The organism is Paracraurococcus lichenis (genome assembly GCF_030657435.1).
Taxonomy (GTDB): Bacteria; Pseudomonadota; Alphaproteobacteria; order Acetobacterales; family Acetobacteraceae; genus Paracraurococcus; species Paracraurococcus lichenis.
Genome location: NZ_JAUTWS010000004.1, coordinates 107612 through 163239 on the forward strand (window position 1 = coordinate 107612; position 55628 = coordinate 163239).

The 55628-nt window shown below is 71.3% G+C and carries 50 protein-coding genes, 5 tRNA genes and 1 pseudogene (2 of these 56 running past the window's edge); 34 read left to right on the top strand and 22 right to left on the bottom strand.

Annotated features, from left to right (window positions below; translation table 11 throughout):
- Positions 1-9, bottom strand: partial view of a tripartite tricarboxylate transporter substrate-binding protein gene (locus Q7A36_RS05645; protein ID WP_305102688.1) — the 5' portion only. 978 nt of this gene lie to the left of the window's left edge; only the first 9 of its 987 coding nucleotides appear in the window; the start codon lies at positions 7-9; its stop codon lies off the left edge, out of view.
- A 200-nt stretch (positions 10-209) separates the two neighbouring features.
- Here Q7A36_RS05645 and Q7A36_RS05650 point away from each other — a divergent pair, with 200 nt between their 5' ends.
- The gene (locus Q7A36_RS05650; protein WP_305102689.1) at positions 210-1976 is read left to right on the top strand and encodes a flavin-containing monooxygenase; all 1767 of its coding nucleotides are present in this window, start codon (positions 210-212) and stop codon (positions 1974-1976) included.
- A 36-nt stretch (positions 1977-2012) separates the two neighbouring features.
- Here Q7A36_RS05650 and Q7A36_RS05655 read toward each other — a convergent pair whose 3' ends face one another.
- The 3 genes from Q7A36_RS05655 to phaR are packed head-to-tail and all read right to left on the bottom strand — an operon-like array spanning position 2013 to position 4113.
- A complete protein-coding gene (locus tag Q7A36_RS05655; RefSeq protein WP_305102690.1) occupies positions 2013-2930 on the bottom strand; it encodes a LytR C-terminal domain-containing protein in 918 nt (305 codons plus the stop codon).
- Positions 2931-2943: 13 nt separating this feature from the next.
- Positions 2944-3453 carry a helix-turn-helix domain-containing protein gene (locus Q7A36_RS05660; RefSeq protein WP_456306777.1) on the bottom strand — a complete coding sequence of 170 codons (510 nt, stop codon included), beginning with the start codon at positions 3451-3453 and terminating at the stop codon, positions 2944-2946.
- Positions 3454-3510: 57 nt separating this feature from the next.
- Positions 3511-4113: a polyhydroxyalkanoate synthesis repressor PhaR gene (phaR, locus tag Q7A36_RS05665; protein ID WP_305102692.1), complete on the bottom strand. Its 603-nt coding sequence runs from the start codon at positions 4111-4113 to the stop codon at positions 3511-3513.
- 171 nt (positions 4114-4284) lie between these two features.
- Between phaR and Q7A36_RS05670 the strand changes: the two genes are divergently transcribed.
- The 3 genes from Q7A36_RS05670 to Q7A36_RS05680 are packed head-to-tail and all read left to right on the top strand — an operon-like array spanning position 4285 to position 6958.
- Positions 4285-4677 (top strand): hypothetical protein, encoded by a 393-nt coding sequence (locus tag Q7A36_RS05670; protein ID WP_305102693.1) that lies wholly within the window; start codon positions 4285-4287, stop codon positions 4675-4677.
- Positions 4601-5725: an alpha/beta fold hydrolase gene (locus Q7A36_RS05675; protein ID WP_305102694.1), complete on the top strand. Its 1125-nt coding sequence runs from the start codon at positions 4601-4603 to the stop codon at positions 5723-5725. The genes Q7A36_RS05670 and Q7A36_RS05675 overlap by 77 nt, the downstream gene beginning before the upstream one ends.
- Before the next feature lie 57 nt (positions 5726-5782).
- Entirely contained in the window at positions 5783-6958 is a 1176-nt protein-coding gene (locus Q7A36_RS05680; RefSeq protein WP_305102695.1) for an acetyl-CoA C-acetyltransferase, read from the top strand.
- 103 nt (positions 6959-7061) lie between these two features.
- Here Q7A36_RS05680 and Q7A36_RS05685 read toward each other — a convergent pair whose 3' ends face one another.
- The 9 genes from Q7A36_RS05685 to phnG are packed head-to-tail and all read right to left on the bottom strand — an operon-like array spanning position 7062 to position 15266.
- Positions 7062-8846, bottom strand: a complete 1785-nt coding sequence (locus Q7A36_RS05685) for a gamma-glutamyltransferase family protein (RefSeq protein WP_305102696.1) — start codon at positions 8844-8846, stop codon at positions 7062-7064.
- Between the two features lie 59 nt (positions 8847-8905).
- Positions 8906-9601 carry a DUF1045 domain-containing protein gene (locus Q7A36_RS05690; RefSeq protein WP_305102697.1) on the bottom strand — a complete coding sequence of 232 codons (696 nt, stop codon included), beginning with the start codon at positions 9599-9601 and terminating at the stop codon, positions 8906-8908.
- 46 nt (positions 9602-9647) lie between these two features.
- On the bottom strand, positions 9648-10787 hold the full coding sequence (locus Q7A36_RS05695) for an alpha-D-ribose 1-methylphosphonate 5-triphosphate diphosphatase (RefSeq protein WP_305102698.1): 1140 nt from the start codon (positions 10785-10787) through the stop codon (positions 9648-9650).
- On the bottom strand, positions 10784-11539 hold the full coding sequence (phnL, locus tag Q7A36_RS05700) for a phosphonate C-P lyase system protein PhnL (protein ID WP_305102699.1): 756 nt from the start codon (positions 11537-11539) through the stop codon (positions 10784-10786). Before phnL ends, Q7A36_RS05695 begins: the two co-directional genes overlap by 4 nt.
- A complete protein-coding gene (gene phnK / locus Q7A36_RS05705) occupies positions 11536-12309 on the bottom strand; it encodes a phosphonate C-P lyase system protein PhnK (protein WP_305102700.1) in 774 nt (257 codons plus the stop codon). The genes phnL and phnK overlap by 4 nt, the downstream gene beginning before the upstream one ends.
- On the bottom strand, positions 12306-13157 hold the full coding sequence (locus Q7A36_RS05710) for an alpha-D-ribose 1-methylphosphonate 5-phosphate C-P-lyase PhnJ (RefSeq protein WP_305102701.1): 852 nt from the start codon (positions 13155-13157) through the stop codon (positions 12306-12308). The genes phnK and Q7A36_RS05710 overlap by 4 nt, the downstream gene beginning before the upstream one ends.
- Complete coding sequence (locus Q7A36_RS05715) at positions 13154-14230, bottom strand: carbon-phosphorus lyase complex subunit PhnI (protein ID WP_305102702.1); 1077 nt, start codon at positions 14228-14230, stop codon at positions 13154-13156. The genes Q7A36_RS05710 and Q7A36_RS05715 overlap by 4 nt, the downstream gene beginning before the upstream one ends.
- Entirely contained in the window at positions 14230-14796 is a 567-nt protein-coding gene (gene phnH / locus Q7A36_RS05720) for a phosphonate C-P lyase system protein PhnH (RefSeq protein WP_305102703.1), read from the bottom strand. Before phnH ends, Q7A36_RS05715 begins: the two co-directional genes overlap by 1 nt.
- Positions 14793-15266, bottom strand: a complete 474-nt coding sequence (gene phnG / locus Q7A36_RS05725) for a phosphonate C-P lyase system protein PhnG (RefSeq protein ID WP_305102704.1) — start codon at positions 15264-15266, stop codon at positions 14793-14795. Before phnG ends, phnH begins: the two co-directional genes overlap by 4 nt.
- 79 nt (positions 15267-15345) lie before the next feature.
- Between phnG and phnF the strand changes: the two genes are divergently transcribed.
- Together phnF and Q7A36_RS05735 are read left to right on the top strand one after the other, a co-directional pair.
- On the top strand, positions 15346-16113 hold the full coding sequence (phnF, locus tag Q7A36_RS05730; protein WP_305102705.1) for a phosphonate metabolism transcriptional regulator PhnF: 768 nt from the start codon (positions 15346-15348) through the stop codon (positions 16111-16113).
- 2 nt (positions 16114-16115) lie between these two features.
- The gene (locus Q7A36_RS05735) at positions 16116-17261 is read left to right on the top strand and encodes an alpha-D-ribose 1-methylphosphonate 5-triphosphate diphosphatase (protein ID WP_305102706.1); all 1146 of its coding nucleotides are present in this window, start codon (positions 16116-16118) and stop codon (positions 17259-17261) included.
- Positions 17262-17310: 49 nt separating this feature from the next.
- Here the strand turns inward: Q7A36_RS05735 and Q7A36_RS05740 are convergent, their stop codons facing one another.
- The 4 genes from Q7A36_RS05740 to Q7A36_RS05755 all read right to left on the bottom strand — a co-directional run bounded on the left by Q7A36_RS05740 (position 17311) and on the right by Q7A36_RS05755 (position 21468).
- Positions 17311-19422 (bottom strand): molybdopterin-dependent oxidoreductase, encoded by a 2112-nt coding sequence (locus tag Q7A36_RS05740; protein ID WP_305102707.1) that lies wholly within the window; start codon positions 19420-19422, stop codon positions 17311-17313.
- A gap of 58 nt (positions 19423-19480) precedes the next feature.
- Positions 19481-21157 carry a hypothetical protein gene (locus Q7A36_RS05745; protein ID WP_305102708.1) on the bottom strand — a complete coding sequence of 559 codons (1677 nt, stop codon included), beginning with the start codon at positions 21155-21157 and terminating at the stop codon, positions 19481-19483.
- Between the two features lie 95 nt (positions 21158-21252).
- A tRNA-Asn gene (locus Q7A36_RS05750) sits at positions 21253-21327 on the bottom strand.
- Positions 21328-21394: 67 nt separating this feature from the next.
- Positions 21395-21468 (bottom strand) — tRNA-Cys (locus tag Q7A36_RS05755).
- Between the two features lie 141 nt (positions 21469-21609).
- On the opposite strand from Q7A36_RS05755, the gene Q7A36_RS05760 reads away from it, so the two are divergent.
- The 4 genes from Q7A36_RS05760 to Q7A36_RS05775 all read left to right on the top strand — a co-directional run bounded on the left by Q7A36_RS05760 (position 21610) and on the right by Q7A36_RS05775 (position 27347).
- Complete coding sequence (locus Q7A36_RS05760) at positions 21610-22266, top strand: protein-L-isoaspartate O-methyltransferase family protein (protein WP_305102709.1); 657 nt, start codon at positions 21610-21612, stop codon at positions 22264-22266.
- Between the two features lie 255 nt (positions 22267-22521).
- Complete coding sequence (locus Q7A36_RS05765; RefSeq protein WP_305102710.1) at positions 22522-23982, top strand: TolC family outer membrane protein; 1461 nt, start codon at positions 22522-22524, stop codon at positions 23980-23982.
- A 91-nt stretch (positions 23983-24073) separates the two neighbouring features.
- Positions 24074-24592 (top strand): DUF2497 domain-containing protein, encoded by a 519-nt coding sequence (locus Q7A36_RS05770; RefSeq protein ID WP_305102711.1) that lies wholly within the window; start codon positions 24074-24076, stop codon positions 24590-24592.
- A gap of 55 nt (positions 24593-24647) precedes the next feature.
- Positions 24648-27347 carry a valine--tRNA ligase gene (locus Q7A36_RS05775; RefSeq protein ID WP_305102712.1) on the top strand — a complete coding sequence of 900 codons (2700 nt, stop codon included), beginning with the start codon at positions 24648-24650 and terminating at the stop codon, positions 27345-27347.
- Positions 27348-27364: 17 nt separating this feature from the next.
- Here Q7A36_RS05775 and Q7A36_RS05780 read toward each other — a convergent pair whose 3' ends face one another.
- Positions 27365-28342: a Bug family tripartite tricarboxylate transporter substrate binding protein gene (locus Q7A36_RS05780; RefSeq protein ID WP_305102713.1), complete on the bottom strand. Its 978-nt coding sequence runs from the start codon at positions 28340-28342 to the stop codon at positions 27365-27367.
- 113 nt (positions 28343-28455) lie between these two features.
- The gene (locus tag Q7A36_RS05785) at positions 28456-29019 is read right to left on the bottom strand and encodes a Uma2 family endonuclease (protein WP_305102714.1); all 564 of its coding nucleotides are present in this window, start codon (positions 29017-29019) and stop codon (positions 28456-28458) included.
- Between the two features lie 173 nt (positions 29020-29192).
- On the opposite strand from Q7A36_RS05785, the gene ilvD reads away from it, so the two are divergent.
- From ilvD to Q7A36_RS05800, 3 genes are all read left to right on the top strand, one after another.
- Positions 29193-30911: a dihydroxy-acid dehydratase gene (gene ilvD, locus Q7A36_RS05790; RefSeq protein ID WP_305102715.1), complete on the top strand. Its 1719-nt coding sequence runs from the start codon at positions 29193-29195 to the stop codon at positions 30909-30911.
- Between the two features lie 98 nt (positions 30912-31009).
- Entirely contained in the window at positions 31010-31195 is a 186-nt protein-coding gene (locus Q7A36_RS05795) for a hypothetical protein (RefSeq protein ID WP_305102716.1), read from the top strand.
- A gap of 90 nt (positions 31196-31285) precedes the next feature.
- Entirely contained in the window at positions 31286-31459 is a 174-nt protein-coding gene (locus tag Q7A36_RS05800; RefSeq protein ID WP_305102717.1) for a hypothetical protein, read from the top strand.
- 18 nt (positions 31460-31477) lie between these two features.
- On the opposite strand, the gene xth is transcribed toward Q7A36_RS05800, so the two are convergent.
- Both xth and Q7A36_RS05810 read right to left on the bottom strand, forming a co-directional pair.
- Positions 31478-32248: an exodeoxyribonuclease III gene (gene xth, locus Q7A36_RS05805; RefSeq protein ID WP_305102718.1), complete on the bottom strand. Its 771-nt coding sequence runs from the start codon at positions 32246-32248 to the stop codon at positions 31478-31480.
- Between the two features lie 39 nt (positions 32249-32287).
- Entirely contained in the window at positions 32288-32638 is a 351-nt protein-coding gene (locus Q7A36_RS05810; RefSeq protein WP_305102719.1) for a HesB/IscA family protein, read from the bottom strand.
- Between the two features lie 132 nt (positions 32639-32770).
- On the opposite strand from Q7A36_RS05810, the gene Q7A36_RS05815 reads away from it, so the two are divergent.
- Positions 32771-33928 carry a deoxyguanosinetriphosphate triphosphohydrolase gene (locus Q7A36_RS05815; RefSeq protein ID WP_305102720.1) on the top strand — a complete coding sequence of 386 codons (1158 nt, stop codon included), beginning with the start codon at positions 32771-32773 and terminating at the stop codon, positions 33926-33928.
- Between the two features lie 21 nt (positions 33929-33949).
- Here Q7A36_RS05815 and Q7A36_RS05820 read toward each other — a convergent pair whose 3' ends face one another.
- Positions 33950-35461: a hypothetical protein gene (locus Q7A36_RS05820; RefSeq protein ID WP_305102721.1), complete on the bottom strand. Its 1512-nt coding sequence runs from the start codon at positions 35459-35461 to the stop codon at positions 33950-33952.
- Between the two features lie 346 nt (positions 35462-35807).
- Here Q7A36_RS05820 and Q7A36_RS05825 point away from each other — a divergent pair, with 346 nt between their 5' ends.
- The 20 genes and pseudogenes from Q7A36_RS05825 to Q7A36_RS05920 all read left to right on the top strand — a co-directional run.
- A complete protein-coding gene (locus Q7A36_RS05825; protein WP_456306778.1) occupies positions 35808-38213 on the top strand; it encodes a 1-deoxy-D-xylulose-5-phosphate synthase N-terminal domain-containing protein in 2406 nt (801 codons plus the stop codon).
- 75 nt (positions 38214-38288) lie between these two features.
- Positions 38289-39131, top strand: coding sequence for an acyltransferase (locus Q7A36_RS05830; RefSeq protein ID WP_305102722.1), 843 nt, complete (start codon positions 38289-38291; stop codon positions 39129-39131).
- Between the two features lie 94 nt (positions 39132-39225).
- Positions 39226-39310, top strand: a tRNA-Leu gene (locus Q7A36_RS05835).
- A 92-nt stretch (positions 39311-39402) separates the two neighbouring features.
- Positions 39403-40749 carry a trigger factor gene (tig, locus tag Q7A36_RS05840; RefSeq protein WP_305102723.1) on the top strand — a complete coding sequence of 449 codons (1347 nt, stop codon included), beginning with the start codon at positions 39403-39405 and terminating at the stop codon, positions 40747-40749.
- 354 nt (positions 40750-41103) lie between these two features.
- Positions 41104-41748, top strand: coding sequence for an ATP-dependent Clp endopeptidase proteolytic subunit ClpP (clpP, locus tag Q7A36_RS05845; protein ID WP_305102724.1), 645 nt, complete (start codon positions 41104-41106; stop codon positions 41746-41748).
- 253 nt (positions 41749-42001) lie between these two features.
- Positions 42002-43258 carry an ATP-dependent Clp protease ATP-binding subunit ClpX gene (gene clpX / locus Q7A36_RS05850; protein WP_305102725.1) on the top strand — a complete coding sequence of 419 codons (1257 nt, stop codon included), beginning with the start codon at positions 42002-42004 and terminating at the stop codon, positions 43256-43258.
- A gap of 165 nt (positions 43259-43423) precedes the next feature.
- The gene (gene lon, locus Q7A36_RS05855) at positions 43424-45838 is read left to right on the top strand and encodes an endopeptidase La (protein WP_305102726.1); all 2415 of its coding nucleotides are present in this window, start codon (positions 43424-43426) and stop codon (positions 45836-45838) included.
- Positions 45839-46050: 212 nt separating this feature from the next.
- Positions 46051-46335: pseudogene (locus Q7A36_RS05860) on the top strand (HU family DNA-binding protein); the annotation flags it as partial.
- A 103-nt stretch (positions 46336-46438) separates the two neighbouring features.
- A tRNA-Val gene (locus Q7A36_RS05865) sits at positions 46439-46510 on the top strand.
- A gap of 102 nt (positions 46511-46612) precedes the next feature.
- Positions 46613-46689 (top strand) — tRNA-Asp (locus Q7A36_RS05870).
- Between the two features lie 236 nt (positions 46690-46925).
- Complete coding sequence (locus Q7A36_RS05875; RefSeq protein WP_305102727.1) at positions 46926-47294, top strand: NADH-quinone oxidoreductase subunit A; 369 nt, start codon at positions 46926-46928, stop codon at positions 47292-47294.
- Between the two features lie 32 nt (positions 47295-47326).
- Positions 47327-47884: a NuoB/complex I 20 kDa subunit family protein gene (locus Q7A36_RS05880; RefSeq protein WP_305102728.1), complete on the top strand. Its 558-nt coding sequence runs from the start codon at positions 47327-47329 to the stop codon at positions 47882-47884.
- Between the two features lie 46 nt (positions 47885-47930).
- Complete coding sequence (locus Q7A36_RS05885; RefSeq protein ID WP_305102849.1) at positions 47931-48554, top strand: NADH-quinone oxidoreductase subunit C; 624 nt, start codon at positions 47931-47933, stop codon at positions 48552-48554.
- Positions 48551-49831, top strand: a complete 1281-nt coding sequence (locus Q7A36_RS05890; RefSeq protein WP_305102729.1) for an NADH-quinone oxidoreductase subunit D — start codon at positions 48551-48553, stop codon at positions 49829-49831. Before Q7A36_RS05885 ends, Q7A36_RS05890 begins: the two co-directional genes overlap by 4 nt.
- Positions 49831-50466, top strand: coding sequence for a complex I 24 kDa subunit family protein (locus tag Q7A36_RS05895; RefSeq protein ID WP_305102730.1), 636 nt, complete (start codon positions 49831-49833; stop codon positions 50464-50466). The genes Q7A36_RS05890 and Q7A36_RS05895 overlap by 1 nt, the downstream gene beginning before the upstream one ends.
- Positions 50467-50470: 4 nt before the next feature.
- On the top strand, positions 50471-51784 hold the full coding sequence (gene nuoF, locus Q7A36_RS05900; RefSeq protein WP_305102731.1) for an NADH-quinone oxidoreductase subunit NuoF: 1314 nt from the start codon (positions 50471-50473) through the stop codon (positions 51782-51784).
- Between the two features lie 6 nt (positions 51785-51790).
- Positions 51791-53839 carry an NADH-quinone oxidoreductase subunit NuoG gene (gene nuoG / locus Q7A36_RS05905; RefSeq protein ID WP_305102732.1) on the top strand — a complete coding sequence of 683 codons (2049 nt, stop codon included), beginning with the start codon at positions 51791-51793 and terminating at the stop codon, positions 53837-53839.
- A 5-nt stretch (positions 53840-53844) separates the two neighbouring features.
- Positions 53845-54855, top strand: a complete 1011-nt coding sequence (nuoH, locus tag Q7A36_RS05910; RefSeq protein ID WP_305102850.1) for an NADH-quinone oxidoreductase subunit NuoH — start codon at positions 53845-53847, stop codon at positions 54853-54855.
- Between the two features lie 12 nt (positions 54856-54867).
- Positions 54868-55356 carry an NADH-quinone oxidoreductase subunit NuoI gene (gene nuoI / locus Q7A36_RS05915; protein ID WP_305102733.1) on the top strand — a complete coding sequence of 163 codons (489 nt, stop codon included), beginning with the start codon at positions 54868-54870 and terminating at the stop codon, positions 55354-55356.
- A 104-nt stretch (positions 55357-55460) separates the two neighbouring features.
- Positions 55461-55628 carry the beginning of an NADH-quinone oxidoreductase subunit J gene (locus Q7A36_RS05920; protein WP_305102734.1) on the top strand. Its footprint extends 525 nt past the window's final position, so only the first 168 of its 693 coding nucleotides appear in the window; it begins with the start codon at positions 55461-55463; its stop codon lies beyond the right edge, outside the window.

The following is a 55628-nucleotide window of genomic DNA, read 5'->3' on the forward strand; positions in this document are numbered from 1 at the left end:
CATGGTCATGCGGGCCTCCTCCCTCGGCCGGCCGTGCCGCCGGCGCATCGTCGCCAGTCTGGGCGCCCGGCGGGAGCGTCGCAAGCGCCCGGCGCGGCGCCAGTGGCCCTCCCATGTGCGGGACGCGGCTTGCCCTGCCCCGAGGCGCCGGCCAGTCTTGCCGCCCAAAGCAAGCACGCAGGCGGCGCTGCCGCCCGGGAGAAACGGTCATGAATGTCCTGGCCCCGAAGACCCTGCCGCCGGAGGCCATCGCGGCGGAATGGCTCGCCGCCTGCGCCGGGGCGCTGGAGCGGCGGGACGAGGCGGCCATCGCCGCGCTCTTCCTGCCCGAGGGGCACTGGCGCGACCTGCTGGCCTTCACCTGGCAGGTGGAGACGGTCAACGGCGCGGCGGCGATCGCCGCGCGGCTCTGCGGCAGGCTCGCCACGGTGCGGCCGACCGCGCTGCGCCTCGCCCCGCATCGCACGGCGCCGCGCCGCGTCACGCGCGCCGGGGAGGAGGTGGTGGAAGCTTTCCTCGCCTTCGAGACCGAGTTCGGCAGCGCCGAGGGCGTCCTGCGCCTCGGCGCCTCGGAAGGCGGGCCCGGCGGCCACCGCGCCTGGATCCTGCTGACCGCGCTGCAGGAGATCCGCGGCCATGGCGACATCACCCATCGCCAGCGCGCGACCGAGAAGGACTATTCCCGCGACTTCGGCGGCGCGAACTGGGCCGACAAGCGCGCCGCCGCGCGGGCCTATGCCGACCACGACCCCGCGGCCATCGTCGTCGGCTGCGGCCAGGCGGGCCTCGGCATCGCGGCGCGGCTGACCGCGCTCGGCATCGACACGCTGGTGATCGACCGGGAGGAGCGGGTCGGCGACAATTGGCGCCGGCGCTACCATTCGCTCACGCTGCACAACGAGGTGCATGTCAACCACCTGCCCTACATGCCCTTCCCGCCGACCTGGCCGGTCTTCATCCCGAAGGACATGCTGGCCAACTGGTTCGAGGCCTATGTCGATGCGCTCGAGCTGAACGTCTGGACCTCGACGGAACTGCGAAGCGGCGGCTGGGACGAGGCGGCGCGGCGCTGGGAGGTGACGCTGCGCCGCGCCGACGGGACCGAGCGCGTGATGCGCCCGCGCCACCTGGTCTTCGCCACGGGCGTCAGCGGCATCCCGGTCATGCCCCGCCTGCCGGGGCAGGAGGCGTTCCGCGGCACGCTGATGCATTCCGGCGCCTATACCAATGGCGCGGCCTGGAAGGGCAGGCACGCCGTCGTGCTCGGCACCGGCAACAGCGGCCATGACGTGGCGCAGGACCTGCACGCCTCCGGCGCGCATGTGACGATGGTGCAGCGCAGCCCGACCCATATCGTCAGCGTGCAGGAGGCGCAGCGGGTCTATTCGATCTATGCCGAGGGCATGCCGACCGACGACTGCGACCTGCTGGCCACCGCCATGCCCTTCCCGGTGCTGCGGCGCGCCTACCAGCAGGCCACCGCGCTGTCGAAGGAGATCGACCGCCCGCTGCTCGAGCGCCTGGAGCGGCGCGGCTTCAGGCTGAGCGACGGGATCGATGGCTGCGGCTTCCAGATGCTCTACCTGCAGCGCGGCGGCGGCTATTACTTCAACGTCGGCTGCTCCGACCTCGTCGCCGAGGGCGTCATCGACCTCCTGCAGCACGACCGGGTCGAGCGCCTGGTGCCGGAGGGCCTGCGCCTCAAGGATGGCAGCCTGGTGCCCGCAGACCTGATCGTCGCCGCCACCGGCTACGAGAACCAGCAGGAGGTCGTGCGCCGCGCCCTCGGCGACGCCATCGCCGACCGCATCGGCCCGGTCTGGGGCTTCGATGCGGGCGGCGAGTTGCGCAACATGTGGCGCCCGACCGCGCAGCCCGGCCTCTGGTTCACCGCCGGCAGCCTGGCGCAGTGCCGGATCTACTCGCATTACCTGGCGCTGCAGATCAAGGCGCGGGAGGTCGGGCTGCTCGCCTGAGGTCCGGGGGCGCGGATCCGCTGCGGCGAAGGGTGCTCAGCGGTCCGGCACCCAGACCTCCAGGGTGCCGGGGTTGGGGGAGGGCTCGTAGCCGCGGAAGTCCTGGATCGCCCAGCCGCGGCCGAGCCGCCCGGCCAGCCGCGCCGCCGCCGGCGCGTCCTCGGCATAGAAGTAGCGCACCACCCGCTGCGACGGGACGGCGGGGGCGGCGCGGACCTCCGGCACGTCGAACCCGCCGTCGCGCAGCGCGCCGGTGACCGAGGCCGCCGCCTCGGCCGCCGTCGGCGAGCCGGCACGGTGGTGCACGTAGACGCGCGGCGCCCCGCCGGCCGGAGCCGGGACTACGGCGTCGTTGCGCGGCGGCCTTGCCGGCGGCACCAAGGCCTGCGCCACCGGCGGCAGAGTGGCCGCATCGCGCCGGGCCGCAGCCGCGGCCGACGCCTGCGCCGCCTCGCGCTCTCGCTGGCTGGCCGCGATGTCCCGCTGCAGCGCCGCGAGTTGCGCCTCCGCCGCGGCCCGGGCGCGCGCCAGCGTCTCCTGTCGTGCCTGCTCCTCCGCCTCGGCCGTCGCGCGGGCACGGGCGAGCGCGTCCAGCCGCGCCCGCTCCTGGTCAAGGGTCCGGCGCAGCGCGGCGAGTTGCGCATTCAGGGCCGCGAGGTCGGCCGCGGCCGGACTCGCCGGCGCGGCCGGGGTGGCATTCGGCATGGCGGTCGGGGCCGTGGCCGGGGGCGGCGGCACCGGCTCGGCGGGCGATGGGGCAGCCGCAACCGGCGCGGCACGCTCGGGTGCCGGCGGCGGCCGCAATTGCAGCCCCACTACCACGCCGCCGAGCGCACCGGCGAGCGTCAGCACCGCCGCGATCAGGACGGGGCGAAGCGACCGCCGCGGTGGACGAAGCAGGGGCGGCGCGGGACGACGGGTGGACAGTTCTGGCCAGCGAGTGGGCCGGGCCACGCCCGGCCTCCGCTCAATGGGTCTCGCCGGCCTCGGGCTCGACGGCAATCGTGCCCTGGGCCGCCTGGCTCTGCGCCGCGAGCGCCCGCGCCATCTGGCTCAGCGCCTCCTGGTGCTTCTCGTTGTCGATCATGGCGAAGTTGCGCGCGAGCTCGAGACACATGCGCTGCCGCGGGGAGATCTCATGCTGCTCGCTCTCGGCCGAGAGCCCCTCGAAGAACCAGGAGACGCCGACGCCGAGCACCTGCGCGATCTCGAACAGGCGGCCGGCGGAGATCCGGTTCAGCCCGCGCTCGTACTTGTGCGCCTGCTGGTAGGTGACCCCGATCATGCGGGCGAGTTGCTGCTGCGACAGCCCCATCATCACCCGACGCTCTCGAATCCGGGAACCCACATGGCGATCGGCCGCATTCGCCCGCTGCCCGGGCTTTACGCCATCGCCCCGCCGCGTCTCGCTTTGCGTTGTCGTCACCATCCTGTTCGCCCCCGTTGAGGAATCTCGCCCAACGGAATGCCGCGTCATGGATGGCGTTCCACCCCGGCGCGTGACGAACGCGTGATGGAAGCGCGAGCTTGCAACTCACGCTTCGCGCGAGGAACCCTTGTCGGTTCGTTGCGCCTCGGCGAGTTGCCGGCGGAGCGACTCCACCTCGGCCTTCAACTGATCCACGGTCTGCGCCGGCTCGGTCGGGCGGAAAGGCGCGAAGAGGCTCATCGCGCGTTCCAGCATCGCCATGTTCTGCTTGCTCATCTCCTCGAAGCCCGGAAGGGCGCCGAAAGGATTGAAGCCGCCCATGGCCTGCTCCATGGAGCGGCGCATCTGCTCCTGCTGGCGGGCGAAGCCGGCCATGGCGTGCTCGAGGTAGCGCGGCAGGACGCTCTGCAGGCTGTCGCCGTAGAAGCCGATGAGGTGGCGCAGGAAGCTCTCGGGCAGCAGGTTGCGGCCCTTCGCCTCTTCCTCGACGATGATCTGGGTGAGCACCGAACGCGTGATGTCCTCGCCCGACTTGGCGTCGAAGACGACGAAGTCGCGGCCCTGGCGCACCATGGCGGCGAGGTCTTCGAGCGTCACGTAGCTGGAGGATTCGGTATTATAGAGGCGGCGATTGGCGTACTTCTTTACCACCACCGGTTGCGCCGGGGGCTCGGGCGCGGCGTCGGCGCGGGCGGCGTTCTCGGCCATGATGGCTCGGTTCCTTCCTTGGGCGGCGCGGGGCGCCGGCGATCATCGTCGGGCAAGACTAGCACGCCCCCGATCGTGTTGCGTTAGCGGGAATTCCGCACCGCACCAAGGCCCTTGCGGCAGCGCCGGCCGCCGGACAGGGTTCGCGGCGGAGGCGAACAGGAGTATCCGGTGACCGCGTCCAAGGATGGTGCATGCAACCTCGACCTCGACCAGTTGGCGGAAGCCTGGATCGCGCTCTGGCAGGCGGAACTCGCCGCCCTGGCCGCGGACCCGGATGTCGCGGCCGCCTGGCAGCAGGCCCTGGGGCTCGGGGCCGCCTGGCTGCGGGCGGCACGCACTGCGCCGGGCCAGCCGGATGACGGCGGCCGCCCCGCGCCGGGGGCCGCGGCCCCTGGCGCTGCACCTGGGCTTTTCGCTGGCGACCCGCTGGGCGGCACGGATGCCGCCGCCCTCCTTGCCCGGATCGACGCCCTGGAGCGGCGCCTTGCCGCGCTCGAGCGCGGGGCAGAACCAGGCGGCGCGCCTCGCCGAAGCCCTCGCCGCAAGCGGCCACCCGCCTGAGGCCTTCGCCGCCGCGGTGGAGCGCGCGCTGCTGCGGCAGGAGGCGGCGCTGGTCGAGGGCATCCTGGCCTATCGCCGCCACCCCTTCCGGCGCGACCTGCCCGACCCGCCGGCGATCTGGTCCGAGGGGACGAGCCGGCTGCTCGATTTCGGGGAGGGGCGCGGCGGGCCGGCGCTGCTGGTCGTGCCCTCCCTCGTGAACCGCGCGCAGGTGCTGGACCTGCTGCCCGGCGGCTCCATGCTGCGCTGGCTGACCGGGCAGGGGCTGCGGCCGCTGCTGCTGGACTGGGGGGCGCCCGCGGGGCCGGAGCGCGGCTTCACCCTGACCGACTACGTCGCCGGGCGGCTCGACCGCGCGCTCGCGGCGGCGCGGCAGGCGGCGGGCGGGCCGGTGGTGCTGCTCGGCTACTGCATGGGCGGCATGCTCGGCCTTGCCCTCGCGCAGCGCCGGGCGGTCTGGCTGCGCGGCCTCGCCCTGCTGGCGACACCCTGGGACTTCTGGGCGGAGGATCCGGCCCGCGCACGCGCGCTGGCGGCGACGCTGCCGCTTTGGGAGGGGATGCTGGACGCCACCGGCGCGCTGCCGGTTGACGTCATCCAGGCGCTCTTCGCCGCCCAGGATCCCGTCGGCATCGGCGAGAAGTACCGCGCCTTCCGCCGCCTGCCGCCGGACGGCCTGCGGGCGCGCCGCTTCGTCGCGCTCGAGGACTGGCTGAACGACGGCGTCGCGCTGGCGGCGCCGGTCGCGCGCGAATGCCTCGGCCAGTGGTACGGCGCCAATGCGCCGGCGCGCGGCGCCTGGCGCATCGCCGGCGAGGTGGTCGAGCCGCGCGCCGTCGCGGTGCCGGGCTTCCTGGCGATCCCGTCGCGCGACCGCATCGTGCCGCCGGCCTCGGCGCTTGCGCTGGCGGACCATATGCCGGATGCCCTTGTCCACCACGCCGCGGCCGGCCATGTCGGCATGGTCGCTGGGGGCCAGGCGGAGACCCATCTCTGGCGCCCCCTCCTGACCTGGATCAAGGCGCTGCCCGCGCCCCCGGGCTTGTAGGGCGTCGGGGCGCCGGTCCACACTGCGCCGCAACACGATAGGGTGGGAGAACCAGTCTTGACCGAAATCGTCATCGCTTCGGCGGCCCGCACGCCCGTGGGCAGCTTCAACGGCGCCTTCGCCACCCTGTCGGCGCATGCGCTCGGCACCGTCGCCATCCAGGCCGCGCTCCAGCGCGCCGGCGTGAAGCCGGAGGAGGTGGACGAGGTCATCCTCGGCCAGGTGCTGCCCGCCGGCGCCGGCCAGAACCCGGCCCGCCAGGCCGCCGTGGCCGCCGGCATCCCGGTGGAGCGCACCGCCTTCGGCATCAACCAGCTCTGCGGCTCGGGCCTGCGGACCGTCGCGCTCGCCGCGCAGCAGATCGCCTGCGGCGATGCCGCGATCGTCGTCGCCGGCGGCATGGAGAGCATGACCCAGGCGCCGCACGCCGCCCAGCTCCGCGCCGGGCAGAAGATGGGCGACCTCGCCATGGTCGACACCATGATCAAGGACGGCCTCTGGGACGCCTTCCACGGCTACCACATGGGCACGACCGCCGAGAACGTCGCGGAGAAGTACCAGATCACCCGCGAGCAGCAGGACGAGTTCGCCGCCGCCAGCCAGCGCAAGGCGGGCGAGGCGATGAAGGCCGGCCGCTTCAAGGACGAGATCGCGCCGGTGACGGTGAAGGGCCGCAAGGGCGACATCGTCGTCGAGAACGACGAGTACCCGAAGCCCGAGACGAACTACGAGGTGCTGCAGAAACTCCGCCCGGCCTTCAGCAAGACCGGCACCGTCACCGCCGGCAATGCCAGCGGCATCAATGACGGCGCGGCGGTCGCGGTGGTGATGTCGGCCGAGGAGGCCCGCAAGCGCGGCGTGACGCCGCTGGCGAGGATCGTCTCCTGGGCGACCGCGGGCGTCGATCCCTCCATCATGGGCACCGGCCCGATCCCGGCCAGCCGCAAGGCGCTGCAGAAGGCCGGCTGGTCGATCGACACGCTCGACCTGGTCGAGGCCAACGAGGCCTTCGCGGCGCAGGCCTGCGCGGTGAACAAGGACCTCGGCTGGGATCCGTCCAAGGTGAACGTGAACGGCGGCGCCATCGCCCTCGGCCATCCCATCGGCGCCTCGGGGGCGCGGGTGCTGAACACCCTGCTGTTCGAGATGCAGCGCCGCGGCGCCAAGCGCGGCCTGGCGACGCTGTGCATCGGCGGCGGCATGGGCGTCGCCATGTGCGTCGAGAGCGTCTGAATCGGCTCGCCCAACACACACAGTGACCGGGGAGGGCGCTGCCCTCCCCGGGCCCCACCCGCCAAGGGCTTAAGGCCCTTGGATCCCGGGAGTTTGGTGGGCGTCAGCGGCCGACGGCGTAGCCCTGCATGCCGCGGGGGTTGGCGCCCGCGAAGATCTGGCCGTCGGGCTCCAGGCGTGCGCCGGTGAGGCGCCCCTCGCTCCACTCGCCGCCCATCTCGGCCGCATGGCCGCGGGCCTGCAGGTCCTTCAGCACCTCCGGCGCGTAGCGGCCCTCGATCACCACCTTCCCCGGGCGGGCGCCGCGCGGCCAGAAGCTGCTGATCCAGTGCTCGCTGTGGAAGCTCGGCAGGTCGATCGCCTGCTGGATGCCGAAGCGGTGGTCGACCATGCGCATCAGCATGATGGCCTGCCACTGGTCCTGCTGCTCGCCGCCCGGGGTGCCGAAGCTCATCCAGGGCTTGCCGTCGCGCAGGACCATGGATGGCGAGAGCGTGGTGCGCGGCCGCTTGCCCGGCTTGAGGCCGTTCGGCAGCGTCTCATCCAGCCAGAACATCTGGCAGCGGCTGCCGAGGCAGAAGCCGAGCCCCGGGATGGCCGGCGAGGATTGCAGCCAGCCGGCCGAGGGCGTTGCCGAGACCATGTTGCCCCAGCGGTCGATCACGTCGATATGGCAGGTATCGCCGCCCGAGGCGCCGAGGCGCGAGACCGTCGGCTCGCCGGTGCCGGCCGCCGCCGCCATCTCCCGCGCGCGACGCAGCGCGGCGGCATAGTCGGTGCGCGGCGCACGGCCTTCGGGCGAGCCCGGCCGCCAGTCGTTGTTCGCCGCCTTGCCGATCAGCGTCCGCCGCTCCGCCGTGTAGTCCGGCGAGAGCAGCGTCCGCAGCGGCACGTCGACGAAGTCCGGGTCGCCGTACCAGGCCTCGCGGTCGGCATAGGAGAGCTTCATCGCCTCCACCACCGTGTGCACGAACTCGGCGCCGACCGGGTCCATCGCCCCGATGTCGAAGCCTTCCAGCAGCGCGAGCGTCTGCAGCATGGTCGGGCCCTGGCTCCAGGGGCCGCATTTCAGCACCGTGTGGCCGCGATAGTCCTGCGCGACCGGCGCCTCCACGCCCGCGCGCCAGCCCGCCATGTCGTCGGCCGTCAGCAGCGCGGCATGGCGGCGGCCGGAGGTGTCGAGCGCCTCGAAGCTGCGGCCGAAGCGGTCGATCGCCTCGGCGACGAAGCCGCCATACCAGGCGTTCCGCGCTGCCTCGATCTGCGCCTCCCGGCTGCCGCCCGCCGCCTCGGCCTCCCGCACCACGCGGGCATAGGTCTCGGCCAGCTCCGGATTGGTGTAGAGCTGACCCGGCTTGGGCCCGCCCTCGCGCAGCCAGAGCGCGGCGGAGGTCGGCCAGGCCGTCTCGAAGAGCGGCCGCACCGTCTCGAGCGTCGCGCAGATCCGCGGCACCACATGCGCCCCGCGCGCGGCATAGCCGATGGCGTAGTCCAGCACGTCCCGCACCGACCAGGTGCCGTGGTCGCGCAGCATCAGCATCCAGGCATCGAAGGCGCCGGGGATGGGCGCGCAGAGGAAGCCGGTGCCGGGCACGATGTCGAGCCCGAGCGACTGCATCTTCGCCACCGTCATCGCTTGCGGCGCTGGCCCCTGGCCGCAGATCACCTGCTGCGTGCCGAGCCGGGCGCTGTGCAGGATGATCGGGCAATCGCCGCCCGGCCCGTTCAGGTGCGGCTCGACGATCTGCAGCGTGAAGCCGGCCGCGGCCGCGGCGTCGAAGGCATTCCCGCCCCGCTCCAGCACCGCCATCCCGACCTGGGAGGCGATCCAGTGGGTGGAGGCGACGGCCCCGAAGGTGCCGGCGATCTCGGGGCGGGTGGTGAACATGCTCTCGGCTCCCTGGACGCGTCCGCGGATGGCGATAGGGGCAGCCCGGCGCCGATCGGTCAACCGCGCAGCGGCAACCGTTCCGCGATGAGGAAGGGGGCGCCCGGCGCCGAATGGGTGAAGAGGCTGATGGCGGCGACGCGCCGCGGGCGCGCCGGCGCCTCGCCGAGGAAGTCGGTCACCGCCGGCAGCACGGTGGCCTTCTCCCCGGGCGTCAGCCGCCGCGTCAGCGTGACGTGGAAGCGCCATTCCTCGAAGACATAAGGGTAGCCCCAGCGTGCCAGCAGCGCCTCCTGCCGCGGGCTGAGGCCGGACTTGCGGCGGCGGGCCAGTTCGGCCTCGGAGGGCGGGGCGCGGCAGGCATCCAGCGCCTCCACGCAGGCATCGGCCAGCGCCTGCAGGGCGGGGCAGGGCGCCGTCTCGCGCAGCGCCAGGAAGCCGTGCAGGTCCTGCACCGAGAGCGGCGGCAGGTCGAAGGGCGCGATGCGCGCCGCCAGCGCCTCCGCGGCCCGCATGGCCTCGGCCCAGGAGAGGCCGAGGCGGAAGGGCGGCTTCAGCGTCGCATGCAGCCCGTAGCCGCGCGGGTCGGCGGTGAGCGCGGCGATGTCGAGGCCGGGCAGCGAGGGCTGCGGCAGCGTCGCGCCCGTCTCCGCATCGCGCCCGAGCCAGGCCGAGCCCAGGGCGTGCAGCGGGTCGTCGACCTCCGGCGCCCAGTAGAGCGCGAGCCGTGCCCCGGGCTGCGGCGCGCCGATCACGACAGGTGACCCCGCGTGTTCTCCGCAAGCAGATCCCGCGCGCCGTTCACGCGACGCGCTCGCCGCCGCGCCAGACCTGCCGGACGAAGGGCAGGCCGCCCAGCGCGCCCACGCGCGCGAGGTCGGCCCGCAGCCCGGCCTCGATGCGGCCGCGGTCGTGCAGCCGCACCATACGCGCCGGCGTGTCGGTGACCATGGCGACCGCCTGCGGCAGCGTGACCTCGCCCGCCACGACGCTGCGCCAAGCGGCCTCGACCAGCGCGGCGGGGACGTAGTCGCTGGCCAGCGCATCCACCGCCCGGGCCCGGACCAGGTCGGTGACGGCGACATTGCCGGAATGGCTGCCGCCGCGGACGATGTTGGGCGCCCCCGCGATCACCTGCACGCCGAGCGGGCCGGCCGCGGCGGCGGCCTCCATCGTCACGGGGAACTCGCTGATCAGGATGCCGTCGCGGGCATTCTCCGCCACCTGCGCGGCATTCTCGTCGTCATGGCTGGCGAGCGGGATGCCGAGCGGCGCGTAGCGCGCCAGCACCGCCTGCCGTTGCGGCCCGCGCAGCCGGGCGCGCTGCTCCAGCAGCTCGCTGATCCGCGTCTCGACATCGGCAACGCGCAGGCCCTTCTGGCGCATGCGCATCTCCTTGTAGCGCTCGACGTCGCGGTACTGGCCGACGCCGGGCGAATGGTCCATCAGGCTGACCATGCGCACCAGCGGATTGCCCTCGGCGAGGGCGAGGGCCGGCATCAGGTCCGGCGCCGGCAATTCGCAGCGCAGGTGCAGGAAATGCTCGCTCTTGAAGAGGCCGGCCGGGGCGAGTTCGGTCAGGTCGTGCAGGCCCTCCCGGAAGGTCTGGCCGCGGCCCGGATCGAAGCCGAGATCGCCGAGGCAGAGCGCATCCAGCACCGTGGTCACGCCGGCCGCCGCGCATTGCGCATCATGCGCCAGCATCGCCGAGCGGCTGGGCCAGCGGGCATTGCTGCGGGGCAGAACCTGGCGCTCGAGATTGTCGGTATGCAGGTCCACCACGCCGGGGATGAGGTGGTCGCCCTCCAGGTCCTCGGCGCTGCTCAGATGGCTGCGGCCCGGCTGCACATCGGCGATGCGGTCGCCGCGGAGCAGGATGGTGCCGGGAACCACCTCGTCCCGCAGCACCAGCCGCGCATGGGTCAGCACCGCTTCCTTCATGCGGCGGCCCCGGCCGCGGTCGCGGCGGGCGCTGCGCCGCCCGGGGCATGGATCGCGGCCTCGGCCTGCATGGGGGCGACCTCGAAAAGACGGTCGGCGACCTGATCGCGGACCTCGGTATCATGGAAGATGCCGATAATTGCGGCGCCGGCAAGCTTCGCTTCCGCGATCAGCGCGATGACCACGGCCCGGTTGCCGGCATCGAGGCTCGCCGTCGGCTCGTCCAGCAGCAGCACGGGATAGTGCGGCGCGAAGCCGCGGGCCAGGTTCACCCGCTGCTGCTCCCCGCCCGAGAAGGTGGCGGGCGGCAGCCCGTGCAGCCGCGGCGGCAGGTTCAGCCGGGTCAGCAGGTCGGTGGCGCGGGCCCGCGCCGCCTCCCGCGGCACGCCGCGGGCCAGCAGCGGCTCCGCGACGATATCGAGGGTCGGCACGCGCGGGATGACGCGCAGGAACTGGCTGACATAGCCGAGCGTATCCCGCCGCACCTCCCGCACCAGCCGCGGCTCGGCGGCGGCGAGGTCCAGGACCGCGCCCCGGTGACGCAGCAGGATGCGGCCCTGGTTGGCGCCGTAATTGCCATACAGGCAGCGCATGAGGGTGGACTTGCCGGCACCGGAGGGGCCGGCCAGGGCGACGCACTCGCCGGGCGCCACTGCCAGGTCCACGTCCTGCAGCACCGGGATATGCGTGCCGCCCTGGAGGTGCAGGGTGAAGGCCTTGCCGAGGCCTTCCGTGCGCAGGGCCCAGGTCATGCCGCGAGCACCGATGCGACGAGGAGCTGCGTGTATTCGTGCTGCGGGTCGTCCAGCACCCGGTCGGTCAGCCCTTCCTCTACCACCCGGCCGCGGCGCATGACCAGCATGCGGTGCGCCAGCAGCCGCGCCGCGGCGATGTCGTGCGTGACCAGCAGGACCGAGAGGCCGAGATCGGCGACCAGCGCCCGGATCAGGTCCAGCAGCCGCGCCTGCACCGAGACGTCGAGGCCGCCCGTCGGCTCGTCCATGAAGACCAGGCGCGGATGCGTCACCAGGGTGCGCGCGATCTGCAGGCGCTGCTGCATGCCGCCCGAGAAGGTGCGGGGCAGGGCGTCGATCCGGGCCGGGTCGATCTCGACGCGCCGCAGCCACTCCGCCGCGGCCTCGCGGATCGAGCCGTAGTGGCGCGCGCCGGTCGCCATCAGCCTCTCCCCGATATTGCCGCCGGCGGAGACGCCGAGGCGGAGGCCGTCGCGCGGGTTCTGGTGGACGAAGCCCCAATCCGTGCGGTGCAGCCGGCGCAGCGCGGCCTCGCCCATCGCCGGGATGGACTGCGTCGCGCCCTCCGGGTCGCGGTAGAGCACCTCGCCCGCCTCCGGCCGCAGCAGGCCGGACAGGACGCGCAGCAGCGTGGTCTTGCCGGAGCCCGATTCGCCGACGATGGCGACGACCTCGCCCGGCCAGATGGAGAGGGCGACGTCGTCGAGCGCCGGGACGGGCCCGTAGCGGAGATGCAGGCCGGAGGCCTCGAGGAGGGGCGCGGTCATTCCGCTGCCTCCAGCTGCGCCTGGCGCGTGTTGCAGTAATCTGTGTCGGAGCAGACGAACATGCGTCCGCCGCGGTCGTCGGTCACCACCTCGTCCAGGTAGCTCTCCCGGCTGCCGCAGAGGGCGCAGGTGGATTTCGCCCGGATCGGCTCGAAGGGATGGTCCTCGAAATCGAGGCTGCGGACCTCGGTATAGGGCGGCACGGCATAGATCCGCTTCTCACGCCCGGCGCCGAAGAGCTGCAGCGCGGCCATGCGGTGCATCTTCGGGTTGTCGAAGGCGGGGATGGGGGAGGGCGACATCAGGTAGCGCCCGTTCACCATGACGGGGTAGTTGTAGGAGGTCGCGATATGGCCATGCCGCGCGATGTCCTCGTAGAGCTTCACGTGCATCAGGCTGTAGTCGGCCAGCGCATGCAGGCGCCTCGTCTCGGCGACGCGCGGCTCAAGCCGGAACAGCGGCTCCGGCATCGGCACCTGGTAGACCAGGATCTGCCCCTCGCGCAGCGGCGTTTCCGGGATGCGGTGGCGGGTCTGGATGATGGTGGCGTCTGTCGTCCGCTCGGTCGTCCCGACGCCGGCGACCCTGGCGAAGAAGCGGCGGATGGAGACCGCATTGGTGGTGTCGTCGGCGCCCTGGTCGATCACCTTCAGCCGGTCGCCCGGGCCGATGACGCTGGCCGTCACCTGGATCCCGCCGGTGCCCCAGCCATAGGGCAGCGGCATCTCCCGGCTGCCGAAGGGCACCTGGTGGCCGGGGATCGCCACCGCCTTCAGCAGCGCGCGGCGGATCATCCGCTTGGTATTCTCGTCGAGATAGCCGAAGTTGTAGCCCGCGACGGTGCTCATTCCGCGGCCTCCCGCAGCGCCGTCGCGCGCATCTGCCGGATCTTCTCCAGCTCGCTCTGGAAATCCACGTAGTGCGGCAGCTTCAGGTGCTCGACGAAGCCGGTCGCCTCGACGTTGTCGCAGTGGTAGAGCACGAATTCCTCGCTCTGCGCCGGCGCTGTCGCCTCCTCGCCCAGGTCGCGGGCGCGGAGCGACCGGTCGACCAGCGCCATGGCCATGGCCTTGCGTTCGCCATGCCCGAAGACCAGGCCGTAGCCGCGGGTGAACTGCGGCGGCTCGGTCTTCGATCCCGCGAACTGGTTCACCATCTGGCATTCCGTCACGGTGATCTCGCCGATCTCGATGGCGAAGCCGAGCTCGGGCGGGATCATCTCCACCGTCACCTCGCCCATGCGGATCTCGCCGACGAAGGGGTGCGCATTGCCGTAGCCGCGCTGGGTGGAATAGCCGAGGGCGAGGAGGAATCCCTCGTCGCCGCGCGCCAGCGCCTGCAGCCGCAGCGGCCGGTCGGCGGGGAAGGCGAGGGGCTCGCGCGTCAGGTCCGGCGGCTCGGCCTCGCCCGGCGCCTCCGCCTGCATGAGCCCTTCCTGCGCCAGGATGCCGGTGACGCGCGGCATGGTCGCGGCCTCGGCCGGCGCCTCGGGCGCAGGCGGCGTCGCCTCCCCCTCGGCCGCTAGGGCGAAATCGAGCAGGCGGTGGGTGTAGTCGAAAGTGGGGCCGAGCACCTGCCCGCCCGGCAGGTCCTTGTAGGTGGCGCTGATGCGCCGGCGGATGCGCATGCCGCCGGTGTCCAGCGGCAGGCTGGCGCCGAAGCGGGGCAGGGTGGTGCGGTAGGCGCGCAGCAGGAAGGCGGCCTCGATCAGGTCGCCGCGCGCCTGCTTGATGGCGAGCGCGGCGAGGCCGCGGTCATGGCAGGCGCCCTCCGCCATGACGCGGTCGACCGCCAGGCCGAGCTGTTCCTCGACCTGCGCGACGGAGAGCTCCGGCAGGGCCGGATCGCCGCGCCGCTCCTCCGCCAGCCAGGCATGCGCGGCCTCGATCGCCCGCTCGCCGCCCTTCACGGCCACATACATCAGCGGATCTCCAGCGCGGTGGTGCGGGGCAGGGCCGCCAGCCGGTCGCCGGCGCAGAGGATCACGTCCACGCCGCGCGGGAACAGCGCGCGATTGGCCGCCCATTGCGCCGGGAAACCCGACGGCAGGCCCTCGGCGAGGAGCCGGTGCTCGCGCTCGATGCCCGGCCCGGTGAGGCGCCAGCCCTCGCCCTCCTCCAGCGCCGCGACCTGCAGGATGAGCGTGGCGGAGCGATGCGGCTCCTCCTCGGTGCCCTGCGCCAGGTCGCGCAGCGCCGGCGGCGTGCCGCAGGCGAGGGCGAAGGCCGACTCGGCCGCGCTGGCGACCACGGGACAGCCGGCATGGAAGCGCAGCCAGGCCTCGGCCTCGCTGCCCGCATCCAGCCAGACCGGCGTGTCGGCATCCGCCAGGGTCAGGAGCACGGCGGCTGCCGCGGTGCCGAGCGGCGCCGGCGCCTCCGGCAGGCCCGCCACGCGCTGCACGCGGCCGGGACGTGCCATCGCCTCCAGCACCGCGCGGAAGCAGCGCTGCGCGTCCAGCACGGGATCGGCGAAGCCGGCCCTCATCGCATGTTCGCCATGGTGAAGAACTGCACCCGCGTTGCCGCGGCCCTCGCGGCATCGCGCGCTGCGCGCGCGGCCTGCGCGGCGGCCAGCGGCTCGATCACCGCGTCCATCAGCGCCGCCTGCCGCGCCGGGTCCTGCAGCGCGGCGTCCAGCAGCGCGGCCAGTTCCGCCTGCCGCGCGTCGCGCCCGGCCACATAGGCATGGCCGACGGCGCCGTTCTCGAGCGCCACGGAGCACCGCGTCACGGTCATCTCGCCGAGGTTGAAGGGCGCGCCGTCGCCGCCCTGTCGGCCGCGCGTCATGACCAGCCCGGTCTCGGGCCCGCGCAGGCGGCGGTGCGCCGGCAGGGGCGGGGCTTCGGCCAGCCTGGCTAGGATCTCCGGCGCGCCGGCCCGCGCCAGGACACCCATCCATCGCTTGCGCGCCGCTATCCCCGGATGGTCCTGTGGAGGCTGGATCGCTTCGGTCATGGTGCCTTCTTTAAAGGTCTAGACATTCGGATGTCCAGCCCCATAATCATCAGTGGATGTGCCATGGCAGGGAGCGCGCATGGTTGAAGTTTCGATGACGGATGCCGGAATGCCCGGCGGCGCGGCGCCCCTGTCCCGCGGCCAGGGCGTCGCGCTCTGGCGCCAGATCGTCGGCAGTATCGAGGGCGAGATCAGCGCCGGCCGCCTCTCGCCGGGCGTCCGCCTGCCGACCGAGGCCGAGCTTTCCGCCCGCTTCGCCGTCAATCGCCACACCGTGCGGCGCGCGATGGAGGAGTTGCAGGCGCGTGGCCTCGTGCGCATCGAGCAGGGGCGCGGCAGCTTCGTCGCCGAGGACGTGCTGGACTATCCCGTCGGCCCGCGCACCCGCTTCTCCGAGAACATCCGGCGGCAGAACCGGGAGCCGCAGGGACGGATCCTGCGGCTCGACGAGGTCGAGGCCGATGGCCTCGTCGCCGAGGCGCTGCACCTGCGCCGCGGCCGGCCGGTGGCGGTGGCGGAGCGGCTGGGGCTGGTGGACGGGCGGCCGGTCGTGGTCGGCACGCACCATTTCTCGGCGGCGCGCTTTCCCGGCATCCTGCGGCTGCTGTCGGAGAACCCCTCGATCACCCGCGCCCTCGCCACGCTCGGCGTCCCCGACTACCGGCGGCAATCGACCCGCATCACCGCGCGCATGCCGACGGTGGAGGAGGCGACGCTGCTGGAGCAGGCGCGGACGCGGCCGGTGCTGGTGACCGAGTCGCTCAATGTCGATCCGGCGGGCGTGCCGGTGGAACTCAGCATCGCCTGCTATGCCGCGGGCCGCATGCAGATGGTGGTGGAATACTGAGCATGGACGGGAATGCGTGGCGGATCGCGGGCGGCAGCGCCCTGGTGGACGGCGCGCTGCGCCAGGCCGATGTCCTGCTGACCGAGGGGCGCCTCGCGGAGGCCGCGCCGGGCGCCCGCGTGCTGGATGCGCGCGGCCTGCTGGTCATGCCGGGGCTGGTGGACATCCATGGCGATGCGCATGAGCGCAGCCTGCAGCCGCGGCCGGGCATCGGCTTTCCCGCCGGAATGGCGGTGCGCGACACGGCGGCGCAACTGCTCGCCAGCGGCATCACGACAGCCTATCTCGGCGTGACGCTGTCCTGGGAGCCGGGCCTGCGCTCGCTGGAGACCTGGCGGGTGCTGATGGCGGCGCTCGACGAGGCGAGGCCGATGCTCGCCCTCGACCTTCGCGTGCACCTGCGGTTCGAGGCGGACAACCTCGATGCGCTGGACGACGCGCTGTCGGACATCGCCACGGGGCGGGTGCACCTGCTGGGCTTCAACGACCACACGCCGCCGATCCTCAGGCGCATGGACGATGCGAAGCAGGTGGCGAAGTATGCCGGCCGCGCCGGAGTCTCGCCCGAGGAGTACCAGGCGCTGATCGGACGCATCGCTGCCCGCCGCGGGGAGGTGCCGGCGGCGCGGGAGCGGCTGGCGGCGGCGGCACACAAGGCCGGCCTGCCGATGCTGAGCCATGACGATGCGACGCTGGAGGACCGCGCGCTGTACCGCGGATATGGCGCGGGCATCTGCGAATTCCCGATGTCCGAGGCGGTCGCCGAGGATGCGCGCACGCATGGCGAGGCGGTGGTGATGGGCGCGCCGAATGTCGTGCGCGGCGGCAGCCATCTCGGCTGGGCGAGCGCGGCGCCGCTGGCCGAGCGCGGCCTGGTGACGGTGCTGGCGAGCGACTATCACTGGCCGGCGCTGCTGGCGGCGCCCTTCGCCATGGCGCGACGCGGCCGGATGGACCTGGCCTCGGCCTGGGCGCTGGTCTCGGGCAACCCGGCGCGGGCGGCGGGGCTGACGGACCGCGGCGCGCTGGAGCCCGGGTTCCGCGGCGACGTCGTCCTGGTGGATCCGGTAGGGCCGGAGGCGGTGGCGGTGTTCTGCGGCGGCAGGCTGGCGCATTTGACGGCCGCCGGCGCGGCCCGGCTGCAGTAGAAGGCGCTTCCTGCGCCTTCATCGTCGAGCGCCCATTCCGGGCGCTTCTCTACTCCGCCGCCAGTCGCTCCACCTGCTCGACCGCCGGCCGCATCCAGACCGCGGTGTCGTGGAACACCGCGCCGCCCTTGGGCGGGCCGCGGTCGTCGCTGACGAGCAGGTTGATGCCGATCCCACCCTCGAAATCGGGGTTCGGCCAGACGCTCTCGACGATGACGACGCCCTCCTGCTGCCCCTCGGCCAGCTTCGCCGTCACCACCACCTCGCCCTGGGCATTGCCGAGGCGGACGCGGCCGCCCTCCTCGATGCCGAGGCGTTCGGCGTCCCGCGGGTGGATCAGTGCGGTCGGCCGCACCTCCCGCTTCCGGCTGCCCGGCGTCTCGGTGAAGGTGGTGTTCAGGAATTGCCGCGCCGGCGCCGTCACCATGCGGAAGGGATGCGCCTCGCTCGCGGTGTCGATTGCCGGCATGTGGTCCGGCAGCCGCGGCATCGCGGCATGGTCGTCGCCGATCGCGGCCCAGTCCGGCGCGAAGCGGAACCTGCCGTCGGGATGGCCGAAGCCCGTCTCGAAATGCGCCGTGGCGAAATCCGGCGCGGCATCGTGCCAGCGCTTCGCCGCGATGTCGTCCCAGCCCGGCCAGCCCGAGGCGCGCAGCGTCCAGTCCGCGATCTCCCGCGCCGTCATCCGGAAGCCGCGGTGCTCGGCGCCCAGCCGCTGCGCGAGGCCCTGCAGCACCTCGTGGTTCGACCGGCACTCGCCCGGCGGCTCGACCAGCTTCGGGCCGAGCTGGATATGGCTATGGCCGCCGGACTGGTAGAGGTCGTCGTGCTCCACGAACATCGTCGCGGGCAGCACGATATCGGCGTGGCGCGCGGTGTCCGTCATGAACTGCTCATGGACGACCGTGAACAGGTCGTCGCGGAGAAAGCCGCGCCGCACCTTGCCGCTGGCCGGCGCGACCACCACGGGATTGGTGTTCTGGATCAGCAGCGCGGTGACGGGCGGGCCCTCGCCCAGGTCGCGGCGGTCGCCGGTCAGCACCGCGCCGATGCGGCTCTGGTCCAGCATGCGGATGGACGGGTCGCGTGCGTCGAGCCCTTCGATCAGGGTCTTGTCCCAGTGATAGATGGCGCGGTTGGACCAGAAGGCGCCGCCGCCCCTGTGCCGCCACTTGCCCGTGACCGTCGGCAGGCAGGTGACGGCGTGCAGCGAGGCCGCGCCGTTGCGGCTGCGGGAGAAGCCGTAGCCGCAGCGGATATAGGCCCGCTCCGTCGTGCAATAGAGCCGCGCGAAGGCCTCGATCTGCTCGACGGGCAGGCCGGTGACGGCGCTGGCCCAGTCCGGGCCGCGGGCCGCCAGATGCGCCTCGAGCCCCGCCGGCGCGTCCGACATGCGGGCGATGTAGTCGCGGTCGGCGAAGCCGTCGCGGAAGGCGATGTGCATCACGGCGCAGGCCAGCGCCCCGTCGGTGCCCGGCCGCAGCGCCAGGTGCAGGTCGGCGGCGGCGGCGGTGCCGGTGCGGTAGGGGTCCACCACCACGAGCTTCGCCCCGCGCGCCTTCCGGGCGCGGGCGATGTGCGTCATGACGTTCACCTGGGTGGCGACCGGATTGCCGCCCCACATGACGATGAGGTCCGCCTCCGCCATCTCCCGCGGGTCGGGCCCGCCGAAGCGGCCGACGCCTGCCTGCCAGCCGCTCTCGCAGAGCGCGGTGCAGATGGTGTTCTGCTGGCCGGCATAGCGCATGACGTTGCGCAGGCGGTGGATGCCGTCCCGCTGCACCAGGCCCATGGTGCCGGCGTAGTAGTAGGGCCAGACGGTCTCGGAGCCGTGCCGGGCCGCGCGCTCGGCGAAGGCCTCCGCCGCGCGGTCGAGCGCCTCCTCCCAGCCGATCTCGGCGAACTTGCCGCTGCCCTTGGGGCCGGTGCGGCGCAGGGGCCTCAGCAGCCGGTCGGGGTGGTGGACGCGCTCGGCATAGCGGGCGACCTTGGCGCAGATGACGCCGGCGGTGTAGCTGTTCGCCTCCGCGCCGCGGACCGCGCCGATGCCGCGCCCGATGCCCGCGGCGTCGCGCAGCACCTCCACCTCCAGGGCGCAGGTGCTGGGGCAATCATGCGGGCAGGTGCTGCCCTGGGCATCGCCACGCACCAGATCCGTCATCCCTGTCGATCCCATCCCCGCCGGAAGCCCGAACCATAGGGGAGGAGCGGGATCGGGGCTACCGCTCCTCCGGCCCGGACCACCGGAAGCGCCGGAGGTCCAGGGCGCAGAGGCCGGTCACGCCCCAGGCCTTCGCATAGGCCTCGACCGCCGGGAGGTAGCCGGGATCCTCCGGGATGCCGTCCGGCCAGCCCGGCGGGTTGAAGGTGGAAATGCCGTTCACCGTCGGGATGTGCCAGACGCCGGCGACGATCATCGCCTCGGTATTGTGGTTGTAGGGGTCGGCCACGGCCTCGCCGAAGCGGCTCTCGGTCCGGGCGGCGGAGACGTAGAAGGCGCGGCAGCCCGGCGGCGGGGGCGGCACCGCCGCCAGCCGACCGTTCTCCAGCGGCCGGTCGAGGAAGAGGGGCGCATAGCCGTTCGCCTGCTCCAGCAGCAGCAGCGCGACCAGGGCGGCGGTCACCGGCCGCGGCCAGCGCCGGGCGGCGAGGAAGGCCATGGCGAGGACGATCACCGCGAGGGTGATGAAGAGCTGGTAGCGCGCCACCACCCGCGGCGCCTTGCCGCCGGGGACATACTGGTAGACCAGCGACCAGGCCGTGACGCCGCCGACCTGCAGGGTCAGCAGCCAGGTGAGGAGGCTGGCGAGGCCGAGTGCCCGGAGCAGCGCCAGCCGCCCGGGCGTCAGCCAGGCGGGCGCCAGGGCCGGGCCGCGCGCCAGCCAGGCGAGTGCCGCCAGGTAGCTCGCCAGCAGCAGCGGCGGCAGGCCGGTCATCCGCTCGCTCCAGTCGGGGAAGCCGGGGCGGAAGGCGTCGTTCAGCGCCCGGACCAGCCAGCCCCAGAGCAGGTTGTGCTGCCCGACATGGATCAGGTCGATCGGCTCCGGCGCGTTGCGGATCACGTCGGTCCAGGGGTGCATGCCGGTCTCGGCGGCCTTGGGCAAGTAGAGGCCGAGGAAGGGCAGGTTCGCCGCCGCCGCGAGCATCAGCACCCCTGCGAGCGGCAGCCATTGCGCCCGGACCGCTGCCAGCAGGTGCCGCCGCGCCCCGGCGCCCGCGACGGCAAGCCAGGCCAGCAGCAGCGCCCCGCCCAGGAAGGCGCTGTACCAGGCCATGTAGAAGCCGGTCAGCAGCATGGCGGCGAACCAGAGGCCGAAGCCTGCACCCCAGCCCAGCAGGGCCGTCCGCCGCCCCTCCCAGAGCGCCCGCAGCGCGCCGTGCGCCAGCAGCCCCAGCACCGGCACGAAGGAGACGCTGAAGAGCTGCACATGGCTGGCGCGGATGAAGAGGTTGTTGCTGATCGTGAAGAGCGCCGCCCCGAGCAGCGCCCAGCCGAAGGGCAGCCCCAGCGCGCGCCGCCCCAGCAGCAGGGTCGCGGCGAAGCCGAGGGCGCGCGTCGCGACATTGACCAACTCGCCCGAGAGGAAGGGGTCGAGGCCGGCCGCCCGGAAGCCGGCATGGATCAGGCCGAAGAGCAGATAGCCGTCGTTGTATCCGAGCGTGCCCGGCACCGGCCAGAAATAGGCGGTGCGGTCCCAGGGCTCGAGGCCGCGGAGCACGTTGTACCAATGCTCGAGGATCGAGAGGGCAATGACGCCGTCATGGCGGTCGCCGAGCAGCAGGGTGAAGCCGTTGCCGATCTGGCCGCGGAAGAAGAAGGCCAGGCAGAGCGCGCCGCAGAGCGTCGCGGCGAGCAGGCGGGCGGCCCGCCCCGTCAGGCGTTCGGCGCTGTCCATGGCATCCCCTCGGGGCATCCCCCGACCTCACCCCAGAACGGGCGCAGGGAACAGCCGCGCCGCAGTGCACCGATGGCGGAAATGGGGAGAGAAGATGGCTCCGGCGGTTGGATTCGAACCAACGACCAACGGATTAACAGTCCGCTGCGCTACCGCTGCGCCACGCCGGATCAGCCAGGGAGCGGGCGTATAGCAGGCGCGCCGCGCTTTGTAAGCCCCCGAATGCAGTTTTCTCGCTGGAGGTCCGGGGCGGAATTGAACCGCCGTAGCAGGTTTTGCAGACCTGTGCCTGACCACTCGGCCACCGGACCGCCGCAGGAGAAGTCGCCCCGGGCGAGACGCCTCTTTGGGGCCACGGTCGCCGCAGGTCAAGCGTGCGGCGCAACACCTGTGCTTGGCGATCGCGCGGGACGGCCCCTATAAACCCGCGGCCCCGAGAAGGTATCGGCTTCATGGACTATGCGGATGCGCGCAAGCGCATGGTGGACGGGCAGCTCCGCCCCAGCCGGGTGACCGACCCGCGCCTGCTCGATGCGATGCGCGACCTGCCGCGCGAGGAATTCCTGCCCCGCGCCGTGCGTGCCCGCGCCTATGCGGACGAGGACGTGCCGCTGCCCGGCGGCCGGGCGCTGATCGCGCCGATGGCGATCGCGCGCCTCGTCCAGCTTGCCGCGGTGCGGCCGGGCGACCGGGCGCTGGTGGTCTGCGCCGGCACCGGCTACGGCGCCGCGGTGCTCGCCCGATGCGGCGCCCGGGTGACGGCGGTCGAGAGCGACGAGGTGCTGCTCGGCCTCGCCCGCCCGGCGCTAGCGACGTGCGTCCCGGCCGGCACGGTCCGGCTCGAGCAGGTGAACCCGACCCAGGGCTTCGCCGGCAGCGCGCCCTATGATGCCATCCTCATCGAGGGCGAGGTGCCGGAGATCCCATCCGCCATCGCCGGGCAGCTCGCCGAAGGCGGCCGGCTCGTGGCGGTGCTGGGCGGCGGCCGGCGGAACGGGGTCGCGGTGCTGGGGCGCCGGCTGGGCGGCTCGGTGACCACCACCCCGTCTTTCGATTGCGCAACGGTCGCGCTGCCCGCATTCGCGCCCGCGCCGGGTTTCGTCTTCTGAGGATGGCCCGGGTCCGGGCGCCATGGCCCGGCCGCTCACCGGGGATTCACGCGCCTGCCGGCTAGCTTGCCCGGCAGGCATCGCGGCCGGCAGGTCTCGATCGCTCCCGTCCGGGCCGCGCCGCGATGTTTCATAGGGTTTCGGCCCGCCTGGCCGCACTTGTCCCGCCGGTGCATTGCGGTATGGCAAGTGCGTTCGGCTCGTCTAGTGTAGGCACTGACCGCGGCCCGCCCGCGACGGAAGGACACGGCTAGGATGATCACGACTCGCCCCGCCCTGGCGCTCGCCACCGCGCTCTCGGCGTCGGCCGCCCTGTGCGCCGGCGCGCCTCAGGCGGCGGCGCAGACGCTGGCCGAGGCGCTGGCGCAGGCCTATTCGAACAATCCGACGCTGCTCGCCGCCCGCGCGCAGCTCCGCGCGGTCGACGAGAACGTGCCGCAGGCGCTCGCCGGCTGGCGCCCGACCGTCAGCATCAGCAGCACCGCCGGCGTCCTCGATGGCCATGCCCGCGCGCTCGGCACCTTTGTGGATCCGAATGGCGTCCCGACGCCGGAGAACAGGTTCCAGCCGACTCACCAGCTCGGCGTGTCCTCGCATATCGAGCGCCAGCTCTACACCAACAGCATCACCATCACCCAGCCGGTCTTCCGCGGCGGCCGCACCGTCGCCACCACGCGGCGGGCGGAGAACCAGGTGCTCGCCCAGCGCGCCCGGCTGCTCAGCACCGAGCAGCAGGTGATGAGCGACGGCGTGAACGCCTATGTCGCGGTGATCCGCGACCAGGAGCTGCTGCGCCTCAACATCAACAACGAGCAGGTGCTGACCGAGCAGCTCCGCGCGACCAACGAGCGCTTCCGCGTCGGCGAGATCACCCGGACGGACGTCGCCCAGGCCGAGAGCCGCCTGGCCGCCGCGCGCGCCTCCCGCGCCCAGGCGGAAGGCAACCTGCAGATCAGCCGTGCCACCTTCCAGCGCGTGATCGGCCTCATGCCGCAGCGGCTGCTGGCGCCGCAGCCGCTCCGCCCGCCCGTCGCCAGCAGCCAGGAGGCCGCGGATGCGGCGAGCACGAACAACCCGAACGTGGTCGCTGCGCTGTTCGACGAGGCCCAGGCGCGCGACGCGATCGCCGTGCAGATCAGCCAGTTGCTGCCGCAGCTCGGCCTGACCGGCCAGGCCTTCCGCAACGACAACTCGACCGGCACGCATACCCGCGTCACCGGTGCCCAGGTCGTCGCCCAGTTGACGGTCCCTCTCTACCAGGGCGGCGCCGAGTTCTCCACCGTCCGGCAGGCCCGGCAGACGGCGCAGCAGGCCCGGGGCGTGGTCGAGGATCAGCGCCGGCAGGTGACCCAGGCCGCCATCCAGGCCTGGGAGCAGTTGCAGAGTTCCCGCGCCCAGGTCGACAGCCAGCGGGCCGCCATCCGCGCCTCCGAGATCGCGCTGGACGGCGTGCAGCGCGAGGCGATCGTCGGCAGCCGCACGACGCTCGAGGTGCTGAACCAGGAGCAGGAGCTGCTCGGCAACCGCACCAACCTCGTGCAGGCGCTCGCCACCGTCGTGGCGCAGTCCTACACCCTGGCCGGCGCCGTCGGGCGGCTGACCGCGCAGGATCTCGGCCTGCAGGTCGATCTATACGACATGCGGGCCTACTACAACGCCGTGCGCAATCGCTGGGCTGGTTTCGGCGACTATTCCGACGTGGCGGAGCGTCGCTGACATGGCTGAGGAGCGCCCGGCCGCGCCCGGCCCGGCACCAGCCCCGGCAACCGCCCAGGCACCCGCCCCTGGGGCTTCCGCCGATCCGAGCATGGAGGACATCCTCGCCTCCATCCGGCGGATCCTGAGCGAGGACGAGGCGGCGCCGCAGCCGCCTGCCAGGCCTGCCGAGCCGCCCGCCGCGCCGGCGGCCGCAGCCGATCCCGCCCCCGATCCCGTCCCGGCGGCAGCAGGTTCCGAGCCGCTCGACCTGACCGAGGACATGCTGGTCTCGGCGCCGGCCGCGCCGCCACCGGAACCCGCGCCCCTGCCGCCCCCGCCGCCTGCAATCCCTAAGCCGGCCGAGGCCGAGCCGCAGGAGCCGGAGACCGGGCTGCTCGCGCCGGCCGCGGCGGCGGCCGCGGCGGCCTCGGTCGGGCAATTGCTGCGGGCGGTGGCGCAGGAGCGGTCGAGCGCCGTCTATCGCGGCGGCCCGACCATCGAGGACGTGGTGCGCGAGGAGGTCCGGCCCCTGCTGAAGGCCTGGCTGGACGCCAACCTGCCGCCGCTGGTCGAGCGGCTGGTGCGGGCCGAGATCGAGCGGGTGGTCGGCCGGGCGCTGTCGCAATAGGCGGCACGCAACGGACCCCTTGACGGGGGCGGGGCCGCCGACCACGGATGCGGCCATGCTGGACAAGACCCTGACCCCGGGCAGCTTCGAGACCCGCCTCTACGAGGGCTGGGAGCGCTCGGGCGCCTTCGCGGCCCATCCCGAGAGCGGCGCGCAGCCCTTCACCATCATGATCCCGCCGCCCAATGTCACGGGCAGCCTGCACATGGGTCATGCGCTGACCTTCACGATTCAGGACACGCTCGTCCGCTGGCGGCGGATGCAGGGCCGGGACGTGCTGTGGCAGCCGGGGACGGACCATGCCGGCATCGCCACCCAGATGGTGGTGGAGCGGCTGCTGGCGCAGGAGGGCAACCAGGACCGCCGCAGCCTGGGCCGCGAGGCCTTCGTCGAGCGGGTCTGGCAATGGAAGGCCGAGAGCGGCGGGACCATCACCCGCCAGCTCCGCCGGCTCGGCGCCTCGCTGGACTGGCCGCGCGAGCGCTTCACCATGGATGCGGGCCTCTCCCAGGCCGTGCTCGAGGTCTTCGTCACCCTCCACAAGGAGGGGCTGATCTACCGCGACCGCCGCCTGGTGAACTGGGACCCGAAGCTGCTGACGGCGATCTCCGACCTCGAGGTCGAGAGCCGCGAGGTGAAGGGGCATCTCTGGACCCTGCGCTACCCGGTGGAAGGCGCGCCGGGCGAGTTCCTGCGGGTGGCCACGACCCGGCCCGAGACCATGCTCGGCGACACCGCGGTCGCCGTGCATCCGGAGGATCCCCGCTTCGCCGCGCTGGTCGGCAAGCGGGTGATCCTGCCGCTGGTCGGCCGCGCCATCCCGGTTGTGGCGGATACCTATTCGGACCCGGAGAAGGGCACCGGCGCGGTGAAGATCACCCCGGCGCATGACTTCAACGATTTCGAGGTCGGAAGGCGCCACGGCCTTGCCATGCCGACGGTACTGGACCCGGAGGCACGGGTCACGGTGGCCGAGATCGAGGCGGAGCTGCGCGCGGTCGATGGCGTGGCGGAGCCGGACTTCGTGCGCGGCCTCGCCGGCAAGGACCGGTCCGTGGCGCGGAAGGCCATCATCGCCAGGCTCGAGGAGCTCGGCCTGCTGGAGAAGGTCGAGCCGCACACCCATCAGGTGCCGCATGGCGATCGCGGCGGCGTGCCGATCGAGCCGCGGCTGACCTGGCAGTGGTACTGCGACGCGGCGACGCTGGCGAAGCCGGCGGTCGAGGCGGTCGAGTCGGGCCGGATGAAATTCGTCCCGAAGAGCTGGGAGAACACCTTCTTCGCCTGGATGCGGGACATCCAGCCCTGGTGCATTTCCCGCCAGCTCTGGTGGGGCCACCAGATCCCGGCCTGGTACGGGCCGGAGGGCAGCATCTTCGTCGAGAAGAGCGAGGCGGAGGCGCAGGAAGCGGCGCGCGCGAAGTTCGGCCGTGACGTCGAGCTCACGCGCGACGAGGACGTGCTGGACACCTGGTTCAGCTCGGCGCTCTGGCCCTTCTCGACGCTCGGCTGGCCGGAGCGGACCGACGAGGTCGCGCGCTACTACCCCGGCGACGTGCTGGTGACGGGCTTCGACATCATCTTCTTCTGGGTCGCCCGGATGATGATGATGGGCCAGCACTTCATGCAGGACGTGCCCTTCCGCGACATCTACATCCACGGCCTGGTCCGCGACGAGAAGGGCCAGAAGATGTCGAAGTCCAAGGGGAACGTCATGGACCCCCTGGAGCTGATCGACGCCTATGGCGCGGACGCGCTGCGCTTCACCATCTGCGCGCTCACCGGCCCGGGGCGCGACGTGAAGCTCGGCCGCAAGCGGGTCGAGGACTATCGCGGCTTCATCACCAAGATCTGGAACGCCGCGCGTTTTTGCGAGTCGAACGGCGTCGTTGTCGATCCTGCATGGCGACCGGAGGATGCGAAGACGCCGCTGGCGCGCTGGATCCTGGACGCGGCGAACCGCACGGTGGCGGAGGCGACGGCGGCGCTCGAGGCCTATCGCTTCGACGACTATGCCGGCGCCTGCTACCGCTTCACCTGGAACACCTTCTGCGACTGGTTCATCGAATTCGCCAAGCCGGTGCTGAACGGCCCGGACGGGCCAGTGAAGGCGGAGGTGAAGGGCGCGGCGCAGCACGTGCTGGGGACCATCCTGCGGCTGCTGCACCCGGCGATTCCCTTCGTCACCGAGGAGCTCTGGGACCGCTTCGGCTATGGGCCCGAGTGCAGCCTGATCCGCGAGGCCTGGCCCACGGCGGTGCCAGTGGCGGAGGCCGAGGCGGCGCGGGAGGAGCTGGACTGGGTGGTGCGGCTCGTCACCGAGGTCCGTGCCGTGCGCTCCGAGGTCAATGTCCCGCCCTCCGTCACCACGCCGCTGCTGATGCGGGATGCGGCGCCGGAGAGCCTGGCGCGGGCGGCGCGCTGGATCGAGGCGATCCGCCGCCTCGGCCGCGTCACCGAGGTCACGCCGTTGCAGGGCGAGGCGCCGAAGGGCGTGGCCCAGGTGGTGGTCGGCGAGGCGACGGTGATGCTGCCGCTGGAAGGCGTCATCGACATCCCGGCGGAGCGGGCGCGGCTCGCCAAGGCGCGCGGCGCGGCCGAGGGCGAGGTGAAGAAGATCACCGCCAAGCTCTCGAATGCCGATTTCGTCGCCCGTGCGCCGGAGGAGGTGGTGGAGGAGAACCGCGAGCGCCTTGCCGCCGCGCAGGTGGAGATCGCGCGCCTCGACGCGGCGCTGGCGCGGATCGGCGGCTGACGGCCCGCGGCGCCAGCCTATCCGGGCGTGGCGCCGCTCGCCTTCACCAGGTCCCGCATCAGCGGCTCTTGTCCCCGGGCATAGGCGGCGTAATCCTCCGGCCCGGCCAGCCAGGGCGTCGCGCCGTTCTCGGTGAAGACGCGCACCACCTCCGGGCTCCGCAGCGCCTGGTGCGAGAGCGCGGCCATCCGCAGCACCATGGCCGGCGGCAGCCCGGCCGGCGCCACCATGCCGTTCCAGCTCGTCAGGTCGAAGCCGGGCAGGACCTCCGCCATGGTCGGGACCTCCGGCAGCACCGGGCTGCGCTCCGGGCTGGTCACCGCCAGCGCCCGCACCTTGCCGTCGCGGATCGAGGCATAGGGCCCCGCGAGGTTGTCGAAGATCGCCTGCACCTGGCCCGCGAGCAGGTCCACCAGCGCCGGCGCGCCGCCGCGGTACTGCACGAAGGGCATGTCGGTGCCGGTGCGCCGCTTGAACAACTCGCCCGAGAGGTGCGGCGTCGTACCGGCCCCGCCGGTCGCGTAGTTGAACCGGCCGGGATGGGCCCGCAGCAGCGCGATGAACTCCGGCAGGGTCCGTGCCGGGACGTCGAGATTGACGATAAGCACGTTGGGCTGCCGGTAGAGCCCGGTCACGTGGGTATAGTCGCGCGCGGGGTCGTAGGGCAGGCCGGGGAAGAGGGAAGGGGCGATCGCCAGGTTCGCCGCGCCGCCGAGGCCCATCGTGTACCCATCCGCCCGGGCCTTGGCGATGGCATCGCTGCCCACGGTCCCGCCGGCGCCGGTGCGGTTCTCCACCACAAATTGCTGGCCGGTGATCTGCGTCATCGCCTGGCAGAAGGCGCGGCAGAGCAGGTCGTTGGCGCCGCCCGGGGCGTAGAGGTTGATGAAGCGCGCGGTCTGGCGCGGCCAGTCGCCGCCCTGGGCGCGGGCGATGGCAGGCGTGGCGAGACCCGCCGCGAGCAGCGCGCGGCGGGGCAGGGCGGTCGGGGGCATCGGGCGTCTCCCTCGGTGCGGCTCTCTGCGGCCGGTTCGAGGGCAGTCTGCGGCGGCGCGGGGCGCCGGCGCCAGCGCATTCGACGGGTCGGGTGCGGCCGCGCCGTCCTGCTTCAGTCCTCGAAGAGGTCCTCGACGCGGATGGTGATGCCCGGCGGGTCGAGCACCAGCGACCCGCTGCCGGCGATCCAGGTCGCATGCGTGCCGTCCGGCACCCGGCGGTGGTGGATGGCCATGCGGCTGTCGGCATCCAGGATGAGGTAGTGCTGGATGCTCGGGATGCGGAAATAGTCGGGCAGCTTGCGGACCAGGTCGATCCGCGCGGTCGAGGGCGAGGCGACCTCCACCACGATGACCGGCGTCGGGGCCACCAGCGACTCCGGCGCCACCCGCTCCCCGCAATTCACCACCACATCAGGCAGGTAGGACCGGCTCTCGCTCACCTCGACGGCGAGGCCGTCCACGAAGGCCTGGCAGGGCAGGCCGGCCGCGCGGATGGCGTTGCGCAGCGCCAGCCAGGCCTGGGCCTTGGTCGCGGCATGCGCCGCCCGCTCCGGCGCCATGGCCGCGACCTTGCCGTCGAACAACTCGTACCGGCCGTCCGGCTGGGCCGCGGCCCAGGCGTAGAACTCGGCAAGCGTCATCCGATGCGTCGGGATCTTGGTCGGCTCGGCCATGGCGTATCCGATATGGTCCTTGCCCCGATCCTGGACCAGCCCCGCCCGCCGGGTCCATCGCCGCGCGCCTTGGCAAGGCGGCCCTTGCCACCCTACACCGGCAGCAAGGGGCGGATCGGCCGCGGGGCAGCGCTCCCGGCCGGAAGCGGGCCGCGCCGCGAGGGAGAGACGGAATGACCACCTGGGACAAGTCCAGGCTGCCCAGCCGCCACGTGTCCATCGGGCCGGAGCGGGCGCCCCATCGCAGCTACTACTACGCCATGGGCATGACGAAGGAGGAGATCGCCTCCCCCCTCGTCGGCGTCGCCACCTGCTGGAACGAGGCCGCGCCCTGCAACATCGCCCTCAGCCGCCAGGCCCAGGCGGTCAAGCGCGGCGTCGCCGCCTCCGGCGCCGCCCCGCGCGAGTTCACCACCATCACGGTGACCGACGGCATCGCCATGGGCCACCAGGGCATGAAGGCCTCGCTGGTCTCCCGCGACGTCATCGCCGATTCCGTCGAGCTGACGATGCGCGGCCATTGCTACGACGCGCTGGTCGGCCTCGCCGGCTGCGACAAGACGCTCCCCGGCATGATGATGGTCATGCTGCGCCTCAACGTGCCCAGCGTCTTCCTCTATGGCGGCTCGATCCGTCCGGGGCAGTTCCGCGGCAGGGACGTCACCGTTCTCGACATCTTCGAGGCGGTGGGCAGCCATGCCGCGGGCAACATGTCGGACGCCGACCTCGAGGAGCTGGAGCAGCATGCCTGCCCCGGCGCTGGCGCCTGCGGCGGCCAGTTCACCGCCAATACCATGGCCTGCATCTCGGAGGTCATCGGCCTCGCCCTGCCGCATTCCGCCGGCGCCCCGGCACCGGACGAGGAGCGGGACAAATGGGCCTACCAGTCCGGCGTCGCGGTGGTGGACCTGATCAAGAGCGGGCTCCGGCCGCGCGACATCGTCACCCGCAAGGCGCTGGAGAATGCCGCGCGCATCGTCGGCGCGACCGGCGGTTCCACCAATGCCGCGCTGCACCTGCCCGCCATCGCGCATGAGGCCGGGATCGACTTCCCGCTCGAGGAGGTGGCGCGGCTGATGCGCGACACGCCGCATATCGCCGACCTCAAGCCGGGCGGCCGCTACGTGGCGCAGGACGTGCACCGCATCGGCGGCGTGCCGGTCATCATCAAGGCGCTGCTGGAGGCCGGGCTGCTGCACGGCGATTGCCCGACGGTCACCGGCAAGACGCTGGCCGAGAACCACAAGGACGTGGTCTTCCCGACCGACCAGGACGTGGTGCGGCCGGTCTCCAACCCGATCTCGAAGATCGGCGGCGTGGTCAGCCTCTTCGGCAACCTCGCGCCGGACGGCGCCATCGTGAAGATCGCCGGCATGGAGAAGCTGCGCTTCGAGGGCACGGCGCTCTGCTTCGACTGCGAGGAGGACGCCTTCGCCGCGGTCGAGGCGCGCGCCTACAAGCCGGGCGACGTCATCGTCATCCGCTACGAGGGACCGAAGGGCGGCCCCGGCATGCGGGAGATGCTGTCGACCACCAGCGCCATCTACGGCCAGGGCATGGGCGACAAGGTGGCCTTGATCACGGATGGCCGCTTCTCCGGCGCCACCCGCGGCTTCTGCATCGGCCATGTCGGGCCGGAGGCGGCGGTGGGCGGGCCGATCGGGCTGCTCAGGAACGGCGACCGGATCGTCATCGATGCCGGGAAGGGCACGATCGACGTCGCGCTGTCCGAGGCGGAGCTGGCGCAGCGCAAGGCCGAGTGGAAGCCCCGCGGCCACAACTTCAACAGCGGTGCGCTGTGGAAGTATGCCCAGACCGTCGGCCCCGCCCGGTACGGCGCGGTGACGCATCCGGGCGCCAAGGCGGAGACGCATGTCTATGCCGATATCTGACATCGGCGGGTGACGCGGATTTCACGCGGGCGGCGGCGGTGCCGCCCGCGTTTTGCCGCAAGCCGGGCGTTTCCTTCCGCATCGAAGGAGCCCCCGTCATGCGTCTCCGCCCGCTGCTAATCCTGCCCTTGCTCGCCGTCCTCGGCGGCTGCGCGGTCTATCCCGCGCCCTATGCCGCGCCGCGGCCCTATGTCTATGCGCCGCCGCCCCCGCCGCCGCATTATGGCTGGGGCTACCGCCCCTATGGCTATTACGGCTACGGGCCGGGCTGGCGCCGCTGGTAGGGCTCACGCAGGCGTTTACGTTCCGGGCTGCGACCGGAAGGGGGTCTTCTCGTTGTAGCGCGGGATCGAACCAGCCGGAAGGAACCCGCCATGCGAACCCTGCCCGTGATCGCCGCCATTGCCGCGGGGCTGGCCGTGACGGCCTGCACCTATGTGGAGCGCGAGCGGCCGCCGCCCGCACCGATCGTGCTGCAGCAGCCCGCCGCGCCGCCGGCGGTGGTGCAGACCCCGCCGCCGACGGTCACCGTCCGGCCGAGCTACTGAGGCTGGGCCAAGCCCCGGTCAGCGCAATTCGCACCAGACCGGGGCGTGGTCGCTCGGCTGCTCCTCGGACCGCGCGGTCGTATCCACGCCGCAGGCGACCAGCCGCTCCGCCAATTCCGGGCTGAGCAGGACATGGTCGATGCGCAGGCCGCGATTGGATTCGAAGGCCGGGCCATAGTCCCAGTAGGTGAAGGGCGCGTCCTGCGAGTGCAGCGCCCGCAGGGCGTCCGTCATGCCGGCATGCAGCAGGGTGCGGAAGCGCGCCCGGCTCTCCGGCCGGACCAGCGCGTCGGTCGGGGACAGGCCGCCGGGGCAGAGATCCGCCTCGGTCGGGCAGACATTGAAGTCGCCGAGCACCGCGACGGGCCGGAAGTGGTCCAGCCGCGCCTGCACCCAGTCGGCCAGGCGGTCCATCCAGCGCAGCTTGTAGCCGAAGCCGTCCTCCCCCCCGGAATTGCCGTTGGGCAGGTAGATGCCGGCGACCTCCATGTCGGCCGCCCGCACCGCGACGAAGCGCGCCTGCGCATCCTCGGCATCGCCCGGCAGGGCCTCCGCCGTCACCTCGAAGGGGATCCGGCCGAGCACCGCGACGCCGTTGCGCCCGCCGGGCTGGCCCACCGCGCGCATCTCGTAGCCGGCATCGGCGAGGTCCAGCGCCGGGAACTCCTCGGTCCTGCATTTCAGCTCCTGCAGGACAACGAGGTCGGGGCTGTGCCGCGCCAGGAAGCGCTTCAGGTGCGGCACGCGCCGGCGGATGGAGTTGACGTTGAAGGTGGCGAGGCGGGTCATGCCGCCACCATCGCCGCTCGCGGTCCCGGCGTGAAGCCGTCAGCCGACCGAGAAGCTGACGCCGCAGCCGCAGCCCGACACCGCCTGCGGGTTCCGCAGGGTGAAATGGGCGCCGATCAGCGCCTCGTTCCAGTCGAGCTCGGCGCCGGCCAGCAGGTCGAGCGAGACCGGGTCGACGAAGACCCGCGCCCCGCCCTGCTCCACCACCAGGTCGTCCGGCTCGGCCGCATCGGCCAGCGCGAAGCCGTACTGGAAGCCGGAGCAGCCGCCGGCACTGACCGAGACGCGGAGGCCGGCGCCGGGGCGGCCCTCGCGTTGCGCGATCTCCGCCACCTCGGCGGCGGCGCGCGGGGTCACGCGGAAACGGGGCAGGTCGGAACCGTCGGGCATCGTGCTCTCCTGGCGGGGCGGCAGAGGGGGCGCCGGCCGCGCGCTGTCGCCCGGAAGATAGGCGCTGGGCTGCCCGGTTTCCAACCACCGCCGCGGTTGCGGCGCCCCCCGGCGCCCTGTTAGGCACACGGCATGACCGACCAGGCCCGCGCCCCTTGGGCTGTCCAGCCCGAAGCCTCCCGCGGCCGGCTGCACGCGGAGCCGGGCGGTGACGCGCGCTCCCCCTTCCAGCGGGACCGGGACCGGATCATCCATACCGGCGCCTTCCGCCGCCTGCAGTACAAGACCCAGGTCTTCGTCTTCCATGAGGGCGACTATTTCCGCACCCGCCTGACCCACTCTATCGAGGTCGCGCAGATCGCCCGCGCCATCGCCCGGCGGCTGCAACTGGATGAGGATCTGGCGGAGGCGCTGGCGCTCGCCCACGACCTCGGCCATCCGCCCTTCGGCCATGCCGGGGAGGAGGCGCTCGATTCGCAGATGCGCCCCTATGGCGGCTTCGACCACAATGCCCAGTCGCTGAAGGTCGTGACGCTGCTCGAGGCCCGCTACGCCGATTTCGACGGGCTTAACCTCTCCTGGGAGACGCTGGAGGGCTTGGCCAAGCACAATGGCCCGGTCCGCCGCCCGACCGGCTACATCGCCGAATACGATGCGCGGCACGGCCTCGACCTCGCCACCCATGCCTCGGCCGAGGCGCAGGTGGCCGCGCTGGCCGACGACATCGCCTACAACAACCACGACCTGGATGACGGCGTCCGTGCCCGGCTCTTCACGCTGGAGGAAGCGGCGGCCCTGCCGCTGATCGGCGACGCCTACCAAGCCGTGCGCTCGGCGCATCCGAACATCCCGCGCGAGCGGATGATCACGGAGACGGTGCGGCGCGTCATCAATGCCATGGTGCAGGACGTGGTGACCGAGGCCGCGCGCCGCATCGCCGCCCTCGACCCGCGGAGCGCCGACGACATCCGCGCGGCGGCGGAGCCGGTCGTCGCCTTCTCCGCCCCGATGCAGGAGGCCAACCTGCTGATCCGCGACTTCCTGTTCCACCGGATGTACCGCCACTGGCGGGTGAACCGGGCCATGCAGAAGTCGAAGCGGGCCAGCCAGGTGATCTTCCAGCTCCTGCATGGCGGGCCGCAGATGCTGCCGCAGGAATGGCGGGACCGGGCGGGCGAGCCCGGCTCCGCCCAGGCGGCGCGGGTGGTCTGCGACTATATCGCCGGCATGACCGACCGCTACGCGCTGGAGGAGCACCGGCGCCTGACGGACCCGAACATCCCGGGCTGACCGGCGCGGGCGCCGCCGGGCTCAGGCCGCCTGGGCCCCGGCGGCCACCGCCTGCCGCGCCCCGGCGCGCAGGCGCAGGCCGACCAGCGCCATGGCCACCAGCGGCAGCAGCCAGATCACCCGTGCCTCGAACCGCCCATAGGGCGAGGCGAGCATGCCGCAGACCAGCCCGTTCACCACCAGCCCCAGCAGCACGACCAGCGCCACGGTCGCGGCGCCGTCCCAGGCCGGGTCGCGCCGCGCCGGGCCCGGCCGCAGCAGGGCGATGCCGCCGGCGAGCAGGGCCGCCAGCGCCACGGCATAGATGATTGCCTCGTGCACCCGGGTGATCGCGGGATGCGTCTGCACCAGCGTGCGCGGCGCGCCCTCGGCCAGCGCGGCGGGGAAATAGCCGGCGAAGAAGTCGAGCCGCTTCTGCGTATAGACGATGTCGGGCAGGCCGAAGCTGACCACCTGCTCCAGCCCGTCCCGCAGCAGGCCGGTCGCCGTGCCCAAGGGGTCGTGGGCGAGCGTCGCCAGCAGGAAGCGCGTCTGCTCCTCCGAGATGCGGCGCTTCAGGACCATGTCCGCGGCGCCGAAGACGCCGCGGGCCGGGTCGCTGTCGAAGAGGAAGGAGACCCAGTCCACCGGCAGCCGGTCGACATAGGCGCAGAGCGCGAAGGGCGAGGCGCCGCCGCATTGCGCCCGCAGCAGGTCGAGGCCGGGGCCCATCTCGATGAGGTGCGCCGTCATGTGGGGCAGCCGCAGCGGGGACTGGTGGAGGGCGAGCCTCACCGCCTGTCCGAAGGCGACCTCGCCCAGGGCGCCGAGCGCCACGCAGGCGGCCAGCGCCAGCAGCGGCGCGGCGCGCGGCGCGGGCGTCCGGCGCAGCAGCGCCGCGACGGCGCAGACTACAAGGATCGCGGCCAGCGTCAGGAGGTGGCTGGCATGCGCCATGACGCCGAAGGCGACGAGCAGCCAGAGCAGGACGCGGTCGGTCCGTGCGAGGTCGCGCCAGAAGCCGACCAGCAGCGCGGCGCCGAGGATGGCGACCGCGGCGAAGAGGTCCGGCATGACATAGGCGACGTAGTAGGGCAGGGGGGTCAGCAGCGTCAGCCCGACCAGCGCGCCGGCATACCAGGCGGTGCCGAGGCGCAGGCAGCGCAGCAGCAGCAGGTCCAGCAGCCAGGCGACGATCGCCGCCTGCAGCACCACCAGCAGCCAGAAGCCGCTGGCGAGCCAGGTCAGGTAGGCGAGCGTCCCCCAGTAGATCGATCGCCCCGCCTCGATGCTGCGGTCCTGCTGCGCGGCCGGGGCCTCCGGCGCTACGGCGGGTGCCTCGGCCGCGGCCGGGGCGGGCGCCGCCAGGGGCCGGTGGACCTTCGACCAGGCATTCTCGAAGCGCGGCCCGCCCAATTGCAGCGAGATGACCGCCGGCCCGCGCAGGTAGGCGAAGATGTCCTCGTACAGCAACGGCTGCCGGTTCAGCAGCGCCGGGGCGGCGAGGAGGAGGGTGCCGAGCAGCAGGCGGACCAACAGGCCGGGATGTCGCATGCGGGTCGTGGTCCCTGGAAATGCCGCGCGCGACGATAGCGGCACAGTACCGGGGCAGCCATGCCACCCTGGTTGGCTGACCGCGCTGTGATGATCACCGATGAGGCAAAGTCACGCCGGCAGCATCACGGATGGAGGAGATGTTTTTCATTCCGTGCGACTGGCGCAAGCAGGGCCGCGAGGCGTACCGGGCCGGCGAGGATTGTCGCGCGTGGGAGCGCGTCTCCCGTTCGGCGCCGCCGTTGCGGCGGGGTTTGGACCAGGCCGTCCCCCGCGCCGCGTCGCCCCTTGCCCAGGTCCCCCCCGCCGGGCCAGATGCGGGGCAAGAGCGGGAGTGGAGGCGAGGGTGAACGTCCTGACCAGCAGCGGGCCCGGCCCCGCGACCAGCCCGGACGCCCAGGATCCCGATGCGGCCCGCCTGCGGCTGCTGCATGCCATCGAGCGCAAGCTGCTCTGGCTCTCGGCCTGGATGATCCATCATGCCAACCACACCCGCCCCAATCGGGACGGGCTGAAGGTCGGCGGCCACCAGGCTTCCTGCGCCTCCGTCATCTCCATCATGACGGCGCTCTACTTCGAGATCCTGAAGCCGCAGGACCGCGTGGCGATCAAGCCGCATGCCGGGCCGGTCTTCCATGCCGCGAACTACCTGTTTGGCCGGCAGCAGCGGGAGAAGCTGGAGACGCTGCGCCAGTTCGGCGGCATCCAGCCCTATCCCTCCCGGGTGAAGGACGGGGCGGAGGTGGATTTCTCCACCGGCTCGGTGGGCCTCGGCGTCGCGCTGACCAGCTTCGGCAGCCTGGTGCAGGACTATGTGAAGCTGCACGGCCTGGGCCGGCCCGAGATCCCGGCCGGGCGGCATGTCGCCATCGTCGGCGATGCCGAGCTCGACGAGGGCAATATCTACGAGGCGCTGCTCGAGGGCTGGAAGCACGACATCCGCAATGTCTGGTGGATCATCGACTACAACCGCCAGAGCCTCGATTCCGTGGTGCAGGACCGGCTCTTCGGCCGGATCGAGGGCCTGTTCCGCGACATGGGCTGGAACGTCGTCACCCTGAAGTATGGCCGCAAGCTGCAGGCCGCCTTCGCGCGGGAGGGCGGCGAGGCGCTGCGGCGCTGGATCGACGATTGCCCGAACAGCCTCTACTCCGCGCTTACCTTCCAGGGCGGTGCCGCCTGGCGCGCCGCGGTGCTGACCGATCTGGGGCGGGAGCCGGGCATCCGGGCCATCATCGACCCGCTCTCGGACGACGAACTCGGCGCCCTGATGACCAATCTCGGCGGCCATGACGTGGCAACGCTGCTGGAGGCCTTCCGCGCCCAGGATGCCGCCGGCGACCAGCCGACCTGCTTCATCGCCTATACCATCAAGGGCATGGGCCTGCCCTTCGCCGGGCACAAGGACAACCATGCCGGGCTGATGACCAAGGAGCAGATGGCGGGCTTCAAGCGGGAGCTCGCCATCCGCGACGGGCATGAATGGGACCCCTTCGAGGGCCTCGACATCCCCGAGGCCGAGATGCGCGCCTTCGTCGAGGGCGTGCCCTTCGCCAGGCCGATCGCGCCCGAGGGCCGCCGGCTGAAGGCCGACCCCGTGCCGGTTCCGCAGGCGCAGTTCCCGGTGCCGCGCGTGCCGGCCGGCCGCAAGCTCTCCACCCAGGCTGCCTTCGGCGAGGTGCTGGCCGAGCTCGGCCGCGGCCATGGCGAGGCGGCAGCGCTGGCGAAACGCATCGTCACCACCAGCCCGGACGTCACCGTCTCGACCAATCTCGGCCCCTGGGTGAACCGGCGCGGCATCTTCGACCGGCACCTCAAGAACGACGTCTTCCGCGACGCCAAGCTGGCCTCCGCCCAGCGCTGGGGCATGTCGCCGGAGGGGCAGCATATCGAGCTCGGCATCGCCGAGCAGAACCTCTTCCTGCTGCTCTCGGCCCTCGGCCTGGCGCATGACCTGCACGGGGCGCGGCTGCTGCCCGTCGGCACGGTCTACGATCCCTTCGTCAACCGCGGCCTCGATGCGCTGATCTATGCCTGCTACCAGGATGCGCGGTTCATGGTGGTCAGCACGCCCTCCGGCCTGACCCTTGCGCCCGAGGGCGGGCAGCACCAGTCCGTCAACACGCCGCTGATCGGCATCGCGCAGGACCGGCTGGCGAGCTTCGAGCCGGCCTTCGCCGACGAGCTCGCGATCCTGATGCGCTGGGGCTTCGAGCATATGCAGAAGCCGGACGGCTCGGCCGTCTGGCTCCGCCTCTCGACCCGGGGGCTGGAGCAGCCGCAGCGCAGGCTCGACCCCACGGCCGTCATCGCCGGCGGGCACTGGATGGTGCCGCCGGCCCCGGGGGCGCGGATCGCCATCGCCTATCAGGGCCCGGTAGCGCCGGAGGCGATCGCCGCCTTCGAGCAGTTGCGGGAGGAGGAGCCGGGCGCCGGGCTGCTCGCCATCACCTCGCCCGACCGGCTGCATGCGGAATGGCTCGCCGCCCGCCGCAAGGCCCGCGCCGGCTTCGGCGCGCCATCCTGGGTCGAGCAGCTCCTCGCCCCCATGGCGCCGGAGTCGGCGCTGGTGACCATCCTGGACGGCCACCCGGCGGCGCATGCCTGGCTGGGCGCGGTGCGCGGCCAGCGGGTGGTGCCGCTCGGCGTGGACCGTTTCGGCCAGGGCGGCGACATCCCCGACCTCTACCGGGAATACGGGCTGGATACCGACGCGATCCTGGATGCCTGCGCCCAGGCGCTGCTGGGGTAGCGGGGCAGTGCGGCGGGGTTAATCTTCGGGTCAGCCAGCCGGGGAAGCCTGCCGGCCCCGTTGCTGGAGACCCCCATGACCTGTTGGACCGACCCGGATGCCGTCCTGCGCGCCCTGCGCGGCCGGCCCGCCTTCGCGGCGCCGGGCCTGGTCGGCTCGCCCGGCTACACCCTCCCGGCCTTCCGCGCGCCGCTGGAGATCGACCCCGCGGCGCCCGGCGCCGCCGCCCTCCTCCTCGAGCGCGGCATCGAGCTGCACGGGCCGCCCGGCGAGGGCAACCGCATCGTGGTCGAGGAGGCGGTGACCGGCCTCGATCTCAAGCTCTACCTCAACCGGCGGCGCGACACCCTCCTGCTCATCCCCGGCCAGCGGCAGGTCCTGCGCGGCATCATCCGAGTCGAGGGCGACGGGAATGCCATCGCCCTGGGCGAGGCCGGCGAGACCTCCTGCCAAGTGACCGCAGTGCTGCGCTCCACCGCGGCCGGGCTGTTCATCGGCAAGGGCACCACCTCGGGCGGCATCCAGTGCTGGCTGGAGGGGAGGGAGACCTCGCTGCATATCGGCGACGACTGCCTGCTCTCCTGGGGTATCTGGTTCCGCCTGGCCGACAGCCACGCCATGATCGACCTGCGGAGCCGGGCCATGGTGAACCCGCCGCGCAGCATCCGGGTGGAGCCGCATGTCTGGATCGGCCAGGACGCCATCCTGATGCCGGGGGCCGAGGTCGGGGCCGGCTCCATCATCGGCGCCCGGTCGATCGTGACGCGGCCGGTGCCGCGGGCGGTGGTGGCGGTCGGCGCGCCGGCACGGCCGGTGCGGCGGGAGGTCTCCTGGACCCGGTCCTCGGCGCCGCGCCCCTCGCAGATCGACGCGATCTACGACATGCCGCTGATGCCCGCGCTCGACGAGGTCGCCTGACCCGGTCCCCTCCCGGCATCCCTGCCCGGGCAGCCTTGGAAAGCGCGGGGTCCTGCGCTACACGCCCCCTCTTCGTTGCCCCGGCGCTGGCCGTGCGGGCGTGGTGGAACTGGCAGACACGCTGGATTTAGGTTCCAGTGGCGCAAGCCGTGGGGGTTCAAATCCCTCCGCCCGCACCAGGCCGCCCCGGGGTGCCTGAAAGTTGCAACGCGCTGTCCGCGGCGAACCCCGCGTGGCCCGGATGGCGCCCGGGGTGGATGGAACGCAGACAATGCAGGTGACCGAGGTCGCGAACGAGGGGCTGAAGCGGGCCTATACGGTGGTGGTCCCCGCGGGCGACATCGCGGCCGAGCGCAAGAAGCGGCTCGCCGAGCTCGGCCGCGACCTCCGCATCCCCGGCTTCCGCCCGGGCAAGGTCCCGCCGAAGGTGGTCGAGCAGCGCTACGGCCAGGCGGTGATGGGCGAGGTGCTGGAGCAGTCGGTCAACAAGGCGACCGACCAGGTCGTCACCGACCGCGGCCTGCGCCCGGCGGTGCAGCCGAAGATCGAGCTGGTGAACTTCGCCCCCGAGACCGACCTGGAGTTCAAGGTCGAGCTGGAGGTCCTGCCGGAGATCCCGATGCCCGATTTCGCCGGCATCGCGGTGGAGCGGCTGAAGGCCGAGCCCTCCGAGGAGCAGGTGGAGAAGGCGCTGGAGACCATCGCCTCCCGCAACCGCAAGCTCGAGGACGTGGCCGAGCCCAAGCCGACCGAGAAGGGCGACATCCTGGTCTGCGACTTCGTCGGCCGCATCGACCCCGCCGAGGGCGAGGAGGGGCCGGGCGAGGCCTTCCCGGGCGGCACCGCGACCGACATGCCGGTCGAGGTGGACGGGCCGGGCTTCATCCCGGGCTTCACCGAGCAGCTCGTCGGCATGAACATCGGCGATGAGCGCGAGGTGAAGGTCACCTTCCCCGAGGAATACGGCTCCAAGGACCTGGCCGGGAAGAAGGCGACCTTCACGGTCACGGCCAAGGGCCTCAAGCGCTCCGTCACCCCGCCGGCCGACGAGGACTTGGCCAAGTCCATCGGCTTCGAGACGCTGGATGCGCTGAAGGAGGCCGTGAAGGGCAGCCTGCAGCAGGAATACGACCAGCTCGCCCGGCTGAAGGTGAAGCGGGCGCTGCTCGATGCGCTGGCGAACCGGGCCGAGTTCCCGGTGCCGGGGTCGATGATCGAGGCCGAGTTCGGCCAGATCTGGCAGCGGGTGGAGCAGGACCTCAAGGCCGGGCGCCTCGACGAGGACGACAAGGGCAAGGACGAGGAGACCCTGAAGGCCGAGTACCGCGGCATCGCCGAGCGGCGCATCCGCCTCGGCCTGCTGCTGTCCGAGATCGGCCGGACCAACAACATCACGGTCACCGGCGACGAGCTGGCCCGGGCGATGCGGCAGGAGGCCGCCCGCTACCCCGGCCAGGAGCAGATGGTCATGGACTTCTTCCGCAAGAACCCGCAGGCGGCGGACAACCTGCGCAACCCGATCTTCGAGGAGAAGGTCGTGGACTTCATGCTGGAGCTGGCCCAGGTGACCGACCGGACCGTGTCGCCGGAGGAGCTGACGGCTCCGGCCGCCGCCTGACCTGCCGCGCCGGCCGGGTCCTCCCCGGCCGCGTCGCTCTGTGGAGGCATGGCCGGACCCCCGGCCTGGGAGGCATGACCGGATCCCGGCCCGGCCGTGGCCACCCGTCGGGGAGCGCCGTGCCGGGGCCACCCCGCCGGCCACCCGGACCCGCCGCGGGAAATCCGCGGCCGGGTTCAGATTCGGGACATGATCGGCTGCTATCCAGGGCAGACCGGGGCGGTTGGACCCCCGCCAATTGGCCAGGGCTTCCGGCAAGGCCGCGGATGCCCCACATAGCTCCGCAGGGCGACTTCGCCCAACGGGCGGCGCCGGCTGCCGCCGCGCAAGCCCAGAGTTGAAGAGGGACCTCCCATGCGGGACCGCGATCCGGTCGAGATCTACAACAACACCCTGGTTCCCATGGTCGTCGAGCAGACGGCGCGGGGCGAGCGGGCCTTCGACATCTATTCGCGCCTGCTGAAGGAGCGGATCATCTTCCTGACCGGCCCGGTCTTCGATCAGGTGTCGGCGCTGATCTGCGCCCAGTTGCTGTTCCTCGAGAGCGAGAACCCGAACAAGGACATCGCCTTCTACATCAACAGCCCGGGCGGCGTGGTGTCCTCCGGCCTCGCGATGTACGACACGATGCAGTATATCCGCTCCCCGGTCAGCACGGTCTGCATCGGCCAGGCGGCCTCCATGGGCTCGCTGCTGCTGACCGCCGGCGAGAAGGGCAAGCGCTTCGCCCTGCCGAACAGCCGCATCATGGTCCACCAGCCCTCCGGTGGCGCCCAGGGCCAGGCGACCGACATCGAGATCCAGGCGCGCGAGATCCTGAAGCTGCGCCAGCGCCTGAACGAGATCTATGTCCGGCATACCGGCCAGCCGATCGAGGCGATCGAGCGCAAGCTCGAGCGCGACACCTACATGTCGGCCGAGGAGGCCCGCGACTTCGGCCTGATCGACCAGGTGGTCGAGCAGCGGCCGCCGGCCCCCGGCACCGAGACCAAGGCCTGACCCTGGCCGCTCCCCGCGACGCGGCCCCGCCAGCGGGAACGTGCCTGCGGCGACATCCTGACGCGATGTTGCCGGTCCGGACGCCTTCCGGTTGCGGCCGGGGCTTCCGTCGCGCTTCCCCCCTGATGACAGGGGGGCTACAGTCCCACCCCAGGTCCCCCCTCGGCTACGGGGGTCGGTGCCGGGACCGGCTGCGCCTTTCCCAGGGGGAAGGCGCCGGCGGCCCCGGCCAGCCCATCCAGGCGGAGTGCCCATGAGCAAGTCCGGCGACTCGAAGAACACCCTCTACTGCTCGTTCTGCGGCAAGTCGCAGCACGAGGTCCGCAAGCTCATCGCCGGACCCACCGTGTTCATCTGCGACGAATGCGTCGAGCTGTGCATGGACATCATCCGCGAGGAGCACAAGACGCACCTCGTGAAGAGCCGGGACGGCGTGCCGACCCCGAAGGAGATCTGCAAGGTCCTCGACGACTACGTGATCGGCCAGGACCATGCCAAGCGGGTCCTCTCGGTCGCGGTGCACAACCACTACAAGCGGCTGGCGCACGGCGCGAAGAACAACGACGTCGAGATCGCCAAGTCGAACATCCTGCTGCTCGGCCCGACCGGTTCGGGCAAGACCCTGCTGGCTCAGACGCTCGCGCGGATCCTCGACGTCCCCTTCACCATGGCGGACGCGACCACGCTGACCGAGGCCGGCTATGTCGGCGAGGATGTCGAGAACATCATCCTCAAGCTGCTGCAATCCGCCGACTACAACGTGGAACGCGCCCAGCGCGGCATCGTCTATATCGACGAGGTCGACAAGATCAGCCGCAAGTCGGACAACCCCTCCATCACGCGGGACGTCTCGGGCGAGGGCGTGCAGCAGGCGCTGCTGAAGATCATGGAGGGCACCGTCGCCTCCGTCCCGCCGCAGGGCGGGCGGAAGCATCCGCAGCAAGAATTCTTGCAGGTCGACACCTCCAACATCCTCTTCATCTGCGGCGGCGCCTTCGCGGGGCTCGAGCGCATCATCGGCGCCCGTGGCAAGGGCAGCGGCATCGGCTTCGGCGCCGAGGTCCGCAGCCCCGATGAGCGCCGCGCCGGCGCGGTGCTGCGCGAGGTCGAGCCCGAGGACCTGCTGAAGTTCGGCCTGATCCCCGAGTTCATCGGCCGCCTGCCGGTGATCGCGACGCTCGAGGACCTGGACGAGAAGGCGCTGATCGAGATCCTGACCAAGCCGAAGAACGCCCTGGTGAAGCAGTACCAGCGCCTCTTCGAGATGGAGGGGACCAAGCTCACCTTCACCGAGGACGCGATGAAGTCGGTGGCGAACCGCGCCATCCAGCGCAAGACCGGCGCACGCGGCCTGCGCTCCATCATGGAGACGATCCTGCTCTCCACCATGTTCGACCTGCCTGGCATGGACGACGTGGACGAGGTGGTGGTGAACCGCGAGGTGGCCGAAGGCCGCGCCGCCCCGCTCTTCATCTATGGCGAGCGCGCGGCGGAGCAGAGCTCGGCCTGAGCCGCGCGCGACCGCGATCACCCGGGCGGCTGCGGTGTAGCCGTCCGGAATTCAAGGGGTTGTTAGGGACTGCCGGGTCCCCAATTCCATGGCAACCCCGTGACGCCAGGGAACATGCCGCTTTCGGGTGTTCCACGCGTCGACTGTCCCTCAGCGAGGTCCACAATGGCGGATAAGCCCGAAACCCTCCGCGGCGAGCTGCTACCCGTCCTGCCGCTCCGCGACATCGTCGTCTTCCCGCACATGATCGTGCCGCTCTTCGTGGGCCGCGAGAAGTCCGTGCGCGCGCTGGAAGCGGTGATGCGGGACGACAAGCAGATCCTGCTCGTCGCCCAGAAGAACGCCGCCCAGGACGATCCCGGCCCGGATGATCTCTACACCGTCGGCACCGTCTCCACCGTCCTGCAGCTCCTGAAGCTGCCCGACGGCACCGTCAAGGTGCTGGTCGAGGGCGGCCGGCGTGCGCGCATCGCCGGCTTCAAGGAGACGCAGACCCACTTCGAGGCCTATGCCAGCGCGCTCGACGAGCCGGCCGGCCAGGCCTCCGAGACCGAGGCGCTGGCCCGCACCGTGGTCGGCCAGTTCGAGCAGTACATCAAGCTCAACAAGAAGATCGCGCCGGAGGTCCTGGTCTCGATCAACCAGATCGACGACCCGAACAAGCTGGCCGATACCGTCGCCGCCCATCTCTCGCTGAAGATCCCCGAGAAGCAGGAACTGCTGGAGACCTCCGGCATCTCCTCGCGGCTCGAGCGCGTCTTCGCCCATATGGAGAGCGAGATCGGCGTCCTGCAGGTGGAGAAGCGCATCCGCAACCGCGTCAAGCGGCAGATGGAGAAGACGCAGCGCGAGTACTACCTGAACGAGCAGCTCAAGGCGATCCAGAAGGAGCTGGGCGAGGGCGAGGACGGCAAGGACGAGGCCGCGGAGCTCGAGGCCAAGATCAAGGCCACCAAGCTCTCGAAGGAGGCGCGCGAGAAGGCGATGGCCGAGCTGAAGAAGCTCCGGACCATGAGCCCGATGAGCGCCGAGGCGACCGTCGTGCGCAACTACCTCGACTGGATGCTGAGCATCCCCTGGAAGAAGCGCAGCAAGGTCCGCAACGACATCATCGAGGCCGAGAAGGTGCTCGATGCCGACCACTATGGCCTGGAGAAGGTCAAGGAGCGGATCATCGAGTACCTGGCGGTGCAGTCGCGCTCGCCGAAGATCAAGGGCCCGATCCTCTGCCTCGTCGGCCCGCCCGGCGTCGGCAAGACCTCGCTCGGCAAGTCGATCGCCAAGGCCACCGGCCGCAATTTCGTGCGCATGTCGCTCGGCGGCGTGCGGGACGAGGCGGAGGTGCGCGGCCACCGGCGGACCTATATCGGCTCCATGCCCGGCAAGGTCATCCAGGGCATGAAGAAGGCGAAGACCTCCAACCCGCTCTTCCTGCTCGACGAGATCGACAAGCTCGGCGCCGACTGGCGCGGCGACCCGTCCTCGGCGCTGCTGGAGGTGCTGGATCCGGAGCAGAACGCGACCTTCGCCGACCACTACCTCGAGGTCGACTACGACCTGTCGGACGTCATGTTCGTCACCACGGCGAACTCGCTCCGCATGCCGCAGCCGCTGCTCGACCGCATGGAGATCATCCGCATCCCCGGCTACACCGAGGATGAGAAGATCGAGATCGCCAAGCGGCACCTGATCAAGAAGCAGTCCGAGGCGAACGGGCTGAAGGACGGCGAGTGGTCGGTGACCGAGGACGCGCTGCGCGACCTCGTCCGCTACTACACGCGCGAGGCCGGCGTCCGGAACCTCGAGCGCGAGATCGGCGGCCTCGCCCGCAAGGCGGTGCGCGAGATCGTCTCGAAGAAGGCGAAGAAGGTCCAGATCACCGTCAAGAACCTCGACAAGTTCGCCGGCGTGCGGAAGTTCCGCTACGGCGAGGCCGAGGCGGAGGACATGGTGGGCGTGGTCACCGGCCTGGCCTGGACCGAGGTCGGCGGCGAGATCCTGACGATCGAGAGCGTCATGGTCCCGGGCAAGGGCAAGGTGCAGCACACCGGCAAGCTCGGCGACGTCATGCAGGAGAGCGTCAGCGCGGCGATGTCCTATGTCCGCTCGCGGGCGACCAGCTTCGGCATCAAGCCGACGCTGTTCGAGCGGCGCGACCTGCACGTGCACGTGCCGGAAGGCGCGACGCCGAAGGACGGGCCGAGCGCGGGCATCGCGATGGCGACCAGCATCGTCTCCGTCCTCACGGGCATTCCCGTGCGCAAGGACGTGGCGATGACGGGCGAGATCACGCTGCGCGGCCGCGTCCTGCCGATCGGCGGCCTGAAGGAGAAGCTGCTGGCGGCGCTGCGGACCGGCACCACCACCGTCTTCATCCCGAAGGACAATGAGAAGGACCTGGCGGAGATCCCGGACAATGTGCGGAAGGGGCTGACCATCATCCCCGTCTCGCATGTGGACGAGGTCATTTCGAAGGCGCTGGTGCGCAAGCCCGAGGCGATCGACTGGGAAGAGCCGCCCGAGCCCCCGGCGCCGCGCGCCGGCGACGCGGATGGGACGAAGCCCGCGCTGCCGCACTGACCGCGCCGGACAGGATCGATGAGTGAGCGGGGCGGACCCAAAAGGTCCGCCCCGATTCGTATGATTTGCGCCACAAATCCCGGGAAAGTCGCGGTAAACCGCGGCTTTGCCGGGGCCTGATCATTGACGCGTGAGAATCGGCCCTCCTAGACTCGCCGGCAGTTTCCAACCCGGAATCGTCCGGGTACCCAGGCGGATTTGCCCGGGAAAGGGGGGGCACACGGATGAACAAGCAGGACCTGATTGCCGTCGTGGCCGAGGCCGGCGACCTGCCGAAGGCCAAGGCCGGCGATGTGCTCGATGCGGTCTTCGAGGCGATCACGCGGTCGCTGAAGAAGAAGCAGGACGTCCGTCTTGTCGGCTTTGGCACCTTCTCGACCTCGAAGCGGAAGGCCGGCAAGGGCCGCAACCCGCGCACGGGCGAGGAGATCAAGATCCCCGCGACCACCACGGTTCGCTTCAAGGCCGGCAAGGGCCTGAAGGACGAGGTGAACTGAGCGGATCGCCAAGGGGACCAGGGACGGGGGACCAGGGACGGGGGCCGGCGGCGACGCCGGCCCTTTCCTTTTGCGCCGGCTTCGGGGCATAGAGGGCGCGCAGGGGCGCTTAGCTCAGCGGTAGAGCGCTTCGTTTACACCGAAGATGCCGGGGGTTCGAATCCCTCAGCGCCCATGTCGCCGCCTTCCGCGATCCGCCGAAGTTCGTTTGGGATCCTTGGGTTCCACCCTGTTGACACCCACCGTTCGCGGCCCTAAACCGCCCGCCACGTCGCAAGCGGGTGTAGCTCAGTTGGTTAGAGCGCCGGCCTGTCACGCCGGAGGTCGCGGGTTCGAGCCCCGTCACTCGCGCCAGACGACGTTGTTGCAAAGGCGTCGATCCCCCGTGGATCGACGCCTTTGCCGCATTCTGCCCCCTTTCCGTTCTGCAAAAAATCCTCATCTGCGCCCTGAGGGAAATCGATCGCCCTCTATGCGAGGTGCGCAGGTCGTGGCTAATGTCCGGCCGCGCTGCGCTGCGGCACAGGCCGCTGCGAGGCCCGCCGTTCGGCCCAAGCGGCCGCTGCGGCACCATGAAGGGCGGATCAACCATGACCCAGCCGCTGCTGGCCGAGTATTTCCCGATCCTCGTCTTCCTCGGCATTGCCGGGGGCATTGCGGTGGCCATGGTGGGCGGCAGCCTGCTGCTGGCGCGCCAGAAGCCGAACCCCGAGAAACTGTCGGCCTATGAATGCGGCTTCGAGCCCTTCGACGACACGCGCCGCCGCTTCGACGTGCGTTTCTACCTCGTCGCCATCCTCTTCATCATCTTCGACCTCGAGGTCGCATTCCTCTTCCCCTGGGCGGTGGCGTTGGGCGATATCGGCTGGTTCGGCTTCCTGTCGATGATCGCCTTCCTGGGGGTCCTGACGGTCGGCTTCATCTACGAATGGCGCAAGGGCGCCCTGGACTGGGAGTGACGGCGAGAGCCGCCCCCCGACCGGAGAGCATCATGAGCGGAAACACGGATTCCATCGCCTGGAACCGCGAGCATCTGGCGCCGGGTCCGGCGCAGGATGCCGTGGTGAAGGGCATCACCGGCGAGATCGAGGAAAAGGGCTTCGTCGTCGCCAACCTCGACAAGGTGGTGAACTGGGCCCGCACCGGCAGCCTCTGGCCGATGACCTTCGGCCTGGCCTGCTGCGCGGTGCCGATGATCCACGCCTACATGGCGCGCTACGATCTCGACCGCTTCGGCATCATCCCGCGCGGCTCGCCGCGGCAATCGGACGTGATGATCGTGGCCGGCACGCTGACCAACAAGATGGCGCCGGCGCTGCGCAAGGTCTACGACCAGATGTCGGAGCCGCGCTGGGTCATCAGCATGGGTAGCTGCGCCAATGGCGGCGGCTACTACCACTATTCCTACAGCGTGGTGCGCGGCTGCGACCGCATCGTGCCGGTGGATGTCTATGTCCCGGGCTGCCCGCCGACGGCGGAGGGCCTCGTCTACGGCATCCTGCAGCTGCAGAAGAAGATCCGGCGGACGGGGACCATCCTGCGTGGCTGATACCCTTGACACCGCGGCCCCGGACAGGGCCGGGCGCCTGCAAGCGATGGGCGAGGCGGTGCGCCAGGCGCTGCCGCACGGCACGGTCCGGTCGATCGAGGTGGAGCGCGGCGAGGAACTCGTCCTCCGCCTCCGCCGCGACGGCCTCGTCGAGACCATGACGCTGCTGCGCGACGGCGCCGACTTCGCCTTCGAGCAGCTCATGGACCTCTGCGGCGTCGACTGGCCGGAGCGGCCGGAGCGCTTCGAGGTCGTCTACAACCTGCTCAGCCTGTCGCTGAACCAGCGCATCCGCGTGGTGGTCTCGACCGATGCCGCGACCCCGGTGCCGAGCCTCGCCGCCGTCTGGCCGAACGCCACCTGGTACGAGCGCGAGGCCTGGGACATGTACGGCATCGTCTTCGAGGGCCAGACCGATCTGCGGCGGCTGCTGACCGACTACGGCTTCGAGGGTCATCCGCTGCGCAAGGACTTCCCGCTGACCGGCTATGTCGAGGTCCGCTACGACGAGGAGCGCAAGCAGGTCGTCTACGAGCCGGTGACGCTCACCCAGGACTTCCGCAATTTCGACTTCCTCTCCCCCTGGGAGGCGATGACCACGCTGCCCGGCGACGAGAAGGTGCATCTGAACCGCATCGAGGGGCCGAAGCCCCAAGGAACCACCCCATGAGCGGCAGTTCCGCGATGGCGTCCGAGGCGGGGCCGCTGAGCACCGCCGCGGATCCCGCCAGCCTGGCCTCCGCCTCCGGCGTCTCCGAGCAGCGCCGCACGGTCGAGGTGGACAGCCACACCATCAATTTCGGCCCGCAGCACCCGGCGGCGCACGGCGTGCTGCGCCTCATCCTCGAGATGAAGGGCGAGGTGGTGGAGCGTGCCGATCCGCATATCGGCCTGCTGCATCGCGGCACCGAGAAGCTGATGGAGTACAAGACCTACCTCCAGGCCATGCCCTACATGGACCGCCTGGACTACGTCTCGCCCATGTGCATGGAGCACTCCTACGTCCTGGCGGTGGAGCGGCTGCTGCGCATCGAGGACCAGATCCCCGGGCGGGCGCGGATCATCCGCACCATGTTCGCGGAACTGACCCGCATCCTGAACCACCTGCTGAACGTCACCACCTATGCGCTGGATTGCGGCGCCATCACCCCGGCACTCTGGGGCTTCGAGCAGCGCGAGCACCTGCTCGAGTTCTACGAGGCGGTGGGCGGCAGCCATTACCACGTGAACTACTTCCGCGCCGGCGGCGTGGCGAAGGACATCCCGGCCTCGCTCGAGGACCGTATCGGCGGCTGGTGCCGGCAGTTCCCGAAATTCCTCGAGGATCTCGAGGGGCTGCTGACCGAGAACCGCATCTTCAAGCAGCGCACCGTCGATATCGGCGTCATGACCGCGGAGCAGGCGATGGAATGGGGCTTCAGCGGGCCCTGCCTGCGCGCCTCCGGCCTGCCCTGGGACCTGCGGAAGTCGCAGCCCTACGAGATCTACGCCGATCTCGACTTCGAGGTGCCGGTCGGCCGGCATGGCGACTGCTATGACCGCTACCTCATCCGCATCCAGGAGATGCGGCAGAGCCTGCGCATGGTGGAACAGTGCCTGGCGCGGCTGAAGCCGGGACCGGTGAAGATCCTCGACAACAAGATCACGCCGCCGAAGCGCGGCGAGATGAAGCGGTCGATGGAATCGCTCATCCACCACTTCAAGCTCTACACCGAAGGCTACCACGTGCCGGAAGGCGCGACCTATACGGTGACCGAGGCGCCGAAGGGCGAGTTCGGCGTCTACCTGGTCGCCGACGGCACCAACCGGCCCTATCGCTGCAAGATCCGCGCGCCCGGCTACGCGCATCTCCAGGCCATGGAGACCCTCTCCAAGGGCCATATGCTCGCCGATGCGGTGGCCATCATCGGCTCGCTCGACATCGTCTTCGGGGAGATCGACCGCTGATGACCGAGGACGTCTCGACCAGCAACGAGATCGCGCAGCCCGAGAGCTTCGCCTTCGACGAGGAGAGCCATGCGGCGATCGAGAAGATCGTCGCGCGCTATCCCGCGGGGAAGCAGGCCAGCGCCGTCATCCCCCTGCTCTATGTGGTGCAGCGGCAGATGAAGCGGCAGACCGGCAGCGCCTGGGTGCCGCTGAAGGGCATGGACGCCGTCGCGGAGCGGCTCGGCATGGCGCCGATCCGCGTCTACGAGGTCGCCACCTTCTATTTCATGTTCAACACCAAGCCGATCGGCAAATACCACCTGCAGGTCTGCGGCACGACGCCCTGCTGGCTGCGCGGGTCGGAGGATGTGGCGCGCGCCTGCCGCGACGCCGCGCATGTTACGGGCTATGGCCAGACCAGCGCGGACGGGATGTTCACCCTGACCGAGGTCGAGTGCCTCGGCGGCTGCGTGAATGCGCCCATCCTGCAGGTGGACGACGACTACTACGAGGACCTGGACTACGAGAGCACGGTGACGCTGATCGAGGCGCTGCGGCGCGGCGAGCGGCCGGCGCCGGGTTCCGTCATCGGCCGCCGGACCAGCGCCCCTGTCGGCGGGCCGCTGACGCTGCTGGACGTGCCGGGAGAGTGACGCCATGGCGCTGAGCGACAAGGACCGAATCTTCACCAACCTCTACGGCCTGCACGACTGGCGCCTGCCGGCCGCGCAACGCCGCGGCGCCTGGGACGGCACCAAGGGCTTCATCGAGAAGGGCCGCGACTGGATCATCGAGGAGGTCAAGAATTCCGGCCTCCGCGGGCGCGGCGGCGCCGGCTTCCCGACCGGCCTGAAGTGGTCCTTCATGCCGAAGCAGAGCGACGGGCGGCCGCACTACCTCGTCGTCAATTCGGACGAGTCCGAGCCCGGCACCTGCAAGGACCGCGACATCCTGCGGCACGACCCGCACACGCTGGTCGAGGGCTGCCTGATCGCCGGCGTGGCGATGGGCGCGCATGCCGGCTACATCTATGTCCGCGGCGAATACTACAACGAGCACCTGGTGCTGCAGGCCGCGATCGACGAGGCCTATGAGGCCGGGCTGCTCGGCAAGGATGCCTGCGGCAGCGGCTGGGACTTCGACCTCTACGTCCATCGCGGCGCCGGCGCCTATATCTGCGGCGAGGAGACGGCGCTCATCGAGTCCCTCGAGGGCAAGAAGGGCATGCCGCGGCTGAAGCCGCCCTTCCCGGCGGCGGTCGGCCTCTATGGCGCGCCGACCACGGTGAACAATGTCGAGACCATCGCCGTGGTCCCGACCATCCTGCGCCGCGGCGCCGCCTGGTTCGCCGGCTTCGGCCGGCCGAAGAACAGCGGCACCAAGATCTTCTGCATCCAGGGCCATGTGAACAAGCCCTGCAACGTGGAAGAGGAGATGTCGATCCCGCTGCGCGAGCTGATCGAGAAGCATGCGGGCGGCGTGCGCGGCGGCTGGGACAACCTGCTGGCCGTCATCCCCGGCGGCTCCTCCACGCCGATGATCCCGAAGAGCGTCTGCGACGACGTGCTGATGGATTTCGACGCGCTGCGCGAGCACCGCACGGGCCTCGGCACCGCCGGCGTCATCGTCATGGACAAGTCGACCGACCTGATCAAGGCGATCGCGCGCCTCTCCGCCTTCTACAAGCATGAGAGCTGCGGCCAGTGCACGCCCTGCCGCGAGGGCATGGGCTGGGTGAAGCGCATGATGGACCGCATGGTCGAGGGCCGCGCCGAGACCGCCGAGATCGACGTGCTCGAGCAGGTCACCCGGCAGATCGAAGGCCACACCATCTGCGCGCTGGCCGATGGCGGCGTCTGGCCCGTGCAGGGGCTGATCCGCCACTTCCGGCCGATGATGGAAGAACGCATTGCCGCCTACAAGGCGCGGAAGGGCCCAGCCGCCCCGACGCTGCCCATGGCGGCGGAGTAAGCGCCGATGGCGAAGGTCACCGTTGACGGGATCGAGGTGGAGGTGCCGAACGGCGTCTCCGTCCTGCAGGCCTGCGAGGCAGCGGGCAAGGAGATCCCGCGCTTCTGCTACCATGAGCGGCTCTCGGTCGCCGGCAATTGCCGCATGTGCCTGGTCGAGGTGGAGAAGGCGCCGAAGCCCATCGCCTCCTGCGCCTATCCGGTCGCCGACGGCATGAAGGTCTTCACGGACAGCGAGATGGTCCGCAAGGGCCGCCGCGGCGTGATGGAATTCCTGCTCATCAACCACCCGCTGGACTGCCCGATCTGCGACCAGGGCGGCGAGTGCGACCTGCAGGACCAGGCGGTCGCCTATGGCCTCGACAAGAGCCGCTATCTCGAGGAGAAGCGCTCGGTCAAGGACAAGTACATGGGTCCGCTGATCAAGACGATCATGACCCGCTGCATCCAGTGCACCCGCTGCGTCCGCTTCGCCACCGAGGTCGCCGGCGTGCCGGAACTCGGTGCGACCAACCGCGGCGAGGGCATGGAGATCGGCACCTATGTCGAGAAGGCGCTGACCACCGAGCTCAGCGGCAACCTGATCGACATCTGCCCGGTCGGCGCGCTGACCAGCCGTCCCTATGCCTTCGTCTCGCGGCCCTGGGAGCTGCGCAAGACCGACAGCGTGGACGTACTGGACGCCACGGGAACCAATATCCGCGTCGATGCCCGCTCGGGCGAGGTGCTGCGCATCCTGCCGCGCACCAATGACGACGTGAACGAGGAGTGGATGGCCGATCGCGGCCGCTTCTCCTTCGATGGCCTCAAGCGCCGCCGCCTGGACCGGCCCTGGGTGAAGGTTGACGGCAAGCTGAAGCCGGCGAGCTGGGCCGAGGCCTTCGGCGCCATCGCCGCCAGGCTGAAGGGGCTGCCGGGCGACCGCATCGGCGCCGTGGTCGGCGAGCTCGCGGATGCCGAGGCGATCCTGGCGCTCAAGGAGCTGATGGGTGCGCTCGGTAGCCGCAACCTCGAATGCCGCACAGATGGCGCGGCCCTCGATGCCTCGCGGCGCGACTTCTACACTTTCAATACCGGCATCGCCGGCATCGAGGAGGCGGATGCGCTGCTGGTCATCGGCAGCGATGTTCGCCGCGAGGCGCCGGTGATCAATGCCCGGATCCGCAAGCGGGTCGCTTCCGGCGGCATCCCGGTCGGCCTGGTTGGGCCGCAGGGTCTGGACCTGACCTATCCGCACCGGTGGCTGGGGGAGGGGGGCGAGACGCTCCGCGCGCTCGCCGCCGGCACGCATCCCTTCAACGAGGCACTGCGCAACGCCAAGCGGCCGATGCTGATCCTCGGCCGCGGCGCCCTGGCGCGGCCCGACGGCGCGGCGGTGCTGGCCGCGGCCTGGCAGGTCGCGGCGCAGAACAACATGCTGCAGCCGGACTGGCACGGCTTCAACCTGCTGCACCTCTTCGGCGGGCAGGTCGCGGCGCTCGATCTCGGCTTCGTCCCGCCGCAAGGCGGGGCGGCGATTGCGCCGCAGATCCAGGCGCTCTGGCTGCTCGGCGCCGAGGTGGATCCCGCCGCCATCCCGGCCGGCGCCTTCGTCGTCTACCAGGGCCACCACGGCGAGGCCGCGGCGGCGCGGGCCGACGTGATCCTGCCGGGCGCGGCCTATACCGAGAAGGACGCGACCTGGGTCAATACCGAGGGGCGCGTGCAGCGCGGGCGCATCGCGGTCTATCCGCCGGGCGAGGCGCGGGAGGACTGGAAGATCCTTCGCGCGGCCTCCGAGGCGCTCGGCAAGCGGCTGCCCTATGATTCGCTGGAGGCGGTGCGGGCGCGGCTGGCGCAGGTGAACCCGGTCTTCGCCGGCACCGGCTTCGCGCCGCATGGCTGCACGGACCAGGCGGGCCCGGCGGGCGATGCCGGCGCGGTCGGCGACGCCGCCTTCGCCCCGGCGCTGCCCAACTACTGGCAGGCGGACCCGATCAGCCGTGCCTCGGCCACCATGGCGGAATGCGCGGATGTCTACCTGGTCCATCCGCAGAAGCAGATGGCGGCGGAGTGACTGAGATGGACGGCTTCCTCTCCACCCCCATCGGCATCCTCGCCATCACCCTCGCGCAGACCCTGGCGCTGCTGGTGCCGGTGCTGATCGGCGTCGCCTATCTGACGCTGGCCGAGCGCAAGGTGCTGGCCGCCATGCAGATGCGGAAGGGGCCGAACGTGGTCGGCCCCTTCGGCCTGCTGCAGCCCTTCGCCGATGCGCTGAAGATGCTGATGAAGGAGACGATCGTCCCCTCCGGGTCGAACCGCTACCTCTTCCTCTTCGCGCCCATGCTGACCTTCATGTTGGCGATGCTGGCCTGGGCGGTGATCCCGGTGAACGAGGGCTGGGCGATCGCCGACATCAATGTCGGCATCCTCTACCTCTTCGCCATCAGCTCGCTCGGCGTCTACGGCATCATCATCGCGGGCTGGGCGTCCAACTCCAAATACGCCTTCCTCGGCGCGCTGCGCTCGGCGGCGCAGATGGTCAGCTACGAGGTCTCGATGGGCTTCGTCATCGTGACCGTGCTGATGTGCGTGGGCTCGCTGAACCTGACGGCGATCGTGAAGGCGCAGGAGACCGTCTGGTTCTTCATCCCGCTCTTCCCGATGTTCATCATCTTCTTCATCAGCACGCTGGCGGAGACGAACCGGGCGCCCTTCGACCTGCCGGAGGGCGAGAGCGAGCTGGTGGCTGGCTTCTTTGTCGAATACAGTTCGATGAGCTTCGCGCTGTTCTTCCTCGGCGAATACGCGAACATGATCCTCATGTCCGCGCTGACCACCATCCTCTTCCTGGGTGGCTGGCTGCCGCCGATCGCGACCGAGCCCTTCACCTGGATCCCCGGGCCGATCTGGTTCGCGCTGAAGATCTGCCTCTGCCTCTTCACCTTCATCTGGGTCCGCGCGACCTTCCCGCGCTACCGCTACGACCAGCTCATGCGGCTGGGCTGGAAGGTCTTCCTGCCCTTCAGCCTGCTCTGGCTGGTGCTGACGGCGGCGGTGCTCAAGCTGACCGGCTGGCTGCCGGCGTAAGGACCGACGACGATGGCCACCCTCGATCGCGCCGCCCGCAGCATGCTGCTGTCCGAGCTGGTCTCGGGCATGGCGCTGACCTTGAAGTATTTCTTCAAGCCCAAGGTCACCATCAACTACCCCTATGAGAAGGGGCCGATCTCGCCCCGCTTCAAGGGCGAGCATGCACTGCGCCGCTATCCCAATGGCGAGGAGCGGTGCATCGCCTGCAAGCTCTGCGAGGCGATCTGCCCGGCCCAGGCGATCACCATCGAGGCCGAGCCGCGCGAGGACGGCAGCCGCCGCACCACGCGCTACGACATCGACATGGTGAAATGCATCTATTGCGGCATGTGCGAGGAAGCCTGCCCGGTGGACGCCATCGTCGAGGGCCCGAATTTCGAGTTCTCCGTCGAGACGCGGGAGGAGCTGCTCTACGACAAGCAGAAGCTCCTCTCGAACGGCGACCGGTGGGAGCCGGAACTCGCCAAGCGGCTCGAGCTCGACGCCCCCTACCGCTGACTGATCACCCGGGCCGCGACGAGCGGCCCGGTTCCTGTCTCACGCGCCCCATCCGGGGCCACACCGGACGACGCCATGACGCAGCAACGGCCTGGAGGCACGCGATGATCGCCGCGCTCGCCTTCTATCTCTTCGCCGCCATCCTGATCGCCTCCGCGGTCATGGTGGTCACGGCGCGCAACCCGGTCCACAGCGTGCTGTTCCTGATCCTCGCCTTCTTCAATGCGGCGGCGCTGTTCCTGATCGCCGGCGCCGAGTTCCTGGCGATGATC

Bases quoted from the DNA above. Each gene is read 5' to 3' on its own strand.
- Q7A36_RS05650 (WP_305102689.1), top strand. From the start codon at position 210: ATGAATGTCCTGGCCCCGAAGACCCTGCCGCCGGAGGCCATCGCGGCG.
- Q7A36_RS05660 (WP_456306777.1), bottom strand. From the start codon at position 3,453: ATGACGCGGCATTCCGTTGGGCGAGATTCCTCAACGGGGGCGAACAGG.
- phaR (WP_305102692.1), bottom strand. From the start codon at position 4,113: ATGGCCGAGAACGCCGCCCGCGCCGACGCCGCGCCCGAGCCCCCGGCG.
- Q7A36_RS05685 (WP_305102696.1), bottom strand. From the start codon at position 8,846: ATGTTCACCACCCGCCCCGAGATCGCCGGCACCTTCGGGGCCGTCGCC.
- Q7A36_RS05695 (WP_305102698.1), bottom strand. From the start codon at position 10,787: ATGAAGGAAGCGGTGCTGACCCATGCGCGGCTGGTGCTGCGGGACGAG.
- phnL (WP_305102699.1), bottom strand. From the start codon at position 11,539: ATGACCTGGGCCCTGCGCACGGAAGGCCTCGGCAAGGCCTTCACCCTG.
- phnK (WP_305102700.1), bottom strand. From the start codon at position 12,309: ATGACCGCGCCCCTCCTCGAGGCCTCCGGCCTGCATCTCCGCTACGGG.
- Q7A36_RS05710 (WP_305102701.1), bottom strand. From the start codon at position 13,157: ATGAGCACCGTCGCGGGCTACAACTTCGGCTATCTCGACGAGAATACC.
- Q7A36_RS05715 (WP_305102702.1), bottom strand. From the start codon at position 14,230: ATGTATGTGGCCGTGAAGGGCGGCGAGCGGGCGATCGAGGCCGCGCAT.
- phnH (WP_305102703.1), bottom strand. From the start codon at position 14,796: ATGAGGGCCGGCTTCGCCGATCCCGTGCTGGACGCGCAGCGCTGCTTC.
- phnG (WP_305102704.1), bottom strand. From the start codon at position 15,266: ATGACCGAAGCGATCCAGCCTCCACAGGACCATCCGGGGATAGCGGCG.
- phnF (WP_305102705.1), top strand. From the start codon at position 15,346: ATGGTTGAAGTTTCGATGACGGATGCCGGAATGCCCGGCGGCGCGGCG.
- Q7A36_RS05735 (WP_305102706.1), top strand. From the start codon at position 16,116: ATGGACGGGAATGCGTGGCGGATCGCGGGCGGCAGCGCCCTGGTGGAC.
- Q7A36_RS05740 (WP_305102707.1), bottom strand. From the start codon at position 19,422: ATGACGGATCTGGTGCGTGGCGATGCCCAGGGCAGCACCTGCCCGCAT.
- Q7A36_RS05745 (WP_305102708.1), bottom strand. From the start codon at position 21,157: ATGGACAGCGCCGAACGCCTGACGGGGCGGGCCGCCCGCCTGCTCGCC.
- Q7A36_RS05760 (WP_305102709.1), top strand. From the start codon at position 21,610: ATGGACTATGCGGATGCGCGCAAGCGCATGGTGGACGGGCAGCTCCGC.
- Q7A36_RS05765 (WP_305102710.1), top strand. From the start codon at position 22,522: ATGATCACGACTCGCCCCGCCCTGGCGCTCGCCACCGCGCTCTCGGCG.
- Q7A36_RS05770 (WP_305102711.1), top strand. From the start codon at position 24,074: ATGGAGGACATCCTCGCCTCCATCCGGCGGATCCTGAGCGAGGACGAG.
- Q7A36_RS05775 (WP_305102712.1), top strand. From the start codon at position 24,648: ATGCTGGACAAGACCCTGACCCCGGGCAGCTTCGAGACCCGCCTCTAC.
- Q7A36_RS05780 (WP_305102713.1), bottom strand. From the start codon at position 28,342: ATGCCCCCGACCGCCCTGCCCCGCCGCGCGCTGCTCGCGGCGGGTCTC.
- Q7A36_RS05785 (WP_305102714.1), bottom strand. From the start codon at position 29,019: ATGGCCGAGCCGACCAAGATCCCGACGCATCGGATGACGCTTGCCGAG.
- ilvD (WP_305102715.1), top strand. From the start codon at position 29,193: ATGACCACCTGGGACAAGTCCAGGCTGCCCAGCCGCCACGTGTCCATC.
- Q7A36_RS05795 (WP_305102716.1), top strand. From the start codon at position 31,010: ATGCGTCTCCGCCCGCTGCTAATCCTGCCCTTGCTCGCCGTCCTCGGC.
- Q7A36_RS05800 (WP_305102717.1), top strand. From the start codon at position 31,286: ATGCGAACCCTGCCCGTGATCGCCGCCATTGCCGCGGGGCTGGCCGTG.
- xth (WP_305102718.1), bottom strand. From the start codon at position 32,248: ATGACCCGCCTCGCCACCTTCAACGTCAACTCCATCCGCCGGCGCGTG.
- Q7A36_RS05810 (WP_305102719.1), bottom strand. From the start codon at position 32,638: ATGCCCGACGGTTCCGACCTGCCCCGTTTCCGCGTGACCCCGCGCGCC.
- Q7A36_RS05815 (WP_305102720.1), top strand. From the start codon at position 32,771: ATGACCGACCAGGCCCGCGCCCCTTGGGCTGTCCAGCCCGAAGCCTCC.
- Q7A36_RS05820 (WP_305102721.1), bottom strand. From the start codon at position 35,461: ATGCGACATCCCGGCCTGTTGGTCCGCCTGCTGCTCGGCACCCTCCTC.
- Q7A36_RS05830 (WP_305102722.1), top strand. From the start codon at position 38,289: ATGACCTGTTGGACCGACCCGGATGCCGTCCTGCGCGCCCTGCGCGGC.
- tig (WP_305102723.1), top strand. From the start codon at position 39,403: ATGCAGGTGACCGAGGTCGCGAACGAGGGGCTGAAGCGGGCCTATACG.
- clpP (WP_305102724.1), top strand. From the start codon at position 41,104: ATGCGGGACCGCGATCCGGTCGAGATCTACAACAACACCCTGGTTCCC.
- clpX (WP_305102725.1), top strand. From the start codon at position 42,002: ATGAGCAAGTCCGGCGACTCGAAGAACACCCTCTACTGCTCGTTCTGC.
- lon (WP_305102726.1), top strand. From the start codon at position 43,424: ATGGCGGATAAGCCCGAAACCCTCCGCGGCGAGCTGCTACCCGTCCTG.
- Q7A36_RS05875 (WP_305102727.1), top strand. From the start codon at position 46,926: ATGACCCAGCCGCTGCTGGCCGAGTATTTCCCGATCCTCGTCTTCCTC.
- Q7A36_RS05880 (WP_305102728.1), top strand. From the start codon at position 47,327: ATGAGCGGAAACACGGATTCCATCGCCTGGAACCGCGAGCATCTGGCG.
- Q7A36_RS05885 (WP_305102849.1), top strand. From the start codon at position 47,931: ATGGGCGAGGCGGTGCGCCAGGCGCTGCCGCACGGCACGGTCCGGTCG.
- Q7A36_RS05890 (WP_305102729.1), top strand. From the start codon at position 48,551: ATGAGCGGCAGTTCCGCGATGGCGTCCGAGGCGGGGCCGCTGAGCACC.
- Q7A36_RS05895 (WP_305102730.1), top strand. From the start codon at position 49,831: ATGACCGAGGACGTCTCGACCAGCAACGAGATCGCGCAGCCCGAGAGC.
- nuoF (WP_305102731.1), top strand. From the start codon at position 50,471: ATGGCGCTGAGCGACAAGGACCGAATCTTCACCAACCTCTACGGCCTG.
- nuoG (WP_305102732.1), top strand. From the start codon at position 51,791: ATGGCGAAGGTCACCGTTGACGGGATCGAGGTGGAGGTGCCGAACGGC.
- nuoH (WP_305102850.1), top strand. From the start codon at position 53,845: ATGGACGGCTTCCTCTCCACCCCCATCGGCATCCTCGCCATCACCCTC.
- nuoI (WP_305102733.1), top strand. From the start codon at position 54,868: ATGGCCACCCTCGATCGCGCCGCCCGCAGCATGCTGCTGTCCGAGCTG.